The organism is Donghicola tyrosinivorans (assembly GCF_003003355.1).
GTDB lineage: Bacteria > Pseudomonadota > Alphaproteobacteria > Rhodobacterales > Rhodobacteraceae > Donghicola > Donghicola tyrosinivorans.
This window is the reverse complement of sequence record NZ_PVTQ01000016.1, coordinates 1-56,604: the sequence shown is the minus strand read 5'-3', so window position 1 is coordinate 56,604 and position 56,604 is coordinate 1. Positions and strand designations below refer to the sequence as shown.

Genomic DNA, 56,604 nt, shown 5'->3' with positions numbered 1-56,604 from the left:
ACACGTTGAAGTCGGGAACTTCGCGCTTATCACCTTTTTCATATTCGAAGGTGCCGGTCATCGAGTTCGCGATCACGTCGTAATCCGCACCCACGTATTCGGGACGCGACAGGATTTCCACCGCTTCGGGGCGGTTGGCGTTGTCGTTCTCATCCAGCCACATGGCCGCGCGGATCAGGGCCTTCACAACCGCTTTGGTGGTGTTGGGGTACTCTTCCGCGAACTCTGCGGTGATGCCGAAGACTTTCTCGGGGTTGTTCTTCCACAGCTCATAGTCGGTGATGACCGGAACGCCGATGCCTTTGAAGACGGCCTGCTGGTTCCAAGGCTCACCCACGCAGTAGCCGTAGATGGTGCCAGCTTCCAGAGTTGCGGGCATCTGGGGCGGCGGAGTCACGGACAGCAGAACGTCGGCGCCGATCTGGCCCGAGATGTTGTCCTGGCTGTAGTAGCCGGGCTCAAGGCCGCCAGCGGCCAGCCAGTAGCGCAGTTCGTAGTTGTGGGTCGAAACGGGGAACACCATGCCCATGTTGAAGGGCTTGCCTTCGGACTTGTACTTCTCAACGACGGGCTTCAGAGCCGCTGCGCTGATGGGGTGCTGGGGCAGGCCGTCCGCGTTGGTGGGGATATTCGGCTTCATCTGTTCCCAGATTTCGTTCGACACGGTGATGCCGTTGCCGTTCAGGTCCATCGAGAAGGGAGTAATGATGTGGGCTTCGGTGCCGAAACCGATGGTCGCCGCCAGAGGCTGACCGGCCAGCATGTGCGCGCCGTCCAGTTTGCCGTCGATCACGCCGTCCAGCAGAACCTTCCAGTTCGCTTGCGCTTCGAGGGTCACGAACAGGCCCTCATCCATGAAATAGCCCTGCTCATAAGCAACCGCCAGCGGTGCCATGTCGGTCAGTTTAATAAAGCCGAAGGTCAGCTCGTCCTTTTCCAGCGCAAGCTGTTCTGCCAGCGCGGGGCCGGTCAGCGCTGTTGTGGCAGCAAGGGCGATGATGAATTTCTTCATTCGTATACTTCCTCTGTTGGAACCGATTGTTCGGGCAGAAAACGAAAAACAGCCGACGACACACACTGCGCGGGAGGAGGCGCAATGGGTCGAGCGGCTGTGCTCGGGATGTCCCGTTCTTTGGGAAAATTCGGTCGCTGCAACGCCATTGCTGCAGCTGCATTCATACTGGGTTGTTGGCCCAGTCTTTGAAAGAGAAAGGCGCCAGAGTTCCCGAAATTGCCGGTAAATTCTGACGCCAAACCAGTCGTTTGCTTATTTTTTGATCAGCTGTGCGGGCCGGGGTCAAAAACTATGCGGTCAAAAAACAGGTTTGGTTCCAGATACAGCGTCCCGCCTTCGGATGCTGCCGGTTGGCGGGCATCGATTCCACCTTCGACCTTCTCTGACGCGCCGGGCAGGTCGGCTCCGGTGCGCTGCATGGCGGTCCGGTAAAGGTCACTGCGGAACACCGAACGTCCTGCGGTCATAGCTTGCTTGCGATCCAGTCCCAGACGGGCGGCCAGTTGCTGCGCGATCCACGAACCTTGGCTGCGCCACGGGAAATTGGCCGCGCCTGCGTGGAACTCGAGGAAGTTCTGCACCTGTCGGCTGGTGCCAGATTGATCAACGATCAGGCGTCCGCTGAGGGCGCGCTCGATGACCTCGGAGGGGGTTTGCAGATACTGCTTTTGGGCCAGCGCCTCGGACGCGGCCAAGAGGTTGCCCGGATCGGCCAGCCAGCGCCCCGCTTGCCAGAGGGCGCGGGTCAGGCGGGACAGCAGTTCCATTTCGCTGTTGGCCCATTCCTCGCGGACGGCCAGCACCTTTTCGGGGGCAAAGCTCCAGATCGCACTGACCGGCAGGATCAGCGAGCCATATCCGCGCTCGACCGCGATCGAGCCCCACGGCTCGCCCACACAGAAGGCGTCAATCTCATCGGCGGCCAAGGCGTCGGCCATGAGGGGCGGCGGGACAGTCTTGATCGCGATCCCTTGCGGCGCGGCATATCCCAGTGAGGACAGCCAGTAATACAGCAGCTCTGCATGCATCGAGAAGGGGAATGGCACGCCGATCCGCAAAGTCTCGCCCGCAGCGCGCATCAACCCGTGGCCGATACTGGCGGCGTCCGCGAAATCCAGATTGGTGCCCTGTTCCTGCATCCGCGCATAAAGGGGCTGGCTGACGCCGATGACGTTGCCGTTCACAGAGGTCACCGCAGGCGCGATGATGCGCCCTGGAATGCCGCCCACGCCCATCGCCATGGCGACGGGTACAGCTGACAGCATATGGGCCGCATCCACGCGACCAAAGGCCAGCATATCCCGCAGGCCTGACCATGAGGGCGCGCGGATCAGGTCCAGTTCCAACCCTTCGGCGGCGGCAAATCCCATTTCTTGCGCGATGATATAGGGGGCCGCATCCACCAGCGGCATGTATCCGACGTTAAGCTTGGTGATCCTCATGAGAGTAGCCCCGCTGCCGTCACCAGCGCCGAGGCCACATCGACCACCTTCTTGTTCTGGTCCATCGCCGTGCGGCGCAGCAGTTGATACGCGGCTTCTTCATCAATGCCGCGGGCCTTCATCAGCACGCCTTTGGCGCGGTCGATGATCTTGCGTTCCTCAAGGGCTTTCTTGGTGGTCTCAAGCTCGGTCCGCATGCGCTTGAACATGTTAAAGCGCGTGATGGCCGCATCCATGATCGGTTTGATCCGGTCAGCGCGCAGACCGTCCACGACATAGGCAGAAACCCCAGCCTCGATCGCGGCTTTGGTCATGGTGTCATCGCTGGTGTCCACGAACATCGCGACGGGCCGGTCCATCGGGCCAGAGGCCAGCGACAGTTCCTCGATCACATCGCGCGAGGGGTTCGCCAGATCAACCAGCACCACATCGGGGTTATGGGCGACGACAGCACGGGCCAACCCCGTGTTTTCAGCGATGACATGGATATCATACGAACCCGCGTCTTGCAGGCTATCGATGATCTGAATGGCGCGATCCTTGTTAGGCTCGACCAAGACGATGGAGAGTCTCGTTGCTTCCGAGGGCATGTGACCACTTTCTGGTAGCTCAAGGCTTTCAGTGCAGCGCCTTTGCCGCGGGGAAAAGTCCGAACACTTCAAAACATGCCCCCGGAATAGGCAAATTCTTCCGGAGGCATAATTTTTAGGCAACTGCGCCTTACAGGCGGCGTAGATCCAGTGTCATCGGAAAGGCCGGATGGCTGCCGCCGTAATAAGGCACCTGTCCGGGGGCCAGATCGGCACCGGGCCAGAAGCGGGACATGCGGCGGCCTTCGGCCTCAAGCGCGTTGATGGGGCGGATCTCATGGCTGCGCCCGCCCGGATGGAAGGTGTGATAGGTCGCACCACCCTTCACCACGCCGGTCAGTTGGTCGTAGATCGCCAGTCGCAGCGGGCCATGGGCGCCGATGGTGGGATGCAGCGCCTTCCACGGCTGCCAACTGCGGAAGCGGATGCCCGCGATGTACTGGCCGTCCGGCATTTTGGTCACCGGCACCACGACCCCGTTGCACAGCAACTGCTGGGTGGTTGGGTCATAGTTGTCCAAGCTGACCTCGACCCGCTCGACCGAGCTGTCCACGTAGCGGGCGGTACCGCCGGGGATGCCCTCTTCGCCCAAGACCAACCACGGCTCAATGGCGTTGCGGACGGTCATCTTGGTGTTGTCTACTGTGACTTCGCCCGCGACGGGGAAGCGGAAGTTCAACTGCGCGCGGTACCATTCGATGTCGAAATTCATCCCGTGCGCACGGCTTAGATCATCCAGAACGACCTTGAAGTCATCCCATAGCGGCGTTGGCAGCAGGAAGCTGTCGTGCAGATGGGTGCCCATTGGCTTGAGCGCCGCAGTATAGGGCTTTTCCCAGAACCACGCGATTAGGCCACGAATGATCAGGGCCTGCGCCATGCTCATCTGCCAATGGGGCGGCATTTCAAAGCCACGGAATTCCACCAGCCCCAGACGCCCTGTCGGACCGTCGGGTGAATACATCTTGTCGATGCAAATCTCGGCGCGGTGGGTGTTGCCGGTGCTGTCCACCAGAAGGTTGCGGAACAGGCGGTCCACCAGCCACAGGGGCGGGTTCGGTCCCAGACGGTCCAGTTCCTTCAGGGCGATTTCCATCTCATAGAGGGAATCGTGGCGGGCCTCATCCAGACGCGGGGCCTGCGAGGTCGGCCCGATGAAGAGGCCTGAGAACAGATAGGACAGCGAAGGGTGGTTCTGCCAATAGCGGATGATCGAGCCCAGAACATCCGGTCTGCGCAAGAACGGGCTGTCTTCGGGAGTGTTCCCGCCCACCACAATGTGGTTGCCGCCGCCGGACCCCACAGGGCGCCCGTCGATCTGGAAGGTCGTCGAATCCAGCCCACACTGCCGCGCCTCTTCATAGAGGGTTTCGGTGATGTGGCTCAGCTGGTCCCAACCTTGGGCAGGGTGGATGTTCACCTCGATTACGCCGGGGTCGGGGGTGACCTTGATCATGTTAAAGCGCGGATCGTGGGGTGGCTCGTACCCTTCCAGACGGATGGGTAGATCGCAGGCCTCGGACGCCTCTTCGATGGCTTCGACCAGATCCAGATAGGCCTCGGTCGACGCTGTCGGCGGCAGGAAGATGGTCAGCTTGCCATCGCGCGGCTCGATGCTCAGGGCGGTGCGGGCGAAACTGCCGTTCGACACCAACCCGCCTGAACCAACCCAATCCTGCTGACGGCGGGAAATCCGCATCTGGCGGAGCGTCTCTGCGCGCTGTTCCTCGATCTCAGTTTCGGTTTCCGGCTCCAGTTCACGGGGCTGCGTCATTGGATCGCGGTACAGCTCCATCGGCGCACCGGGGTAGCTGCTGAGGGCATTTAGCGGCAGACGGAAACCCGCAGGGCTGTCACCGGGGATCAGGAAGATCTGGCCACGGCGCGTGGTCCATTTGCTGGCCTCCCAACGGAAACGGCGCTGGTTCTTGCGCTTGTCCTGTGCCTGAGCCAATTGCAGGGGCAGCACATAGGCCACGGGGTCTTTGAACCCCTGATCGAACACCCGCGCCAGACGCATCCGGTCTACGGGGTTTTCCAGCCGGTTGTCTTCTGGGGACACATCGGCGGGCAGCTTATGTTCCTGCTCCAGAAACTCTAGCGGGTCTTCATAGGCGGGCATCGCAGCTTCGGCGTTCACGCCAAGGCTTTCCGTCAGATGGGACATGAGAACGGCTGCGTCCTCATGGGTGTAATCCTTGGCTGCCTCACGGGTGAAACGGCTGGGGTCTTTCCAGATCGGCTGCTCATCCGCGCGCCAGATCAGCGCAAAGGCCCAGCGTGGCAGAGGCTCGCCCGGATACCATTTGCCTTGGCCGTGGTGGATGACCCCGCCGGGGGCGAATTTATCGCGCAGGCGGTGGATCAGATTATCGGCAAAGCCGCGCTTGGTCGGGCCAACCGCGCCGATGGTCCATTCCTCCGCATCGCGGTTGTATTCGGACACAAAGGTCGGCTCGCCGCCCATGGTCAGACGTACATCGTTCCGGTTCAGCTTCTCGTCGATAACTTTGCCCGCCCGGTCGATCTGCGCCCATTGGGCGGGCGTCAGCGGACGGGTGATGCGCGGCGGCTCGGCGATGCGGGTGACTTCCATCTCGAATTCGAACGAGACTTCGGCCTTGTCATGGGCGCCGGTGATCGGTGCTGCCGACGAGGGCGATGGGGTGCATGCCAGCGGAATATGCCCTTCGCCTGCAAAAAGGCCGGATGTCGGGTCGAGGCCAACCCAACCGGCGCCAGGCAAATAAACTTCGCACCATGCGTGCAGGTCGGTGAAATCTTCTTCTGGACCAGAGGGGCCATCTACGGCCTTCACGTCCGAGGCCAACTGGATCAGGTATCCCGACACAAAGCGCGCCGCATAGCCCATGCGCCGGAACATCGCGACCATCAGCCAAGCACTGTCACGGCACGACCCAAGCGCCTTGGTCACGGTTTCACCGGGCACCTGCACACCGGGTTCCATGCGAACGGTGTAGTTGATCTCGCGCTGGAGATAGCTGTTCAGGGCGACCAGCCAATCAATCGTGCCGCCTTCGGGCTTGGGCGCGGCAGCAAGAAACGCCTCAAACCCTGCGCGATGCTCGGCGCTGTCATTGGCCTGATCGACTTGCGCCAGATAGGGTTGCAGATCACGCTCCAGATCTCGCCCGTAGTCGAACGGGACCTCTTGCGCTGATTCGTCCAAGAAGAAGTCAAACGGGTTGATGGCGACCATCTCGGCCACCAGTGTGACGGCCACAGACAGTTCATGCGCCTTCTCGGGAAATGCCAGCCGTGCCTGCCAATTGGCGAAAGCATCTTGTTGCCAGTTTAAAAAGTGGCTTTCTGGTGTAATCTGTAAATCATAACTCTTTATAGGTGTACGCGTGTGGGGCGCGGGGCGCAGTCGCACGACATGAGGGCCAAGACCAACCAGCCGGTCGTACTTGTACGTCGTCACATGTCGGAGAGAGACAGTAATTGTCATTTATTTAGGCGCTCCGTTCTAAAATTCGGCTTTTTGTCAGGCATCTGCTTGAAGTTTGACCATGAAACTGCCCCACTGCACAGTACTTCACCATAGAATTCGGGGTGTTAGGTGGCAGATATTTTTGATGAGATGAATCAACAGGCAGGGATCAAACCGGCCTATGCAGAATTGGCAAGATGGATTGCGCAGACGCCGGCTGATCAACTGCAACACAGACAGGCTGAGGCCGAGGCGCTGTTTCGTCGTAACGGGATTACCTTTGCAGTCTATGGCGAAGGCGGTGATCCGGAACGTTTGATTCCCTTTGATCTGATGCCTCGTGTGTTCACGGGGACCGAGTGGGACATGATCGAGCGTGGCTCGATCCAGCGCGCCCGCGCTTTGAATGCATTCCTGACAGATGTTTATGGTAAGCGAGAGTTTATCAAAGCTGGGAAAATCCCGCCCCGACTGGTGGACGGCAACCCCGCCTATGAGAAAATCATGCAAGGGTTTACGCCTGCTCAAAGCATTTTCTCGCATATCATTGGCGTGGATCTGGTCCGGACCGGCGAAAATGAATTTAACGTTTTGGAAGACAACTGCCGCACCCCGTCCGGCATTTCTTACGTCCTTCAGAACCGCGAAGTGATGCAGCGTATTATGCCGCAAATGTTTCGCAGCGGGCAGATACGCCCAGTGGATCATTATGGCGAGATGCTGGCCAGCGCGATGGAAAGCGTGGCCCCCGCCGATTGCGACGGTCCGCCGACGTTGGCGATCCTGACGCCCGGCCATTTCAACTCGGCCTACTTCGAACACAGCTTCCTTGCCGACATCATGGGGATTGAACTGGTCGAGGGGCAGGATTTGTTCGTTGAAGACGACAAACTGTACATGCGAACAATCCGCGGGCCTCAGCGCGTCCACGTGCTGTATCGCCGGATCGACGATTCCTTCCTCGACCCCGAAGCGTTCCGTCCCGACAGTATGCTGGGTGTACCGGGCCTAATGCGCGCCTATAAGGCGGGCGGCGTGACCGTTGTGAACGCCCCCGGTGCGGGTGTTGCGGACGACAAGGCAACTTACGTTTACGTGCCTGAGATGATCCGCTTCTTCCTCGGCGAAGAGCCGATCATCCCGAACGTCCAGACATGGCAATGCGGCGTTGAGGATGAATGCAAATACGTGCTGGATAATCTGGATGAACTGGTGGTCAAAGAGGTCCACGGCTCGGGCGGGTACGGCATGTTGATCGGGCCGAAATCCACGAAGGCCGAGATCGCCGCCTTTGCCGATCTGATCCGCGCCAATCCGGCCAACTACATCGCGCAGCCCACCTTGGCTCTGTCCACGGTGCCTTCGCTGGTCGAGGAAGGTCTGGCCCCGCGCCATGTGGACCTGCGGCCTTTCGTGATCTCGGGCAAGACAACAGAGTTGATCCCCGGTGGTCTGACTCGTGTGGCATTGCGCGAAGGCTCGCTTGTGGTGAACTCGTCCCAAGGGGGCGGGGTGAAGGATACGTGGGTTTTGCGTGGGGAGAGTCTGTAATGCTGAGCCGGACTGCACAGGGACTTTACTGGATGTCGCGCTACGTTGAGCGCGCCGAGAACGTGGCCCGTCTGCTGGATGCTGGGCGCCGGATGGAAGGGCTGCCCGGCTCGGATGATTTTGCCCATAGTGAGTGGGCCTCGATCATCATCGCAGCGGGGTGCGAGGAAACCTTTGGCGAGGACAAGTTGGAAAAGGCGGATCGCGAGACGGTCACCCACCATCTAGCCTTCGACCGTGAAAATCCGTCCAGCATCTTCAGCTGTATCGAAGCGGCCCGCGAAAACGCCCGCGCCATGCGCGGCGCGATCACCAAAGAGGTCTGGACCGCGATCAACAGCACTTGGTCCGAAGCGCGCTCTAAATCCATGGAGGACATGGCCGAGGGGAAATACGCGGACTTCATCGATTGGGTGTTGGCGTTCAGCTTCCATTTCCGCGGGGCTGTGAACGGCACGCTCTTGCGCGATGAACGTCTGGCCTTCATCAATCTGGGCAAGAACATCGAACGGGCAGATGCCACCGCGCGTCTTTTGGACGTGAAGTACAACGTGTTGCTGCCCCGCGCTGATGAGGTCGGGCAAGGTCTGGACCTGATGCAATGGCAGCAGATCCTTCGGGCCTCGAACGCTCTGCTGGCTTTCCGGCACATCTACCACGAAGCCACAACGCCGCCGCGCGTGGTGGATTTGCTGGTGCTGAACCGGCAGTTCCCGCGTTCGTTGCGATTCTCATATGAGGCGATTTGCAATGATCTGCGCGATGTGGGTCTGTTCACCCGTGCCCAACGCAACGGTCTGGCCAAGGCTGAACGGTTGCTGAATGACATGTCCCAGCTCTCGGCGCTTGAGATCATCGACAAAGGTCTGCACGAATGGCTGACCGAGATGATTGTTGAAACCAATCAGTTGGGTATCGAATTGGCAGACGCCTACGGCTTTTTTGAGCCGGTCAAGGCAGATACGCCGGAACCCGACGAATTAGAGGGAACCGCCTCCAATTCCGAGCAGTTGCAGCATCAGAACTGAGGGCTTGCCGTTCCGAAGGCCGGGCGGTAGGTCCTGAGGTGAATGCCTGCCAGGAGCTGACGAAACGTGACTTACTGCCTAGCAATGCTACTAAACGAAGGTGTCGTGTGTCTGTCGGATACACGCACCAACGCGGGTCTGGATAATATCTCCAAGTTCCGCAAAAGCTTCACTTGGGAAGTGCCGGGTGAACGCGCTATCGTGCTGATGACGGCAGGCAACCTTGCCATCACTCAAGCGGTGATGGGCCTGCTGCAAGAGAACATCGAAAACCCGCAACCGGGGATCGAGACACTGTTTTCGGCGACTTCCATGTATCGCGTCGCCGAGATCGTTGGCGATGCTATGCGTGTTGTACAGGGTCGCGACGGTCCGGCGCTGGCGCAGATGGGCGAAAGCTCGACCGCTTCGATCATCGTGGCTGGTCAGCGGGCGGGCGGGCGTCCGCGCCTGTTCCACATCTATGCAGCCGGCAACTTTGTCGAAGCGACCGCAGACAGCCCCTATTTCCAGATTGGCGAGCATAAATACGGCAAGCCGATCATTGACCGCGTGATCACCGTGGAAACACCGCTGAAAACTGCTGTGACGGCAGCGCTGCTTTCGATGGACTCGACCCTGCGGTCAAACCTGTCGGTGGGGATGCCGCTGGACCTAACTGTTATTCGCACGGACGAATTCCGCATCTCGGAAGCCCGCCGGATCGAAAACGACGACCCCAGCTTTGACGCCTTGTCCAAAGGCTGGAGTGCGGCATTGCGCCGGTCGTTCGATGAGATGGACGCGCTCTGGAACTGAATTGGGATCGGGTCCGGCCTAGTGCCGGACCCATCCATCGCCGGTCAGGCGGAATAGCTGGGTTTGGGCGGGCTTGAAGCGGGCCTCTTCACCGGCGACCATACGGGTGATCTGCACCTGATCCCCATCAATCCCGATCTTCGCAAAATCATTCTCTTCGCCGCGCAGGCGGGTGGATAGGCCAGTGCCTGCATGGACTTGCAGCACTTTGGGTTGGTTGTGGCGGGTGATGAAACTGGTCATGCGCCATTTATGTAGATGGCCGGTCAGCACCATATGCAGCCCGCAATCGGCAAGCGTGTTCAGCGCGGCCACGCCGCCGCGCATGGGGGCTTTGCGGCTGTCTTCCGGTTGCTCGAACGGGTGGTGGGCCACCAGAATGCGCAGCCCTGCCATAGAGGGCAGGCGTTGGCAAAGTAGCGGCATCGACAGCCACGGCACTTTGCCCCGCTGCCAGCGTAGGGGGTTCACGGTGTTCATCCCGATCAGCGTCATATCGGGCAGGGCCATCTCTGGGGCTAGGTTGCGATTGATGTGCTGCTTGTAGTTCCGGAACGGCGTGAAGATCCGCTGCCAGAACAAATCCAGCGGCACGTCATGGTTCCCCGGTACTACAAGGCAGGGCGCGGGAATCCGGTCCAGCAATTCCTTGGCGGCACGAAACTGACCATGACGCGCCCGCTGAGTCAGATCACCGGACAGGGCCACCGCATCAGCCTGTTGCAGTTCTTCCAGCAGCGGCTCGTACAGGGTGGCGCGGTCACGGCCAAAATGCAGGTCGGAAATATGGTAAAGGTATTTCATCGGGCCTTACGGAGCGATTACGCGCAAGGCGTCCGCATTGTGCTGTATCTTGAACGGGGCGGGCATGGGCGCTTTCTCTCCGTCACGTGCTACCAGAACCTTGCGGCGTCTTCCGACGCTGACGTCAATGTCGCGCCCTGTCCACAAATCGAATTCGCGCCCGTTCAATGTCGCGCCCCGCATCAGGTTCAGCGCATGATGCGCCATTTCGGCTCGGGTCTGCGCCTTGGAGGTGAAAATCGCCAGTTGACCATCCCGCACAGCCTCGGCCCCGTCCAGATTGAAGGCATTCAGCTGATAGGCGCTGTTGGCGACGAACAGCAATGCGGTCCGGACCTGATGCGCGGTGCCGTCGATGGTCAGGTCCAACTGGTAGGGGCTGCGCAGGGCGCTGATGCCCGACAGGACCGACCAATAGGCGATCAGGCGGCTGCGACCCCATCGGGAATAGAGTGTCTCGCGTTCTTTCAGGATCGCGGGATAAACCCCGATGCTGGCATTGTTCAGAAAAAGCTGGCCGTTGATGGTGCCCGTGCCCAAGGTGCGGGGGGAGCCGTCGCGCAATACCTCTAGCGCGCCCGCCGCGTCCTGAGGGATATCCAGCCCTCGCGCGAAATAGTTGAAGGTGCCCAAGGGCAAAACGCCCAACGTGACCCCCGTCCCATTCAGCGCCGAAGCCACTCCGGCAATCGTGCCGTCCCCGCCAGCGGCGACCACAGTTCCAAATCCTTGATCGAGCGCCCATTGCGCCAGTTGTGCCGGACCGGCCTTGCGGGACACCTGAAGGATCTTGACCCCGGGGCCTATGATGTCGTCGGTCATTCGGCGAAGCTGCGTGGCGGTCGGCCCCTCGGCCTTGCCCGACCCTTGATTGAAGATAATGCAGGCGCGGGATTGGTTCTGGTCTAAGGCCTCGACGGCCCGAACGGTCGAATGGATCATGGGGCTCACTTGAAATTAGTAGGACTGAAATCTTGGAAGACCTACGCATGAGCACCGCGAACGTTCCGAACGAGTTGGCCCAATCCGCTCACATCTGCTTGAGCAGTCCGTGTTTGGGGAACAAAATACGTGTGAAATGCTTACCTTGGTAACAACGGCGCGATTGCGCCTTTGGAACAAGAGGAATTTCAGATGTTGGAAGTTGGTGGTGTAGGCGGCCTGTTGGTCCTGATTTTGGATGTCTGGGCTTTGATCTCAATCGTAGGGTCTTCGGCCTCAACGGGACGTAAGGTGATCTGGGTTATCCTGGTGCTGTTGCTACCGGTTCTGGGTTTTATCCTTTGGCTGCTTTTCGGTCCCCGCGCTGGCCGGATGTGACGCAAAATAATCCTTACGGGTCATGGAACCAAACCTAGATTCGGCGGTTTACTTAAAGAGAACAGTGGTAATCCCTAGCACTGTTTTTGCCCGCCTTTGACGGGCAGGCTCGTCCCAATCTACTGTACCCCGCCCTTGAGGCGGGGTTTTTTTATGTAAGCGCAGATGTGGTGCGAACAGTCGGAAACGCAAAAGCCCGCCAGAAGGCGGGCTAAGCGGTGATTTAGAGCTTACTGCGCCGTCCGGCGCGCAAGCCTGTCAGGAACCCCTCGGCCAGTTGCGCGACCAAGTGGGCAGTTGGATCGACCGGCGGCGGGCTGTGGTAGTGATGCCGATGCGAGCGGCGTCCTGCTAGCCCAAGCAAGATCAGTCCGACCCCCGTATAGACCGCGCCAATTACTGCTGCGGCTGTCAGCGTGTCATAGGATGTCGCAAGCAAAATCCATGCGGCAACTGTCAGAAAGCCTGCGCCGACAGCCACCATTACCCCCCCCGCCGCCGAGAGGGCCAAAGCACGGGCAACGTGGCGCGCCGAGCAGCGAAGAGCATAGAACATCGTCCGCGACCTCTTATTTGCGGCCTGTCAGCATACCGGCGATAAAGCCTACCGCGACGGCGATACCTACAGCGGCGGCAGGCTGGCGACGGATCGCATCAACGGTCTGTTGGCCCATCTCTTCGGCGCGACCTTGTGCATATTCCACCGTGCGCTGACTTTCATCGCGCAAGGTCTCGGCCTTTTCGCGGACGCTGCTGACAGCGGCGTCGCGCTGCGCGACACCCATCTCGGACAGGGTCTTGGTGATCGCGCTGATGTCGTTTTTCAGGGCTTCGATCTGTGCCGAAAGATCTGCTGCGTCGGGGGCGTTGCGGGTGGTAGCCATAATAGTCCTCATTATGCGTGAATTATCTGCAAACAGAACGCATGTGGGCTAGAAAGGTTCCATTCAAAATACAATTCTCTCATTTTCGTGATTTGATTTATTTTTCGGAACTTTTTCCGTGCGGATGCCGTTGTCCAGCCAGAACGTCATCACTGTTTATTCAATCAGAAAGGAACCACGTTATGCTGTATTGGGCTGTAATTTTCTTCGTCGTCGCACTGGTCGCGGCAGTCTTTGGTTTTGGTGGTATTGCCTCGGCTTCGGCAGGCATCGCGCAGATCCTGTTCTTCCTGTTCCTGGTCCTGTTCGTCGTGACCCTCATTGCACGGTTGGTGCGCGGGTAACCCCGCACCATCCCCGTTCCCGGTGAAACTGATTTAGGAGGACCACATGAAAGACGTACTTGAAACCACCCCGCAGAATGCACCCGTCAACACAGGTGTCCGCGACACCGGACCACTGGCCGAGGCGCTATCGGATGTGCTGGCGGACACGTATCGCCTGATGTTCAAGACCCACGCCTATCATTGGAATGTGGAAGGGCCGCTGTTCTTCTCGATCCACAATCTGACGGAAGAGCAGTACGAAGACCTCTTTGCCGCAGCGGACGAATTGGCAGAGCGCATTCGCGCCTTGGGTCATCTGGCACCGCTGACTATGGCCGACATTCTAGAGCGGTCGGTGATCAAGGATGCCGAAGGCACCCCTGACGCCCGCACGATGGTGGAAGATCTGGCCAAGGATCATGAGCGTATTGCCCACCGGATGCATGCGCTGATCGAGATGACCGAAGGCCGCAAAGATGCGGTCACCGAAGACATGGCCACCGCCCGTTCGGCGTTTCATGAGAAAGCCGCGTGGATGCTGCGGGCGATTGCCAAGGACTGATATCTTGAAGGGTGGCGCAACATGCGCTGCCCTCACGCCTTAGAGGCACAAACGAAAAGCCCCGCTGTTCGAAACAGCGGGGCTTTCTGATGTCCAACGGGTACGCGTCTTAGGCGTTCAGCGTCTCGGTGCTGGTAAAGAACATGGCCTGCGCCACCGCCGACCGGACCTGATCTTCGCTGTAGGGCTTAGTGATCAGGAAGGCAGGCTCGGGGCGATCGCCGGTCAGCAGACGCTCGGGGAAGGCGGTGATAAAGACGACGGGGCGGTCGCCAAGCTCGGCCAGAATGTCGTTGACCGCATCAATGCCCGAGGATTTGTCGGCCAGTTGGATGTCAGCCAGGATCATATCGGGGGGCGATTTGCGAGCCAGTTCTACCGCTGCCGTTTTGGTGCGGGCGATGCCGGTGACCTCGTGGCCCATGCTGGCGACGATCTCGGAGATGTCCATGGCGATGATGGCCTCGTCCTCGATGATCATGATGTTGCCAAGGATCGATTTCTGCATCTCGTCGCGGCCGATCTCCAGCAGTTGCGCGGCCTCATCACCGGAAACGTTCATGATCTCGCCGATCTGATTGGTGGTGAACCCTTCGATGCTGTGCAGCAGCAGAGCTTCGCGGGTGTTTTTGGTCAGTCGCGATAGACGCAACTGGGCGCGGGCCTCGGGGCCGGTGGCGCCGCTTTCATCAACCGGCGATCCAAGCGAGACCCAGATCGAATTGAACACTTTGAACAATGCGACCCGCGGCGAGGAACAATCATTAAAGATAGACGTATCAGCAAGGATCGCTTCAAGAGTGGTGACAGCAAAGCGGTCACCAGAGGTCTGGTTCCCCGTCAAAGCGCGCGCATAACGGCGCAGATAGGGCAGATCCGCTGCGATCGCCTCGGACATGCTGGCGGTACCGTTTGTAGTTGTCATCGCATCCTCAAAAAATTTTCAACTTCTATGGAACCTAAGTCGCCTGATGAGGTTTAGTTCCATGGATACGGAACAATTTTTCACGGAAGTCAGGCATGCCGGATAGAGAAAAAGATCCTTTGGGGGAACAGATCGACGCAAACTTGCGTCGTGTCTATCAAAGCATGGCCGAAGAGCCCGTCCCGGATCGCTTCATGCAACTCCTTGAGCAACTGCGTGAGCAGGAGCAAACCTCTGAAAAAGGTGGGGCCGATAAGTGAGCGTCATGGACCCCAAGGACGAGTTGATCACGCATTTGCCCGCGATGCGCGCCTTTGCCATGAGCTTGACCAGAAACTCTGCCACGGCGGATGATCTGGTGCAGGACGCGGTTGTGAAGGCGTGGTCGAACTTTCACAGCTTTGAGGCGGGCACCAACATGCGTGCGTGGTTGTTCACCATTCTGCGGAACACCTACTATTCCCTGCACCGCAAGCGCCGCCGCGAGGTTGAAGACCCTGAAGGCGTGATGGCGGGGCAGTTGTCGGTGAAACCCAGCCACGATGGCACCATGGCGATGCGCGATTTTGAGGCGGCCTTCAGCCAATTGAATGATGAACAGCGCGAAGCACTGACCTTGGTCGGGGCAGAGGGCTTTTCCTATGAGGAAGCTGCCGAGATGTGTGGCTGCGCTGTCGGCACCATCAAAAGCCGCACCAACCGCGCCCGCAAGCGTCTGGCCGAGTTGATGCAGATGGAAGAGAATGAGTCGCTGGATTTCACCGACAAGGCGACCCTTTCTGTGATGTCAGGCAAGCCCGCAGCATGATCAAAAGCATGATTGAGGCAACAAAGGCGGCGACCGGAGGGCTTGCCCTGCGGTTGATTGCCGTCATGACTTTGGCGATTTTGCCATTGGCCTTGATCTCGTTCTACCAGACCGCTCAGGTCATCAAGGAAACCACGAACCTTGCGGAAAGCGTGTTGCTGGACAACACGGGCAAGGCTGCAAACAACGTACAAAAGGTGATCCAGGCGGCGATCGGCTCGGCCCGCGCGATGGCTGCGGCGGAAAGCGTTTTCCTCTCGGACCCCGCGATTTGTACGCAAGTCACCCAAGCGATCCTTGAGACCTCGCGCGAATATGTGATGGCTGGCGTGATCGAAGGCGATGGCACCCTGCGTTGCGGTGCCGCAACGGGTCCTGCCGAGCAATTCATCGGCAAAGACCTTTTGGACAAAATCCAGCAGGGCGATCCCGATGCCGAATTCTGGTCCAGCACCCGCCGGATTGGCGAGGACGGCCCGATCGTGCTGTCGGTTGCGGTCCCGATTCAGACGAATGGCACAGATCAGGCCTATGTCTGGATTTCGATCCCTTACCCGATGATCCATGAAATGCTGCGGATGGAAGGCAGCACCGTTGATTTGCTGCTGTTTGGCAGTTCCGGCGTGCCGCTGGCAGCTGATTTCACCAAGGCAGAGCTGCACGATTTTTTGCCCAAGGAAAAAGAGCTGGTGGATTTCGTCTATCCGGTCTCTTCCCTGCACCGTGGCTTGAACCGCGCAGGGGTAGAACGGCAGTTCGCAGTTGTCCCGATCATTCAGGACCAGATTTTCGTCATGGGCAGTTGGGAGCCTGAGGTCAGCGCACCCTTCCCGTTGATGGGACGGGTGATGGCGCTGTATTTCCCGCTGTTGATGTGGGTGGCAGGGGTGGTCGTGGCCTATTTCGGCACCCACCGTCTGGTGATCCGCCACATCCAGCGCCTGCGGGTCTGGATGCGCCTTTATGCGGCTGGCAGGACCGAGGTGGAAGACGCCCATCTGGACAACGCCCCCGAAGAGATGGAGGCCGTGGCCCAGTCCTTCCGGGAGATGGCGAACCGCCTCAGCCGCCAAGAACGCCAGCGCGAAGAGGATCTGGCCGAAAAGACCATCCTTCTGAAAGAGGTTCACCATCGGGTGAAGAATAACCTGCAACTGATCTGCTCGATCATGAACATGCAGGTGCGTCATACCAAGACGATGGAGGCAAAGCGCCTGCTGCGCCGCGTGCAGGATCGGGTCATGGCTTTGGCCGCAATCCACCGCTACCTCTACACCGCGCGCAAGCTGTCGATGGTGCGGGCGGACAAGCTGCTGGAAGACATCATCAACCAGTTGGTGATCGTCGGCGGTATGGATGGCCGCCGCAGCCGCGTTAACATCAGTACCGATCTTGCGCCCGTGGAAATTACGCCCGAACAGTCGGTACCTTTGTCATTGATGGCCTGCGAGGCGGCGACCAACGCCGTCAAATACTGCGGTATCGAAGGGGGCACTGACGGGCAGCCTTGGATTTCCATCGTTTTGGGAGACCTTGGCGACAACAAGGTCTGCTTTAGTGTCGTCAACTCGAAGGGTGACGTGCTGGCCGAAGAGAAATCCGGTGTGCCCTCGCTTGGGTCAAAACTGATCCGTTCGTTCGCCAGCCAGCTGCAAGGCCAGATCGAGGTCGAGGACAAGGACGAACGCTACGGGGTTCATGTCACTTTCGAAGTCATGCCCGAAGAATGCCCTGACGCGAATGAGGAACCGGAAACCGTTCCTGCCGGGCTGATCCCCGCCCGTCGGCACTGATCCGCTTATTTTTAAGGGGAACGCGGGCGAAACAGGGAACCGAAACCAGCCGCTTGCGTTCTTTCCGTATTAGATAATCCTCTTACGGAGTTTCCCATGACCCGAGTGACTGCATTTGCCATCGCCGCCTTGACCCTGTTCGGTCTGGCGGCTTGTGAAACCGTCGAAGGTGCCGGTCAGGATATTCAGCACGCAGGTGCCACGATCTCCAGTACCGCACGGGACGCCCAGAACTGATCGGGGATGCTATGCCTGTCTGGCAACGAAGGATGCCACGGCGCAGAGCCCTGCCAGTGGTGTCACACAAGCCCGTGCGTAAGGTCGTCGACCAGTTGCAGGACATTGCCAGTCAGAAGTGCATCAGCATGCATCAGATCGTGGTCTCGTTTGGCGAGGCCTCGTTTCTGCCGATCCTGATGGTGATCGCCCTGCTGCTGATCTCTCCGCTAAGTGGCATTCCCCTGTTCTCTTCCCTTTGCGGGATTTCCACGGCCTTTGTGGCGTCGCAGATGTTTATGGGACGCGATCATCTTTGGTTGCCAGATGTTATCGGGCGGCAACAGGTGACGGGGCAGCGGTTGCGGCACGGAATACAGCGGCTCGGGGGGCTGGCGGACTGGCTGGATGATCACGCCCGCCGGCGTCTGATGCCGCTGGTACGGGGACCGGCGAAAAAGGGACTGCAACTGCTGTGCATCCTGTGCGGCCTGTGCATGCCGTTTCTGGAACTGGTGCCGTTTTCGTCGTCGATCCTTGGCGGGGCAATCCTGCTGTTTTCAACAGCGATCCTGACCCGTGATGGCGTGTTCGCGCTGATGGGGCTTGCGCTGATGGCTTTTGCGGCCTTTGTGCCGATCACGGTCTTTGGTGCCGTTATCTTCTAAGGACTTGGCCCGATCCGGCATCCGATCAAAACAAAAAGACCCCGCATCGCTGCGGGGTCTTTTGATTCCGGGGAGGTTTCAGTGGGGGACATGGTCCGCCCCGGAACCATTCGGGTGCATTAGAACAGGATGTCAGACAGATCGTCATCCGCAGCTTCGGCAGCAGGGGCAGGCGCAGGGGCTGCCGCCTTGGGAGCCGCAGCCTTTGCCGGTGCCGCGGGCGCCCCGTCGGGGCGTTCACGCAGCAGTGGCTCAAGGATTTCGTCGTGCAGCGAGCGCTCTTCTTCCATGGTGTAGATTCGGCGCAGACGGTCTGTGGCACGATAGAAACGTGCCTCGGCTGCCACGGTCGGGATACGCGGGCCGGGGGCGGCGTTAGCGCCTTTCAGCGAAGCGCGTAGATCGGTCACCAGACTGGCCAGCAGCTGATCGGCGGCAGCAACAGCGCGGGCCAGTTGCTCGGCATCGCCCGATAGGCGGGGCAGCAGATCGCTTAGGGCGTGGGCCAGCGCGGGCAGAACCTCGACGGCGGCTTCGCTCAGATGGCGGGCTTCGGCGTCAATGCTGGACACCTGCATAAAGCCGTTCAGCTCTGTCTTGGTTTGCTCATAGGCGCCGGTAAAGCTTTCGAAAAGCTCGGGCACCGTGGATACGACAGAGTTCACCTGCTGCGAGATCACAATCATATCCGCCGCGGCACGGCCCTCGCGGGCACAAGCGATGATCGTGTTCAGCGAGGCCAACTGCATCGAGAAGGCCGCATTCCCCAGCTCTTTGCTGTACTGGTGCAGGGCGTTCTCATAGTCAAAGATCGTGCTCATACAGGACTTAGTCGTGTCCGAGCAGCTGCTGACCGAACGGAACTGTTCTAGGCGGGTTTCCAGATCGCTGGAGTCGGCCACCATCCCCTGCTTGCCACGGAAGGATTTCTGCAAGGCGCTGCAATGGGCGCTGTAGGTCTGTAGTTCAGCGGCCAGACCGGACAGGTGCTTTACGCCTTTCTCGGCCGACTGCAAGGTATGCTCGGCCGCTTGCTGCAACTGGGCGCGAGCCATCTTGCGCAGGGCATTTTGTTCCACCGAACCTTCGGGGAAGCTGCGGGCTTCGTTCAGGATTTGCTGGATATGCTCGGCGCGCTGGCGGGCGCGGTCGCCGATCTGCAGAACCTCGATCACGCGCATCACGTCGTATTCGATCCGGCCCAGATAGTCGGACAGCCACTTTGCCCCATCCTGCGACGAAGTCATGCCACGATGCAGGGTGCTTAGAACTTCATCCGTCCGCACCATGTCGGGCAGGGACCTGTCTGCCAGCATAACTGCGCGATCCTCGGCCATTGCGGTCAGGTTGGTCAGGGCGCGGGTGATGGCCTCGGTCGCCTTCAGCATCTCGGTCACCTGACCCGAGGCGCTTTCGGTGATGCCCGAGATATTCTCGGCCAGACGGACCAGTTGTTCGCCTTGCTTCAGGGCGCGGTGGCCCTGCGCGATGATACGTGCGTTCAGGGACACGATCCCGGCTGAATGGATGTTCTCGGCCAGATCCTTGAGGTCCGCGTTCATCTTGCGACGGTTGGCGGCGATATGATGGACAAACCCCTGACTGGTCTGGATCATCGTATCGATGGACTGGCGCAGTTGCTGCACTTCGTCCAGCCCTTCAGACACCTTGGTCAGCTTGGCAGGGGTTGTGACCTCGACCAGCTGGCCCACGGCGGTTTTCAGGCCGGTGGCCTTGTCCGAGGCCGTGAAAAGGTTGTCTGTGACCCGGCTGAAAACAGTCTCGAGCCGGAACAGGGGGCTTTCGAGAATGTTTCTGAAGTCCTGATGTGCCTGATGCGCCATGGTGGTCTTCCTGTGGTTATGCCCGGACGCTGACGCCGGACGAGAATTTCATGATTTCCTGCGCGATGGCATTCAGATGCACCTCGCGCGAGGCGCCGCCACGCAACGCGGCCTCACGGGGCATGCCGTAGACCACGCAGCTGGCTTCGTTTTGGGCAAGGGTGACAGCCCCCGCTTCTTTCATTTCGACCATGCCTTCGGCACCGTCGTCGCCCATGCCGGTCATCAAGACCCCAAGAACGTTCGATCCTGCCTCGATCGAGACCGAGCGGAACAACACGTCCACCGACGGGCGATGGCGGCAGACGAAAGGACCGTTCACCACGTTGCAGCGATAGCGGCGGCCTTCGCGGGTGATGGTCACGTGGGAATGACCCGGTGCGATCAGTGCAGAGCCCGGTTCAAGGATGTCCCCTTGGGCGGCCTCTTTGACGTTGATCTTGCACAGGCCGTTCAGGCGGCGGGCGAAGGCTTCGGTAAAGCGTTCGGGCATGTGCTGCACGATGATGATCGGCGCGCAGTTGGGCTCCAGCTTTTCCAGTACTTGCGCCAGCGCGTCGGTCCCGCCGGTTGATGCACCCATGGCCACCAGCGGCGGCGTGTTCATCGGGCTTCGGCTGTTCGGGCTGCGGCGGGGCATAATCACATCAGCCGACAGCTTCTTCTCTGCGACCAGCGGTTTAGGCGGGGCAGGGGGAGGGGGTGCTGCGGCAGCCGTCCGGTTCGGACGCACCCGCGCATGCGAGGCCGCTCGTACCACGTCACAGATGCGCATCTTGGCATCATCGGAAATGGTGTGACCCAGATCGCCTTTGGACAGAACTTCGACCGCGCCCATCGACAGGGCCTTCAGGGCGGTGTCCGATCCGGCAGCCGTGTGGTTCGAGCAGATGACGACGGGCAGCGGGTGCTGCGACATGATCCGGCGCAAGAAGGTCAGGCCATCCATGCGGGGCATCTCGATATCCAGCAAGATGACGTCGGGCAGGCCGTTCTTCATCTTTTCAACCGCATCGAAGGGATCGCGGGCGGTATCGACAACACGGATATCCGGCGCACTCTCAAGCATCATCTTGAGCATGGTGCGGGCGGTGATCGAGTCCTCGACGATCAATACCTTGATTTTGTTTGCGTTGCTGTCAGGCATGTTCACCCCTTCTCTTTACGAAAAACGGCAGCTGCGATTTGTTTTAAGCGTTTGTCGCGAACAATCATGGATTCCGAGTGGCCCACGAAGAAGTAGCCACCAACCTTCACATGGTCAGCAACGGATGAGACGACCTTGCATTGGGTCGCATCATCGAAATAAATCAAGACGTTACGAAGGAACGCCACGTCGATGTCCTTATCCAGCGGGAAGTTTCCGTGGATCAGGTTCAGTTGTTCAAAGCGTACTTTTTTACGCAGGTTTTCGACGACACGGCCGCATGGATTGCCGCGACTATCCTGACCGGGGACGAAATAACGCTCGCGGAAACCTTCGGGAACGTCCCGTAGAACGTCCTGCGGATAGACCCCTGCGCGGGCCTCTTCCAGAATGTTCGGAGAGATGTCGGTGCCCAGAATCCCGTAACGGAACGAAGGCGTCACACGCTGGTATTCGGCCAGCAGCATGGCGGTTGTGTAGGCCTCTTGTCCGCTAGAGCTTGCCGCGCTCCAGAACTTGAAGGGCTTTTCGGTGTTGTGGGCAGGCAGGATGGTGTTTCGCAGCAGATGGAAATGCGCCGGTTCGCGGAAAAAGTCCGTTTTGTTCGTGGACATGAGATCCACGATGTGGGGCAATTCTTGCTGAATTCGGTCTTCTTCGAACAGCAGCTTCAGATAGCTCTCTAGATCAGAGTGCCCGAGCGTGCTGTAGCGACGGCGCATCCGGCCGTCGATCATGTTCTGTTTGCTGGCCGGCATCTGGATGCCGGTCACTCGGGTAATCAGGTCCCGAAACCGCACCTGCAGATCACTGCCGGGCGCAGTGCTGGTGTTGGGCATCGGGATCATGCGTCAACCGCCTCGTTTGCGTCCAGCTGCTTATGGGCGGCTTTGAGGCTGGCAACGACTTCGGTGCTCATCATGCGGTCCAGATCCAGAACGCTGATATATTGGCCTTCACGGCGGGCCAGCCCGCTGACGATGCGGCGGTCCCAGTTCAGGATGGTGCCTGTCTCAATGGGTTCGATCCGGTCATTGTCGAACGAGGCAACCTCAAGAACCTTATCCGTGCGCAGGGCAAGGATTTGCTCTTTGTCGCCCGAGTTGACCATCAGAACGATGATACGGGTGTCCAGATCGTCTGCCCGTGCTGCTTCGGACAGCAGGGTGCGCAGGTCGATCACCATGATGCTGTCACCGCGCAGGTCGATAAAGCCCATGATGTATTTGGGCGCCTGCGGCAGGGGCTGGATTTCACGGGCGTCCAGAATCTCGCGCACGCGGTCAACGGGGACCGACATGTGCTGTCCGGCAAGCTGAAAGATCAGGTAGGTTCCCGCGGATTTCTTCGCTTCGACTTGGGTACTGATACGTTTACGCATTACGGGTCTCCGGCTTGAAATCGATCACCTTGTCATCGTCGGCACCGGCCATTTCGAAGGAGAAACCTCCGTCAGAGGGACCATTGCCGAAGGAAGGAGCGGGCTGGCTGGTAGCGCGCGGTGCTGCGGGCGTAGGCGCAGGCGCTGCGGGCTCTTCCAGTTCAAACGTCATGGTTGTGGGATCATCCTCGCCGGTCCGGAAGAACGAGATCGACGAGCGCAGGGTCGCGGCCTGTGCGGCCAGCTCTTCTGCGGTGGCCGACATCTCTTCGGCGGCGGCGGTATTGGATTGGGTCACGCGGTCCAGATTCTGGATCGCACCGTTCACCTGACTTGCGCCGGTGTGCATTTCCCGGTTCGCCAGAGAGATTTTGCTGACCAGAGTGGCGGTGGATTCGATCGCGGGCACCAGACGCTTCAGCATCTCGCCTGCTTCTTCCGCAGCCGTCATTGTGGTGCCCGACAGGGCGTTAATCTCGCCTGCGGCGTTCTGGCTGCGTTCGGCCAGCTTGCGTACTTCGGAGGCCACAACCGCAAAGCCACGGCCATGTTCGCCCGCGCGGGCAGCCTCAACCGCGGCGTTCAGGGCCAGCAGGTCGGTCTGACGGGCGATCTCTTGCACGACGTTGATCCGATCGACGATGGTGCGCATGGCGATGACGGCCTGTTCAACAGCCGCGCCACTGGCACGGGCATCAGAGGCGATACTCTGGGCCATCTCTTCGCTCTGGTTGGCGTTCTCAGCTGTGGTGCTGATGTTTGCCGCCATTTCCTCGATCGAGGCCGACGCCTCTTCGGTCGAGGCGGCTTGCTGACTGGCCACTTTGCTGAGGTCTTCTGAAGTGGTCGCCATCTGGTTCGCACCGGTCGAGACGTTGGATGCGCCCATCCAGACCTCGCCCACGACGCTGCGCAGACGCTCGACCATGGTGTTGGCGTTGATCAACAGTTCGGTGATCTCGTCGCGGCCCTTGAGGTTCGCGGTTTGGGTCAGATCGCCCTCGGAAACAGCGCGGGTCAGGTCTTTGGCGCGGTTCAGACCACGTGTGATCGACCGGATGATCCACAAGGTCGCCAGAATGCCCACCAGAATGGCAGTGCCTGTCATGATCATGATCAGCATCTGGTTTCTTGCAAGTTCTTGATCAGCGGTGTCGCTGGCGCGCTGGATTGCGGCCGCGCCGATTTCGGCCATCTTATCGCCGATAACGGTTGTGCGTTCTTCCAGTGCAGGGCCTTCTTCGCGGATCAAGGCAACAGCTGCTTCGGCATCGTTGAACAGCATATTGGCCTGAATGTCGCTGAGCATAGCGTTCAGATCGTTCCGGACCCCTTCATAGTCTGTAACCAGTGCCAGCCCCTCTTCCGAGGCCCAAGCGCCGCTGCTGAAATGTTCAGTGGCCAGTTTCAGAAGTGCGGTCTGTTCGTTGCGGATGTTCGAGATGCCGCCATCAATGGCCATACGGGCCTGAGCGTCTTGGGTCAGGATATAGTCCCGCAACAGCATCTGGTATTCGTCCTGCAGGTCCATCATCTCGCTAGCGATGTGGGCCTGCTCCAAAGCCTGCTCCAGAACCCGCGCTGCATTTGCCCGCATGGTGGCCTGTTCCGATTGCCCTACATAACCGGACGCTGCGGATAGCGAGATCAGCACCAAGCAGGTGAACGCGAGCTTCGCTTTGATTGTCAAAAACATTCTTGATCTTTCGTAGCTCAGGCGACAGCGGGTGCGGCAAGTTGGGTTTCGAAGATGTATTCCATGTCCGGCAGGGCGACGAAGTCACCTTCCCAACGGGCAAGTGCATAAAGCGTGCCGTGTGGCCAACGGCTGCCCACGGGGGGCACCGGACGGATGGTGTCCGCATCCAGCGATACGATGGCATGGACGCGGTCCGCGATGACGCCCACGGTCAGGGGGGCCTCGGCGTGGGTGGTCTCAAGGATCAGCACGCGGGTTTCGCGGGTAAAGTCGCTTTGCTCGATGTTGAACATGGGGCGCATGTCCACAACGGGCAGCACCACGCCGCGTACGTTTGCCAGACCGGCCGAGAAATTGTCGGCGCAGGGAACGCGGGTGATCTGCGGCGGCTCTAGCACTTCGCGCAGGATGTCTGTGGGCACGGCCAGTCGCTCGTCGCCCATTTCGAAGATCACGACACTCTGGATACGGTTGGCCAGATCGGCGGGGATTTTCTTGCTCATGCCGCTTTGCCTTTGTTCGTTTCAATTTGCTGGCCACGATTGACCATGTTCACCACGTCTAGGATCAGCGCGACGCTACCGTCGCCAAGGATCGTTGCCCCCGAGAAGATTTTCAGGCGGCTATGAACGGGCGAGAGTTGCTTGATCACTGTCTGGTTGGTGCCGATGATCTGGTCGACAACCAGACCCACGCGGGTATCACCTGCGCCAACGATGACGATCTTGGGATGGGTCGGTGCCTCTGAGGTGCTGCCGAACATCGAGCGCAGCCGCAACACGGGCAGCATCTCATCGTTCAGAACCATCGTGTCGGTTGCATCAAGGTCGTCCACCATATCTTCCGGCAGTTCCAGAATTTGTTCAACGGCAAGCAGCGGGATCGCATAGCGCTCGCCCGCCACGTCGATCAGCAGGCCTTCGATGATGGCCAGCGTCAGAGGTAGACGCATGGTAAAGACGGTGCCTTCACCGGGTTCGGATTCAATCTCGATCGTCCCGTTGAGCGAGTCGATGGCCTGTTTCACCACGTCCGCGCCCACGCCGCGACCCGACAGAGCCGTGACCTGCGCCGCGGTCGAGAAGCCAGGTTCCAGCACCAGTTTCAGCAGATCGCGGCGGGCGATGTCGCTGTCTTCGGTGATCAGGCCCCGTTCGATGGCGCGTTTGCGGATGGCCTCTTCGTTCATGCCGCGACCGTCGTCGATGATCTCGATCACCACTTCGGCACCTGCATGGCTGGCCGACAGAATAACCTGTCCGCGCTCGGGCTTGCCCGCTTTGCGGCGGGTTTCGGGATCTTCCAGACCATGGTCGACCGAGTTGCGCAGCATGTGCACCAGCGGATCGGTCAGACGTTCCACAACAGTTTTGTCCAGCTCGGTCTCTTCGCCTTCGACGATGAAGTCGAACGCTTTACCGGTGGTGGTTGCCAGATCGTGGGTCAGACGGCGGAAACGACCCATGATCGACGACAGGGGCGTCATGCGCAGTGCCATCGTGGAATCGCGCAGGCCAAGGGCCAGACGCTGGATGTCCTCGACCACTCCGGACAGACCTTCGTCGGTCAGGCGGGCGGCGATAGCGGCCAGACGGGCCTCGGCGATCACCAATTCGCCCACGCGGTCCATGATCAGATCAACGCGGTCGGCAGAGACACGCAACTGCGTAACGGGGGCCTTCTGGCCGGAGGCCTTCGCCTCTTGCTTCGCCTCTTGCTTCGCCGCAGCGGGGGCAGGGGCCGCATCCGCTTTGGGGGCCTCTTCAGCCGCAACCTCGGCAGCGGGTGCAGCAGCCTCGGCCGCGCCTTCTTTCTTGTGTGCGGTCAGCGATAGCTCCATCTGGTCTTCATGGAACATGAAGACATCGCGGATGGCGTCTTCCTTGACTGATCCGGGCAGGATGACCTGCCAGCCCACATAAAGTTCGCTGGGGATATAATCCTCAAGCGCGGGCATGCGGCCCGTCAGCATGCGGCAAGTGATATCCTCGCCGCCAACCTCGCGCAGCTCGTCCAGCATCCCCATCGGGTTGCCGCCGATCTCTACGAAATCCTTGGGCAGATAGAACACCAGTTCCCAATGATCCACATCGCCACCGGCCGCCGCCTTGGGTGCGGCAGCAGATGCCCCGCCACCGGTTGCGCCGCTTTCGGTCACTGCGCTCAGCGCTTCAGTCAGTTCGGCATCCAAAGCAGGATCGGGATCGTTGCCTTCCAGTAGATCAGCAATCAGGTCATAGGCCCGCAGCGATACTTGGATCAGGTCGGGCGTAATGCTCGACTTGCCAGAGCGCACCGCGTCAAAGGCCGCCTCGAAGTTATGTACAAATGCAGCAAGGCGCGTGAATCCGAACATCGCGCCTGTGCCTTTGATGGTGTGAAGATCGCGGAAGACACTGGCGACCAGCTCCATATTGTCTGGCGTCTCTTTCAGGGTCAGTAGCCCCGACTGGAGACTTTCCATCAGGGCTTCGGCTTCCTGACGGAAGATTTCCTGTGTTTCCGCGTCCATCATTATCCAGCTACCTTCTTCACAACTGCCAACAGTTTTTCCTGCTCGAAAGGCTTTACGATCCAGCCCAGAGCGCCAGCCGAGCGCGCACGCTCTTTCAGGCCGCCTTCGCTTTCGGTCGACAGGAAGATGATCGGCACGCCCTTGCTGCCGGGATCACTACGATAGGCTTCGATGAACTCGATGCCGGTCATGTTGGGCATGTTCTGGTCGGTGATGACCATGTCGTAGCGACGGGCTTTTGCCGCCTCCAGACCTTTGGCACCATCCACGGCCTCGGCCACGGTGTAGCCAGCTTGTTGAAGCGTCATCGAGACCATCCGGCGTACGGAAGGCGAGTCGTCGACGATGAGGATTTCTTTGCTCATGTTTCTTTTTCCAATGTCATGTCTGCGGATCAGTTCGACGAAGCGGCAAGTTCGTTCATGGGAACCCCCGCCTTCTCGAAGGCCTGAGCCAGTCGCGGGATTGCCTTCAGCGTGTCTTGCACGGCGCTTGCTGTAATTGCTTTGTGGTGCAGGGCTGCTGTCAGCAGTTGGACCAAGCCGAACAGAACGGCTTCGTTCGTGGTGTCATCGACCGAGACGTCCAGATTGATGCCTTCGGACGTTTCCAGACGGGCCAGATCGGCACGAAGTGCATCCAGATCATCCAGACCTGTTTCATAGTCGGTCGACACTTTGATCGTATTGTCTGCCATATGTTCCCCCGGATGCAGGCTGAGTCTGCTGGTTTACGCGACATGCTAATTCTGTCTGCGTAGCGGGTTTTCCGCATCCTGTTAAAACGTCTGGTAGAACGGTCGCCTTATACCCCGAACGTGTAGGGGGTGGTGTCATTCGATTGAAAAGCGGATAGGAACCTAGCCCTAAGGCGCCATTTCCAAACCAAAAAACCGCCGCCAGCGGGGGCTGGCGGCGGTTTTGGATTTTCGAATCTATCCCGAAGGAGAGCGCGGCTTATGCCAAAGAGGGCAACCACAGCACGATCTGGGGGAATGCCACCAGAAGCGCGATTGTGACCGCATCGGCGATAAAGAACGGTGTGACGCCTTTAAACACGTCCTGCACGCTCAGGTCATCGCGGACCCCTGCTACCACAAAGCAGTTCAGGCCGATGGGCGGAGTGATCAGGCAGAACTCGGCCATTTTTACGACCAGAATACCGAACCAGATCGCGCACATGGGACCGGACATGCCAAAGGTGCTGTCGGCGGCGCTGACCATCTCGCCCCCGTTCAGGGCCATGACGGCGGGGTAGACCACCGGCAGGGTCAGCAGCAGCATCCCGATGGCATCCATGAACATCCCCAGCACCGCATAGGCCAGCAGGATGCAGATCAGAATGAGCATCGGGCTATAGTGCAGCGAGGTGATCCAGTCCGAGAACGCATGGGGCAGATCGGCAAACCCAAGGAAGCGCACGTAAATCAACACGCCCCAGATGATCGTAAAGATCATGGCCGACAGCTTTGCGGTCTCGATGATCGCGTCTTTGAACTCGGCCCAACGCATGCCGCGGAAGAGCGCCATCAAAAAGATGATGAAGGCCCCGATCGCGCCGCCCTCGGTGGGGGTGCCCCAAGCGTCGCCGCCGAAGGGGTTGTAGACAAAGAAGATGATGATCACGACCACCGCCACGATGGGCAGTGCAGGGGGCAGCGAGGCGAAACGCTCGCGCCACGTAAAGCCGCGCACCGCAGGGCCAAAACCTTTGATGGTCAGGGCAAGGCCGACGATCAGGATGCCGTAGATCACTGCGCTAAAGGCACCGGGAATAAAGCCTGCCAGCAGCAGTTTTCCCACGTCCTGTTCCACGATGATCGCGTAGATCACAAGGATGGCCGAGGGCGGGATCAATGAGGCCAGCGTACCGCCTGCGGCCACAACACCTGCCGCAAAGCGTTTGTCATAGCCGATCTTCAGCATCTCGGGGATTGCGACGCGGGCAAAGACTGCCGCCGTCGCGACCGAGGCACCGGACACCGCCGCAAAGCCCGCCGTCGCGAAGACGGTCGAGACCGCAAGGCCACCCGGAACCCAAGCGATCCAGCGCTTGGCAGCCTCGAACAAGGCGCGGGTGAGGCCTGCGTAATATGCCAGATAGCCGATCAGGATGAAGGTCGGGATCAGGCTAAGGGCCTGACTGGCCACCTTGCCGTGGGGAACCTGTCCGGCGGTTTTGACCGCCACAGTCAGCGCCCACATGAATTGCTCGGGGTCCATGCCCTTCTTGGCCCAGAAGATCCAGATCAGACCGATTAGACCCGCCATGGCTGCCGCAAAGGCGACACGCATGCCCAGAAGGACCATGACCATCATGCCACCTGTAACCCACAGGCCGATTTCAATGCTGTCCATGATCAGTCCCTGCCTTCGATGTGTTCAGCCTCGGCGGCGGCCTGTTCGGCGGCGCTTTGGATCAGGGGAACGGCGACGGGGCTGTCGGTGCCCGTGACGATGGCTTTGCCATAGCCGATCAACTGGATCGAGCAGCGCAGGCACAGCACGAAAAATGCCACGGGAGCCAATAGCTTGGCGGGCCAGATCGGCAAGCCGATGTCGATGGTGCTATCGCGGCTCCACATGGGTTTGGTCATGTCAAAACTGCGGTCAAAGTGGGCCCAAGTGCCCCAGACCAGCATCACCATCAGCAAAAGGACCAGCGCGGTCGTGATGAACTCGAACAACCATAGCGCGCGGCCCGACAGACGCGAGACCAGAATGTCCATGCGGATGTGGCCACCGTCGCGCTGCACAAAGCTGATGCCCATAAAGGCAATCAGCGGCATCAGCTGCTGGATCCAGTCCACATAGCCCGGAAGGGGCTGGTTAAAGCCGTTGCGGCCGGTGACGGACACCACAGCCAGTACCATCAGGCCAAAGACCGATAGCCCTGCCAGCAGGGCCATAAAACGTTCAAGACGCAGCAACTTGCGATCCAGATGGCTCAGCAAGCTGTCGTTGGTCAATACTGCGGCAGAGCCTGCCATACGCATTCCCCGTTTCTACAGAATGGACAGGCCCCGAGGTCTTCCTCGGAGCCTGCAACATGTTGGATGGGATCAGTCGATCACTTGCGGGCGTCTGCCAGCGTGGAGTTCACCAGATCATACAGCTCTTGCGCGGGCAGGCCCTGCGCGCTCATGTCTGCGATCCATGCATCGTGGATGGGCTTGCCGGCTGTCTCTTTGAATGCCGCCAGTTCCGCGTCCGAGATCATGACCTTCTGCACGCCCTTTTCTTCCAGAACGCTGTCCCACTTTTTCAGCAGCTCACCGTAGTTGGCGAGGTAGTAGTCAATCGCCTCGGGAACCGATTCATCCAGAATGGCGCGGTTCGCGTCCGACAGTGCCTCATAGGCGTCGATGTTCACCACAACGGGGCAGTTCACGGTGCCGGGGTTCAGGTTTGCGGTCCACCAGTCGGCTTCATTGATGGTGCCGAAGGACAGGTGCGCGTGCTGTGCAAAGGCCACAGTGTCCACAACGCCCGACTGCATGGCCTGATAGGCTTCAGAGCTGGTGACCGAGGTGGGCACGGCGCCGACAGCCTCAAACGCTTTGCCGATGCCGCCGGTTGCACGGACGCGCATACCGTTGAATTCGGCCAGCTCATCACGAGGCTCGCCGGTGCCGACCAGATTGTACTGGGGCATCGGGCTGGTCATCAGCATCTTTGCGCTCCACTGGGCCATTTCTTCGGCCACGGCGGGGTGCGCGTAGACGGCGTTCGACACAGCGACTTCTTCAGCCAGGGTGTTCACGCCAAGGAACGGCAGTTCCAGAACGGTGATCGCGCGGTTCTTGTCCGCATGATAGCCCGCGCAGAACTGGGCCATTTCGAAGGCCCCGATCGAGATACCGTCAAGGTTCTCGGTGTTCTTGGACAGGCCGCCGTAGCTGACGTTCATGGTAAAGTCGCCACCGGACTTTTCCGCGACCAGCTCGGCCAATTTTTCAATGTGTTCGGTGAAAGCGCGGCGCTTGCCCCAAACCGAAACGTTCCATTCGGTGGCGCTGGCCTCTGCGGCGAAACTGACAGCAACAAGGGCAATGGCCGTACGGCCAAGCAATGTCTTCATGGTTTTCCTCCCATTGGTCGGGCGCTGCGGTATGTCCGCTTAGGTGCGCTCCGTCTCTCTCCTGTGTTGGTAGAGGGCCACATAGATCGCATTCTGGCAAGGGAAACTGACCAATTTTCTGCATACTGGAAGGTGACGCTACGGCAGCCATGAAAAACGCCGCCCCTTGGGCAAGGGCGACGTTCGAAAGATCAGCGATTTGGCTGGCTTAGCCTTGTAGGGCGGCAATCGCCTGCGTCAGGGTAACTGCGCCCAGATAGGCCCCATTTGCGTCCGTCACGCCCAACCGTTGATCAGGTGCTTGTGAAAGGGGCAGCAGCGCATCGGCCAATACTGTGCTGCCATCAATCATCGCGCCGTCATAGGGGGAGCCAGCCGCGGCCAGCGCCTTGAGGCGGATGACCTTGCCGCGGTTGATGTCCTTGGTGAAGTCCGCGATGTAGTCGTCCGCCGGTGTCAGCACGATCTGCGGCGCGGTGCCTTCCTGAATCAACGCACCATCCCGCAGGATCGCGATTTTGTCGCCAAGGCGCAGGGCCTCATCCAGATCGTGGGTGATAAAGATGATGGTCTTGTGCAACTCATCTTGCAACTCCAGCAGGATCGACTGCATGTCGTAGCGGATCAGCGGATCAAGGGCGCTGAAGGCTTCGTCCATCAGCAGGATTTCCGCATCGGTCGCCAGTGCGCGGGCCAACCCCACGCGCTGCTGCATGCCGCCTGAAAGCTGTCCGGGGTAGTGGTTCTCATAGCCCGTCAGCCCCACGCGATCGATCCAGTGCTGCGCACGTTTGGCGATCTCGTCGCTGCTGACGCCTTGGACCTCAAGGCCATAGCCCACATTCTCGGCCACTTTGCGGTGAGGCAGCAGGCCGAACTTCTGGAACACCATCGAGGTCTTCTTGCGGCGCACTTCGCGCAACTGCTTGTCGCTCATCGACAGGACATCTTCGCCATCGATCAGGATTTGCCCGTCGGTGGGCTCGATCAAGCGGTTGATGTGGCGGATCAACGTGGATTTACCCGAGCCCGAAAGCCCCATCACCACCTGAATGCGCTTTTCCGGAATATCCAGACTGACGTTCTGGATGCCCAGAACATGGCCGGTTTGCTCCAGCAACTCCGGCTTGCCCATGCCTGCCTTGACCTGCGCCAGCACCTTTTTCGGGGTCTTGCCGAAGATCTTGTAGAGGTTTTTGATCTGTACCTTGGACTGGCTCATATCATTTGCCTCCCTGACGGTAGGCTTGCAGACGCTTGCCATAGGTTTGCGACACGCGGTCAAAGATGATCGCCAAGGCCACGATGGCCAGACCGTTCATCAGACCCAGCGCCAGATACTGGTTCGAGATCGCCCGCAGCACCGGCACCCCGAGACCCTTTACCCCGATCATCGAGGCAATCACGACCATCGACAGCGCCATCATGATGGTCTGGTTGATGCCCGCAAAGATGTTGGGCAGCGCCAGTGGCACCTGCACACCCCAAAGCTTTTGCCACGGGCTGGTGCCAAAGGCGTCGGCGGCCTCTAGCACATCCTTGTCCACAAGGCGGATGCCCAGATTGGTCAGGCGCACGATGGGCGGGATGGCGTAGATGCATACGGCAATCAGGCCGGGAACCTTGCCGATCCCCAGCAGCATCACCACTGGGATCAGATAGACGAACGACGGGATCGTCTGCATGACATCCAATATCGGTGTGATGATCGCCTGCATTCTGTCAGAGCGGCTCATGAGGATGCCGATGGGAATGCCTATGGCGATACACAGCAGCGTCGCGACCGAGATGATCGCCAGCGTCGCCATGGTGTCTTCCCACATGTCCAGCACGCCGATGACCACAAAGGCCAGCACCGAGCCTGCGGTGATCTTCCATGACCGCGATCCGATCCATGCCAGCGCGCCGACCACCAGCAGGATGATAGGCCAAGGGGTGGCCTCCAGAAGTCTTTCGAACCAGATGAGGAATCGCAGAAGGGGATCAAAAAAGTTTTCGAGCTGTTCGCCGTAGGCACGGGAGAAACCTTTGAAGGTTTCATCGACCGCTTGTTTCATCCCGCTCAGCGTTTTCCGTCCGAGTGAGGGAAATTCTTCAAAGAATTCCAAGGGAGGGTCTCCTCAGGGTTTGTTATCGTTGCCAGCTTTTTGCTAGATGTTCTGACGCGAAACGGGGGGCGTTGGTGCCCCCCGTCACGTGGTTCTTTGGAGCGTTTAGAGCTCGGATTTGATACCTTCGGCAGCCTCAGGCGACACCCATGCCTCCCAGATCTGGGGGTAGGCTTCGAGGAAGTGGTAGGCCGCGTCCTCGCCGGTTGCCTGGTTCTCGTTCATGTAGACCAGCATTTCGTTCATCACTTCACCGGGGAAGACGCGGGATTTCAGGTATTCAACCGCGATGCCGCCTTCTTTCACCAAGCGATCGGTAACGACGGTGTGGACCTCGGATTCGGTGTAGGACGAGGGCTTGGGGTCAAGGCATTCCTGTTCCGGCTTGACCATGCAGCCGTCCCAGTTTTCGCTGCCCGCCCATTCGGTTTCCCAATCCAGCATCTTCAGCTTGTATTTGCCGATGATCGCGGTGGGTGCCCAGTAATAGCCGAACCACGGCTCATCCCGCTCGGCGGCTTTGGCGATCGCGCCGTCCAGACCGGCAGCCGAGCCCGGATCGACCAGCGTCCAGCCCTTGTTCTCCATGTCGAAGGCACGGAAGAGGTTGGCGTTCGACAGCTGGCAACCCCAACCTGCGGGGCAGCCCATGAAGGCCCCTTTGGATGCATCTTCGGCGTAGGGGAAGAGTTCGGGATGCTCTAGCACCTTCTCGACGGTGTTCAGTTCGGGGTGATCTGCGGCGAATTTCTCGGTGACCCACCAGCCTTCACCCAGACCGGTGATCGGGCCTTCGACCAGCGAATGCAGGCGGCCTTCTTCCATGGCGGGGACCAGCAGATCGCGGACCGCGTTGATCCACAATTCGCCCGCCACATCGGGCTCGCCCTTTTCGTTCATCGACGCAAAGGTGGTGGTGGTGGCACCGGGGATCAGTTCGACGTCACAGCCATAGCCTTCCTCAAGGATGATCTTGTCCACGTTCGCCATCAACTCGGCCGAGGCCCAGTTCATTTCGGCCATGGTCAGCTCGCCACATTCCGATGCGCTGGCGGCGCTGCCCGCGATGATGGCAAGAGTTGCGGCCGATGCGAGATGTGTAAGTTTCAAAGTCTGTCCTCCCTTTGAGGGTGAGTTGTGCCGGATTTTCTTCCAGCTTCAGTTCTGGTTGTAGGCCGGACTTGTTCAAAAGCGACCTAAATTCGTCCGAATGTCGCAAATGGAACATGCGTGGGGCAGAATGTAAATGTTCCATCGGGCTATATCGGATTGTGAAAAACGGACGTGACGGCACAATGACAAACGCCGCACCCGATGGGCGCGGCGTGGGTTTCGCCCTTCGGGCGAGAGTATTTTCATCATGAAGAAGCCTATTGGGCGGCTTTCAAGGCGGCGGGCAAAGCGGCGGCGAAAAGGTCCAGCGCGGCGGTTTGCGCGCAACTGACGCGGATGCAACGATTGAGCGGCGCAGGGCCGGGCATGCGCACAAAAATGCCTTGGGCGGCAAGGTTGTCCAGCACCGCTTTGGCGTAGGCGCCGTCTTTTCCGCAATCGATGGTGACGAAGTTGGTCGCCGAAGGCAGGGCGGTAAGGCCGTTGTCATTGGCGATGCGGGTCAAGTGATCGCGCGCTTGTTGCACTTGGGTCTGGATGTGGGCCAGCCACTCGGTGTCTTGCAGAGCCGCAAGCGCGGCGTGTTGGGCGCTGCGGTTCATGCCGAAGTGGTTGCGGATCTTGTCGAAGTTCTTGATCAGCGGCGCGGCTCCAAGGGCGTAGCCGACGCGCGCACCGGCCAGACCGTAGGCTTTGGACATGGACCGCATGCGGATAACGCGCGGGTCTTCGGTTGCAATGGGGGTGCGGGCGTCTTGGGGGGCCAGTTCGATATAGGCCTCATCAAGGATCATCAGGCAGCCTGTCGGCAAGCGGTCCAAGGCTGCGGCGATGGTGTCGCCCGGAATGTAGCTGCCCATCGGGTTGTCGGGGTTCGACAGGTAGAGCAGCTTGGCGTCCACCTCGGCGGCGCGGGCGATGAGGGCGTCCAGATCTTCATGGTCGTCCTTGAAAGGGACCTTGTGCAGCACACCGCCAAAGCCTGCCACATGGTAGTTAAACGTCGGATAGGCCCCGTCAGAGGTGACCACCGCGTCCCCTTGTTCCACCATCATGCGGGCCAGATAGCCAAGTAATCCGTCCACCCCTTCGCCGATAACGATATTGTCGTAGCCCACATCGTTCTGGGCGGCGATTTCGGACTTCAGGTCATGGCTGGCGCTGTCGGGATATTTCCAGATTTCGGTGTCTGCCTGCCGCATGGCCTCTAGCGCTTTGGGCGAGGGGCCAAAGGTGTTTTCATTCGCGCCAAGGCGGGCCGAGAAGGGCTGGCCGGTGGTGCGTTCGATCACTTCGGGGCCGACGAAAGGAACGGTGGGGGGCAGGCTGTCGAGCAGCTTGGTATAGCGCGGATGTGTCATGCGCCGAATGGTTACGTGCGGGCCCTGCGCCTTGCAAGGCCCGCCGTGGGGTGCGTTAGCCGATCTCTGCGAGGCGGGCGAGCGCCTCTTTCAATTTGGCTTCTTCGTCTTCGCGCTCGGCCAGGTTGGCGCGGGCTTCCTCGACCACTTCTTCGGGGGCGCTTTCAACGAATTTGGGGTTGTTGACGCGGCCCGAGAGGCCTTTGATTTCCTTCGCCAGCTTGGCGATGGTTTTCTCGAGGCGGGCCTTTTCTTCGGCCACGTCGATGATGTCCGCCAGCGGCAGGCCGAAGCTGCCACCCGAAACGCCAAGGGTCGCGCAGCCTTTGGGGAAGGCGTCCACTTCGGTCAGGCAGTCCACGCGGGCCAGCTTTTTGATCAGCGCCTCATTGCGGGCATAGGCGGCTTTGGCGTCCTCGGTAAAGCCGGTGACCACCAGCGGCACATGCAGGCCAGCGGGCACGTGCATCTGCGCACGGGCCGAGCGGATGCCTTCGATCAGGGCGATGACCCAGTTCATTTCCGCATCTGCGCCAGCGTCGATCAGCTCTTCGCCGTATTCGGGCCAATCGCCGTGGACCAGCATCTTGTCGCGCTTGGCCAGACCGTCCCATAGCTCTTCGGTGATGAAGGGCATGAAGGGGTGCAGCATCAGCAGCGACTGGTCGATGACCCAGCCCATAGTGGCGCGGGTTTCGGCCAGAACGGCCTCATCATCGCTGTTGAGCAGAGGCTTGGCGAATTCCACGTACCAGTCGCAGACCTTTCCCCAGACGAAGGCATATAGACCCAGAGCCGCATCGTTGAAGCGGTACGCGGTCAGAGCCGCATCCGTCGCCACGCGGGCGCGGGCAACCTCACCGATGATCCAGCGGTTCACGGTTTCCTTGGCTTCGGGGGCGGCGGCTTGGGGGGTGTAGCCTTCAAACACGCCGTTCATCTCTGCAAAGCGCGAGGCGTTCCAGATCTTGGTGCCAAAGTTGCGGTAGCCCGCGATGCGGTCCTTGGACAGCTTCAGCACGCCACCGATCGAGGCCATCGCTGCGTTGGTAAAGCGCAGGGCGTCGGCGCCGTATTCGTCCACGATCTCCAGCGGGTCGATGACGTTGCCGGTGGTCTTGGACATCTTCTTGCCCTTCTCGTCGCGGACGAGGTCGTGCAGGTAGACGGTATGGAACGGGATCTGATCCACCACGGCCAGCTGCATCATCATCATGCGCGCAACCCAGAAGAACAGGATGTCAAAGCCGGTGATCAGCACATCGGTCGGGAAGTATTTCGAAGTGCTCTCGTCCCAGTTCGGCCAGCCCAGCGTGCCGATGGGCCACAGGCCGGAGCTGAACCAAGTGTCCAAAACGTCCGCATCGCGCCAGATCGGGTAGACCAGTTGGGTCGGGTCTTGGGTCACGTTGTACTGGGCCAGACCTTCGGCAAATGCTTCGATCGCGGCGTGACGGTTTTCCACCTCAATCACGCGGGCGTGGTTCAGGGGAGTGGGCAGACCGGCCAGAACGTCAACGAACTGCTTGCCCGCATCCTCGGCATCGCTGCCTGCGTGGTAGACCTCGCCGCGGTGGACAAGATTCTCACGGGTCAGCAGACGCAGGATTTCAACCTCATCCAGATCGCCGTTGCCTTCGTCATCCTTAAAGCCGGTGGCGGCCATATCCAGACCATACCACACGGGGATCTGGTGACCCCACCACAGCTGGCGGCTGATGCACCAAGGCTCGATGTTTTCCAGCCAGTGGTAATAGGTCTTCTCGCCGGACTCGGGGATGATCTTGGTGCGGCCTTCGCGCACTGCGTCCAGCGCGGGACCGACGACCTTTTCGGCATCCACGAACCACTGGTCGGTCAGCATGGGCTCGATCACCACCTTAGAGCGGTCGCCGAAGGGCTGCATGATCTTCTTGGCCTCAATCAGGGGAACCAGCGCGTCCGCGCCTTCTTCACCCTCTTTGACCGCGGCTTTGCCCAGACGGGTGTCATCGGCGCGGGTCATCACGGCCAGACCTTCGTCGACGATGTTCTGCACCACCAGCTTGCGGGCCTCATAGCGATCCAGACCGCGATATTCATCGGGCACGAGGTTGATCGCGTCGATTTCCTGCACGGTGAAGGGCTTGCCGCCTGCGTATTCCGCAGCCTTCTTGGCCTCTTCGATATATGAGGCACCGTCAGCACGCATGTTCGCGGTGGTGTCCATCAGGCGGTACTGGGGGATGTTCCCGCGCTTGGCGACTTCGTGGTCGTTGAAGTCATGCGCACCAGTGATCTTCACCGCGCCTGAGCCGAAGGCCATGTCGGGGTATTCGTCGGTGATGATCGGGATCAGGCGGCGCTGTTTCTTGGGACCAACGGGGATTTCGCACAGCTTGCCAACGATGGGAGCGTAGCGTTCGTCATCGGGGTGAACCGCAACCGCGCCGTCACCCAGCATGGTTTCGGGGCGAGTGGTCGCGATGGAGATATAGTCACGCTCTTCGCTGAAGGTGACGTTCCCGTCTTCGTCCTTCTCGACGTAGGTGTAGGTCTCGCCGCCAGCCAGCGGGTATTTGAAGTGCCACATGTGGCCGTCGACTTCGATATTCTCGACCTCAAGGTCCGAAATCGCGGTTTCAAAGTGGGGGTCCCAGTTCACCAGACGCTTGCCGCGATAGATGAAGCCCTTGTTGTACATCTCAACAAAGACCTTGATCACGGCGTCGTGGAAGTTGGGGCTGTTCTCATGGCCGGTCTTGGGGTCGCCGGGTGCGCCCGCCATCGTAAAGGCGTTGCGGTCCCAGTCGCAGCTAGAGCCAAGACGCTTCAGCTGGTTCACGATAGTGCCGCCGTATTCGCCCTTCCATTCCCAGACTTTGTCCAGAAACTTTTCTCGGCCCAGATCGCGGCGGCCGGGCTGACCGGTGGCGGCCAGCATCTTTTCGACCTGTAGCTGGGTCGCGATGCCTGCGTGGTCCTGACCGGGCTGCCACAGGGTGTCAAAGCCGCGCATCCGGTGCCAGCGCACCAGAATGTCTTGCAAAGTGTTGTTGAACGCGTGGCCCACGTGCAGGGCGCCCGTCACGTTCGGCGGGGGGATCATGATGGTGAAGGTCTCATCACGTTTCTTGTTCGCGCCAGCCGCAAAGGCCTGCTGCTCTTCCCATTTCTTCGAAATCCGCGGCTCGGCTTCGGCCGCGTTGAAGGTTTTTTCCATGGCCATGGAGAGATCCCCTTGTTTTCCTGCGCGCCGTTCTAACGCCGCCTCCGCCTGAGGAAAAGGGCATAGGGGATTCTGCGGCCATTATACGGTTGAAACAGTTGTTTCGGACCAGTGGGCGCTGGTGATGCATGAGATGTAAGTAGAGTTTTAGGAAGGCATTCGGGTAGTTTCGCCAATTTACGGAGGGGTATTTGCGAAAAAGTAACCGACTTTTGCGATAAAAGGTGTGTTGCAAGGATTTGTTAACCATTTAAATATTTGAAAAACCGCATTTCGATTTTGCGGTGTAGAGGACCGGAACGCCGAGCTAGTTACAGTGCAGGGCCAGAATTCAGACAACCAAATCCACTCTCTGAGGCAAGAGATGAAGGCATGGCTTACCCATCCGGTGTTGCCGATTGCTTTGGTTCTGGCACCTGTGATCTTCACGGTCATCGGGCCGTTTTACTCATATTCCTACTATAATGCAGCGGAGCGGCTGGTTCTGTGGTCGCTTGTGATCTGGTCGATGACGCTGGTTGGAATCGCGAACCGGATTGCTGTGGACCGCATCTTCGAGGGGTGGAATTACTGGCTGCGGTCGATCATTTCGGCGGCGATACTGGGGCTGATCGCAACGCCGGTTCTGCGTTTTGTCATGCTTTGGTTGCTTGGCGTTTCAGTAAGTCACTATCCCAGCAATCTGGAGGTCTTCGCGACCTGCGCCCTCAGCAGTTTTAGCGTTGCTGCGTTGCGCCGCCTTTTGCGGCAGGCACCGCCGCTGCCTGAAACCGATCCTACCCCCGAAGCGCCAATGCTGAAGCGGTTGCAGGTGGACCGGTTGGAACAGGTGATCCGCATCACCTCGCGCGATCATTATGTGGACGTATACACCGACGAAGGGGTTGAGAGTTTCTTGATGCGCCTCACCGATGCCGCCCGTGAAATGGGCGAGGGGTACGGTATGTTCACGCACCGCTCGCATTGGGTGATGAAATCGGCTGTGCTGGGATCGCGCCGCGAGGGCAGCAAGATTTTTCTGGTCATGAATGACGGCAGCGAAGTGCCGGTCAGCCGGACTTATCGTCAAGATGTCGAGGACGCGGGCCTTCTGACCGATTAACCCAGTTTGGCCAGCGGCAGGGCGCGGACTTGTGGTCCGGTTAAAAGCGCCAAAGCCTTGGGGCGGAAGAGCCCCGCGATCACCGGATCGGTGCAGTCCATGCCACCTGTGTATGCGCCGAAGGCAGGCAGGATCAGCCGGTTCTCATCCACCACGAAACAGGGCCGCGCAATATGCCGCCCCCGCAATGTCAGTCGTGCCTTGGGGTGATAGTGGCCCGATACTTCATGTGTGGCAGATGGCACAGCAATATGTCTGAAGATCAGCGTGGCAATGGTCAATTCAGCCAGATGGCTGCCGCCCAAAGCCAGTGGACCGGGATCGTGGTTGCCTTCGATCCAGACCCAGCGCCGCCCCGCTTGAAGGCGCAGAAGCCATTCGCAAATCTCGCGCGGAAGGTCTTGTCCTGCGGCCAGATCGTCAAAGCTGTCACCCAGACAAATTACCGTCTTCGGGCCGCATCCTTCGATGACCGTATCCAGACGGCGCAACGTCTCGATCGTTTCATAAGGGGGCAGCAGGCTGCCCCCGCGCCGCGCGATCCGTTCGGATTTCCCTAGGTGCAGGTCCGAGACCACAAGCACCCCTTCACAAGGCCAATACAGTGCGCCTTGGGGCAGGGCCCGCAGCGTGGCCCCCGAGAAGGTGAAATCATACCCGTCCATCAGTAAGCACAAAGCATGAACATTTTCTGATGGCAAGAGGGCTTAGACAGGCAGGCCATCCAATCCGGCATCTGCCATCAGGGCGGCTTCGGCTTCGGCCAGCAGACGGTCCTGCGCGGCACCTTCTACGGGCGTCCGGCCATGTTCAAGGAACAGCGGCGCGGACAGAGGCGTGAGCCGATCCAGCGTAACATGATCGATCCGGCCTTTGATGCTGGCGATCATCTCTTCGATACGGGCGAAATCGACCAGACCCCGTTCAGCCTCTTCGCGGGTGATACGCATCATCAGGTGGTCAGGATCATAGCGCAGCAACGTGTCGTAGAGGATGTCCGAGCTGAACGTCGCTTGCCGCCCCGATTTGCGCTGGCCCGCATAGTTCCGGTCGATCAAACCAGCGATCACGGCGCTGGCTTTGAAGGTTCGCTTCATCACCGCATTGCCAGCCAGCCAACTGTCCAGCCCCTCGCGCAGCGCTGTGATGTCAAACAGGGGCTCGGGATCGCACAAGGGGTCCAGTCCCCAGATCAGCGTGGCATAATCCGTGGCGACAAAGCCCATCGGGTGCAGGCCCAACTCTTCCATCCGCTTGGTCAACAACAGGCCAAGGGTCTGCTGCGCGTTCCGTCCCGCGAACCCGTAGACGCAGGTGTAGTGGCGGCTGTCGCGGGGAAAGCTCTCGATCAGCAAACGGCCCGCTTTGGGCAGCTGGCTGACCTCACGTTGCAAGTGTAGCCATTCGGCCGTGTGGGGGGGCAGTTCTGGCCAGCTGTCTTGTTCCAGCATCCGCAGAATGCGTTGGCTCAGTTGCGTGCTGGTGGCGAATTTGGTGCCGTTGAACGTGGCGATCTTTGGCTCTTTGCCGGGGTTGCGCGTGACCTGAACAGTCATCTCGCGCAGGCCCTCATAGCGGACCACCTGCCCGCCGATCAGGAAGGTGTCACCGGGGGTAAGGGTGGCAGCGAAGCCCTCTTCGATCTCGCCCAAGGGTGCGCCGCCGCGCCCTTTGTAGCGGACCTTCAGGGTCTCGGGGTCCATGATGGTGCCGATGTTCATCCGGATTTGCCGCGTGGCCCGTGGATCGCGCAATTGCCATAGCCCGTCGGGTCGCTGCATCAGGCGCTGCCATTTGTCATAAGCCCGTAGCGCATAGCCACCGGTTGCCACAAAATCGAGGCAATCGTCGAACTCGGCCCGCGTCAGATCGGCGTATTTGCCGACGGTGCGTATTTCAGCCAGCAGGTCGGTCTCCTTGAACGGTCCGGCGCAGGCACGGATCAGGATGTGCTGGCAAAGCACATCCTTAGGGCCACGGGTGCGGGTCTCGCCGTCCAGATCATGTTCGCGAACGGCGGCAAGGGCAGCGTGGCACTCGACAATCTCGAACCGGTTGGCGGGTACCAGCAGCGCCTTGGAGGGCGCATTGTAGCGGTGGTTCGCCCGCCCAATCCGCTGGACCAGACGTTTGACGTTCTTCGGGGCGCCGACCTGAATGACCAGATCCACATCGCCCCAGTCGATCCCCAGATCAAGACTGCCGGTGCAGACGATCGCTCTTAGATGACCGTCCACCATGGCCTGTTCCACACGTTCGCGCTGTTCGCGAGACAGGCTACCGTGGTGGATGCCAATGGGCAGCGCGTCGTCATTGGCCAGCCACAGGTGGTGGAAAAAGATCTCGGCCTGAGCGCGGGTGTTGTGAAAGATCAGCGTGGTGTTGTGCTTCTTCACCTCTTCCAGAACGGCGGGAATAGCATAGCGCCCACCGCCGCCCGACCAAGGGGGAGGCGTGTCTGTCTCTAGCATCCGGATGTCGGGGTTCGGTCCCGGATCGGCCTGAACGATACGGCAAGGGTCCGGATGTCGCGTCAGCAAATGGGCGATGGCTTGCGGATCATCGACTGTTGCCGAAAGCCCCACGCGCCGCAGATCAGGGCAGAGACTTTGCAGTCGCGACAGGGCCAGCATCAACTGATCGCCGCGTTTCGATTCCTCAAGCGCATGGATTTCGTCAACGATCACCCGTTTCAGCCCCGCAAATGTCCGCGCGGCATCCTCATAGCTGGTCAGCAACGCGAGGCTCTCTGGTGTGGTCAGCAGGATATGAGGCGGGTCCGCCCGTTGCCGCCGCTTTCGTGCGCTGGACGTGTCGCCGGTGCGATCCTCAATCCGGATGGGCAGGCCCATCTCGGCCACGGGGCGCTCAAGGTTGCGGCGGATGTCCGAGGCCAGCGCCTTGAGCGGGGAAATATAGAGGGTGTGCAGCCCCTCATGGGTGCCATCTGCCAAATCGACCAGCGAGGGTAGAAAACCCGCCATCGTCTTGCCGCCGCCCGTTGGGGCGATCAGCAACAGGGCAGGGGCCATAGCTTGATCCAGCATCTCCAACTGATGGGGATGGGGCGACCAGCCGTGGCGGGCAAACCAGTTTTCAAAGACAGGGGGCAGGGCGTTCATACCCCATAGATATGGGGTATGCGGGGCGGGGGAAAACCCTTCTGCGAAGGGTTTTCCTAGAAGAATTTTCGCCGAAAATTCTTTTGCCGCTTAGTGGACGATCTTGGATTCCTTGACGAACATGTTGTCCCAAGCTCGGTCGATCAACTCTGGGGTCATCTGGTAGGGGATGCCTTCGAATTCGCAGATGGCGATGATCTGGTCGATCAGGAACACCGGCTGGTAGTTCGCATAGACGTTGTCGATTGTCGGGTACTTGGATTTTAGAAGGTGGATCAGGGACTTTTCGTCCAGCGGCATCTTTTTCTTCCGCGCTACGAGGGCGAAGATTTTCAGAAAATCTTCCTGGCTGGGACCGTCGATCTTGATCTTGAAGAAGATCCGGCGCAGGGCCGCTTTGTCGAAAATCTCGTTCGGGTGGAAGTTGGTCGAGAAGATGACCAGCGTGTCGAAGGGCACCTCGAATTTCTCGCCCGATTGAAGGGCAAGAATGTCTTTGCCCTCTTCTAGCGGAACGATCCAGCGGTTGATCAGCGCCTGCGGGGGCTCGGCCTGACGACCAAGGTCATCTACGATGAAAATCCCGCCTGACGATTTCAGCTGTAGGGGCGCCTGATAGGTGCGGGCTGTCGGGTTGTAGACCAGATCGAGCATGTCCAGTGACAGCTCACCGCCGGTGATTACGGTCGGCCGTTCACAGCGCACATAGCGGGTGTCAAACCGCCCTGTGGTGCGGCGCAGGGACGTGGGGTCTTCGACCTCGGCCTCGGCGGCGGTGTGAACAATGGGGTCGTAGACGGTGATGACCTGACCGGAATATTCGATGGCGCGGGGCACGTAGATCTTGTCCCCCAGCGCATCCCTGATCCCGTTGGAGATCGAGGATTTGCCGTTCCCCGGCGGTCCGTACATCAGGATTGATCGCCCCGAAGTCACCGCAGGTCCCAAGTGGCTCAGCAGATCGGGTGGCAGCACCAGATGCCCCATAGCGTCGGTCAATTGCTTGCGGCTGATCTGGATGTCGCGCACGGATTGGCGTTTGACCTGCTGTGCGTAGACATCCATCGGGACCGGCATTGCGCCGTAATATTCAGACTGCGAGAGGGCATCCATGGCGCGGGCGCGACCGAGGTCGGTCAGCTGATAGCCCATCTCGCCGCCCGCAGTGGCGCTGAGGGTACCGGTGGCTTCCAGCATCCGCTGACCACGGGCCAGATCGACCAGCTCTTGGGTCACGGGGATCGGCAGGCAGATTGCCTTGGACAGGTCACTGACCATCGCAAGGTTCATCCGGAACATGGTCTTCAGCAGGATGTCCCGCATCATCACCATGCTCAGTTGCATGTCTTCCAGACGGCGCGGGGCAGGAGGCGCCTGAACGCCACTGGTCGGAGTTTGGTCGGTCATTGCGTCAAAGCCTCAAGTGGGGCGGATCAGACTAGGCCAAGGGCGCGCAGGCCCAGATACAGCAGAACTGTCAGCGCCAGCGGCACACCCATCGGGAATTCGCGGGGGCGCTCCCAACTTTCCCAACTGGCTGTTGCGGTGCGCAGGGGCGTGGCGCGGGCGATGCGGTGCAGAATGAAGGTCACAATGATGGTGGGGGCAAGGATTGCGCCCACAAGGATCGCATCATTCAGTGCAATAAAGGGTGCGGCGGCGGCAAGAAATTTCGCGTCACCTGCACCCATGACGCGGGCTGCAGTAAAGGCCATCCCTGCGATCAGCATCACCGCAAAGTGGGTGAAGCGCCATGCGTAGTCTTCCAGCGGCAGGACGAAGGGTCCAACCACCACGTAGATTGCCAGAATCCCCAACACCACTTTGTTGGGGATTTTCATGGTGGCCAGATCGCTCCAGATCACAAAGAGGCACGTGGGTAAAAGAGGTACAAAAAACAGTAAAGCCTGATTGGGATCTAGAGACATAGGAACCTTCTTAACTTTTGCCTTCCAAAGCACGAAGGCTGCGGGCTGCGGCCTCGAAATGCTGGGGATGGGTTTGAATGGCCTCTTGCAAGAGGGCCTGACCGGTCTGGGTATCGCCCTGCTTGATGGCGGCCAGCGCCATGGTGTGCAGCAGCTCGGCCCGTTCGGTCTGGGTCATAGGCACGACCGGCAGGGTGTAGTTGCGCTGCGCCCCGCGGGCCAGCACCAGATTGTTCTTGGCGGTGAACATGCTGCTGTCCTGACGGATCGAATCCGAGAACAGGCGTTCGGCCGCTTTGAAATCGCCACGGGTCAGTTTGGAGTAACCCCAGTTGTTCAGCACGCCAGCAGGGGTCGTGGTCAGGCCCACAGCAGTTTCATAGAAACTGTCGGCCTTTTCCCACTGCTTGCCTGCATCGGCCACCATCGCCTCAAGGCGATAGCGCTGGAAGGTCTCATAGGTGGGGGGAACAGCGTTCAGGGTGGCGCGGGCCTCGTCCCAGCGGCTGGCGCGGATCAGGGCATCGGCCAGAGAAATCCGGTCGTCATCGTTTGCCTCGGGCATCTGCGCGACAGAGCGCCATGCGATCACCGCCTCTTCCGAGCGTTTCGCCCGCACCAGCGATGTGGCCAGTCCGCGCTTCAGATCGATCCGGTCGGGGTTCGCCATGCTGGAGCGTTGGAAATAGGCGACCGCCTCATTGGGGTCGGCCACTGTCAGCATCACTTCGTTCAGGTTGGTTTCATCAACAACGTTGACGTCCTGAAGGGCGCGATCGACTTTGCTTTTGCTGGAATCCCCGCACGCACTCAGGATCATTGCGGTGCTGATACACACCGTCACAAGTACACTGTGGCGCATTTTCTGCGTCCTTTTCACTGCTTCTGCCTCATGGCGTTGTCCGAAGCAGATAGTTTCCGCCGCCCCGGCCCACCAATTTGTAAGTGTTCTGTTCTTCAGTGTACTGTGAATTGTCGAATTTTGCGAGAGCCAAGCGCAGGTTGTCGCGGATTTCGTCGCTGTCCCCGTTTGACAGGGCAAAGGCCTTGCGCAGGATCTGCACGGCCTCGGGGGTGCGGTCGGTTTCCAGCAGGACGACGCCCAGATTGTTCCAGGCTTCGAAATAATCCTCATCCAGTTCGATGGCTTCGCGCAGTTGCTTTTCTGCCTGACCCAAGCGGCCCAATTGCAGGTTTGCCGTGCCCAATGCCCCAAGAACATCGGCGGTCATGCCCTGTTCGGCGGCGGCGCGGGTGAAGGCGTTCAGCGCCAGTTCATATTCACCGGCGGCCAGCAGGCGGTGGCCCACCAGCAGACCGTCCACGGATTCGCCACGATAGTCGACAGCGGGGGCATAGGGGTTCTCGGGCAGTTTGCTGCTGCCCAAGGTCCCACAGGATGCCAGAAATGCTGTTGCGACGATCATGAGTCCGAAGTCTTTCATTGGTCGGTGATAAGTCATCGCAGCTCCCAGAAATCAGGTGTCTGCGATCCGGTTTATTGCATGCCTTTGAACATCTCAACGATGCCGAAAAGGGACGGGCCAATCAGGATCAGAACCAGTGGCGGAACGGTCAGTCCCATTGTGGCCAGTGTCATCTTGGTGGGCAGGGTGTTTGCCTTTTCCTCGGCGCGCATAACGCGCTTGTCGCGCATCTCTTCGGCATAGACGCGCAGGGCGTCGGTGATCGGCGTACCGAAGGCGATCGACTGGACCAGCACGGTCACAAAGCTGGCCACGTCGGCCACACCGCAGCGTTCGGACATGTCGCGCAGAACGGTGCCCTTGTCCTTACCGGCCTTGATCTCATAGGCGACTAGTTCGAATTCTTCGGCCAGCGCGGGGTAACCTACGGCGATCTCTTTGCTGACGCGGATGATCGATTGGTCCATGGACTGACCGGCCTCGACGCAGACCAGCATCATGTCCAGCGCATCAGGAAAGCCCTCGACGATGGATTTCTGCCGCTCTTGCAGGCGCTTGTTGACCCAGTAGCGCGGGGCCATGTAGCCGATCACCGCAGGCAGCAAGGCGCTGATGATCAGCTTTTGCATGTCGGTCTCGCCGGTGGTGGTCAGGAACGCATAGGCCAGACCGGCCACCAATGTGCCAAGCGACAGCACCAGTTGGGCAAAGAAATAAACCCGCACCGCGCCCTTGGTCCGATAGCCCGCCTGCATCAGCTTTTTGCGGATGCTGGACAGCTCTTCCTCATTCTGGGGTTCAAGGAAGGTGGCGTATTTTTCCAGCTTCTGTTCGTGGCCGCCCCCTTGGCGCAGGCGGCGTTCGGACATCTGGCCGCTGACAGCGGCGGGGCCATTATTGCGCAGCTTGTCCAGCGGATCGGCTGGCTGGCGGACGAACATCACAACCGCGCCGGCGATCAGCATGACGCCCAGAACACCGATTACGATCAGCGGGCCAAAGGGGCCCAAGGTATCAGTCAAAGTCGTCAACATGGATCACACCTTGATATTCACGAGAGCGCGCATGACGATGATGTTCGCGACTAGAAAGCCCGCGACCAGAAGACAGGCGGGAACCCAGTAAACGCTTTCCTTCACTTCGTCGTAGTAGCCGGGGTTGATGATGTTCATCATCGCCAGACCGGCAATGGGAAAGCCCGACAGGAACATGCCCGACCATTTAGCTTCGGCGGTGATCGCCTTCACGCGGCGGAACAGTTTGAAGCGGGCACGGATCACTTTGGCCAGACCGGCCAGAATCTCGGCAAGGTTACCGCCTGACTGCTGCTGGATGGTGACGGCGACGGCCAGAAAGCGAAGGTCCTGATTGTCCAGACGGTTCGCCATTTCCTTCAGGGCTTCGCCGACTTCACGGCCATAGGCGGCCTCATCAGCGATGACGCCAATCTCGGTTGCCAATGGGTCCGCGACTTCTTTGGCAACGATGTTGATCGCCGAGCTGAACGGGTGCCCCACACGCAGCGAGCGCACCATCAGCTCCACCGCATCAGGCAGCTGCTCTTCGATCAGGGCCATACGCTTGGCGGCCTTTTTCGACAGCCAGAAATAGATGCCACCGACGCCGATCGCGACCGAGACGCCACCGCGCACCAAGGGCTCGGCCTCGGTGCCGAAGGTCAGGGCGACAAAGACCAGAATGGTCACGCCCACCATCATCATCAGCAATTGCTTGGGGCTGAACGCCAGTGCGGCCTTCTGGGCCTTGGAGGACAGCATCGAATAGAGGGGGATCTTCTGCGCGGCCAGATGCTGCTGCATCTCTTTGCGCAGCTGCTCCAGCACCTCTTCGCGGTTGCCCTTCTTGTCCAGCATTTCCAGGCGGCGGTTCACGCGGCTGTTCAGGCTGATCGATTTGCCAAAGACCGTCAGGTACAGGCCCTCTACCAGCGCCAGAACGGCGATGAAGATGACCACATAGATAATCAGTTCGGGATCGATGGTCATGTGGGTCTCAGTATTTCACGGGTTCGTAGATCGAGGCGGGCAGATCGTACCCCCACAGGCGGAAGCGTTCGTTATAGAAGCTGCGCACGCCGGTGCCGGTGTAGTGGCCCAAAATCTTGTTGTCGGGGCTGATGCCCGTGCGCTGGAAGCGGAAGATCTCTTGCATCGAGATCACGTCACCTTCCATGCCGGTGATCTCGGTGATCGATACCATCCGGCGCGAGCCGTCCTGCAGGCGCGAGGCCTGCACGATCAGGTTCACCGCCGAGGCGATCTGGCTGCGGACCGCCTTCAGGGGCATTTCGATCCCGGCCATCGCGACCATATTTTCCAGACGGCTGATGCCATCGCGGGCGTTGTTCGCGTGGATCGTGGTCATAGAGCCGTCGTGGCCGGTGTTCATGGCCTGCAACATGTCGATGACCTCCTCGCCGCGGGTTTCCCCCACGATGATGCGGTCAGGACGCATACGCAGGGCGTTGCGCAGACAGTCACGCTGGGTCACAGCGCCTTTGCCTTCGACGTTCGGCGGGCGGCTTTCCATGCGGCCCACGTGGGTCTGTTGCAGCTGAAGTTCCGCCGTATCCTCGATGGTCAGGATGCGTTCGCTGTTGTCGATGAAGGACGACAGGGCGTTCAGTGTGGTGGTCTTACCCGAACCCGTACCGCCCGAGACGATCACGTTCAGGCGCGTGGCCACGGCGGCCTGTAGGTAGGCAGCCATCTCCTCGGTGAAGGCGCCGAACTTGACCAGATCGTCAATGCTCAGCTTCTCCTTTTTGAATTTCCGGATCGACACCAGCGAGCCATCGACCGCCACAGGCGGCACCATCGCGTTGAAACGCGAGCCGTCAGCAAGACGGGCGTCGACGTAGGGGGTGGATTCGTCCACACGGCGACCTACGGCGGAGACGATCTTGTCGATGATCCGCAGCAGGTGCTTTTCATCCTTGAAGGTGATCTCGCTCAGTTCCAGCTTACCGCCGCGTTCCACAAAGATACGCTTGGGGCCGTTCACCAGAATATCGCTGACGCTGTCGTCTTTCAGCAGGGTTTCCAGCGGGCCAAGGCCGGTAACCTCATCATAAAGTTCGGAAAACAGCGCGGTACGTTCTTCGCGGTTCAGAACGACGCCGCGCTCGGACAGCACCTCAGAGCTGATGTCGGCAATCTCGGACCGCAGGTCCTTTTCCGCCGCATGTTCCAGCGCCGAAAGGTTCAGGTTGTCCAGCAGCTCGCGGTGCAGTTGAAGCTTGATCTCTGCCAGACGCTCTTTGCGCTTTTTCTCTTTGTCCGAAGCAGCCGCCTGTGCGGCCTTGATCGGCAGGGGCTTGCGAAGGCTTGCGGCAGGTGTCGGTGCAACGGGCGCAGCCGTCGCCGTCGGAGCAGCGGCCTTAGGCGCAGCAGAGGATTTCTTGTACTTGGAAAACATCAGGCAGGGGCTCCGGACGATAGGTTACGCAGCGGCGTCTTCGGCTTCGCTGATGCTGTGCAGCGATGCGGCCAGTTTGGCGATTTCCTTACGCAGCGGGTTCTTGCCGCAATTCTCGGCAAGGGGCAGTCCGTGGTCGGTGGCCTGCGTGACTTGCTTGCCGCCATCAGGCAAATGCACATCCAGCGAGATTTCCAACGTTTCCGCCATCCGCTTGATGCGGCTGCGACCCGACAGATCGGTGAACTTCGGCGTGCGGTTCAGAATGTAGCGCAGCTTCTCCAAAGGCAGGTCTTCGCCTTCAAGGGCCTGTTTCAGACGCTTGATGTTGTGGGCGCAGCGCATGTCCAGTTCCAGCGTCGCGAAATACACGTGGGCACGGGTCAGCACCGCATCAGTCCACGCCGAAATGGTGTTGGGCACGTCAATCAGCACGTAGTCAAAGTTCGCAGCAGCCACGTCGATGATCTTGCCGATGTCTTCCGAGGACACATAGTCCAGCGGCAGCAATTCCGGCGGTGCGGTCAGCACGTGGATCTTGTCGTTGAACGTGATCATGGCCGAGCACAGAGTCTCATCGTCCATCATATCCACGTTGGACAGCAGTTCATGTACCGCGTCACGGCGGGGCAGGTCCAGATAGGTCGAGACGTTGCCGAACTGCAGGCCCAGATCCAGAATGCAGATCCGCAGGGGCTTTTTGGTTTTCTGAAGCGCCAGTTCCCACGCCAGATTGACCGTCAGCATCGACGCGCCAGTACCGCCCGCCATGCCTTGCACTGCAAAGATGGCTCCGTCCTGATTGTGGCTGCTTGGCGCCACGCGCGAGATTTTTTCGGGCTCTTCCACGGGCGTAGGCGCTGCACGCAGACGCTCCACCGCACCGGCAAGTTCGCCTTCGGGCAGGGGGTAAGGCAGGAATTCGTCGGCACCGGCCCTGATCAGGCGGTGCAGGGTGTTCGTGGGCAGGTCTTCGGTGATCAGAACCACCTTGATGCCACGGGCTTTGGCAAGTGCGATCAGGTCTTCGATCAGATGGCTGTCGTCCTCATCGCTCTCGTCCAGAGCGATGGCGATGAATTCTAGCGTTTCGGCGTCGGGCTGCTGCAAAAAGGCTTGTGCCTCGTCAAAGCCCAAGTCCCCCCAGCTTTCGCCAAGAACCGTCTCCATGTCTTCGATCAGCAGGTCGAACTGCTGGACATCGCGCGAGATGGTACAAGCCAGGATGGCACTGTTTTCGTTTTCGCTTACCGCACCGGTCATCATGTACCTCGTTACATTCAAACGAGGGGAATCTCTTCCCCGTATCTGCGGCGCTCCTAAACAGGGAGGCCGCGTCAACGGACAAGGTGACATGTAATCTGGGCGATAATTGGGCTACATGCGCCCAATTGTACGGAAATTGTAAACTTAAGTTACTTTTCCGTCGCGAAGTCGGAGCCCTTGATGCTCGAAAGGCCGGTCTTTGCTGTACCGCTGGCTACATACTCGCGATAGACAATCGCGGCATATTTCCCATCTATTACAGTGGGATGCGACTCGATGAAGCCCGAAACCTCGGTCACGGTACGGCGGTTGCGGCGTTCGCGGCCATCCGTCACGATCAGCGGCTGGCTTTCGCCATAGGAAACGACAGCTTCAAGGCGAGAGCGGCTGATTCCGCGACTCATTAGGTAAGCCACAACTGCATTTGCGCGGCGCTGGCCAAGCTGGCGGTTGTAGTCGTTGCTGCCTACAGCGTCTGTATGGCCATAGACCTTAAAGCGGACTTCGGGGAACTGACGGATCCACGATGCCTGTACATCCAGCGTCTCACGCGCCTCAGGGCCCAGTTGGGCGCTGTTGAAGGTAAAGTTGACGGTGGTGTCCACTTCGGCTGCAAAGCGGCTGGCCAGATCGATGCGGTACTGCTTCTCGCCAGACTGGATCGCAGCGTTATGGGCAATGCTTGATCCGAAGTCAGGATCGTCCAGAGTGCCTGCTTCCATGTAGAAGCCGCGATAGACCGGATCGCCGGGGACGCAGGCGGCGCTAAGGGTCAGCGCCGAAAGAGCAGCGGTGGTTTTCCAGAAACGACGCATCCGCTTACTCCATTACATAGCCGTAGGACCCGTTAAAGTCCTGTTTCGCCACTTCGGCAGCCGCGCCGGTCTGTTTGCCCACCACGTTGCCGAACAGGAACAGGTCCTTTTCGGTCGGCGGACGGATGCGGTCTGTCGGCAATGCCAGCGCCTCGCCTCGGGTCGGGGTGACCAGATGGGGCGTGACGATGATCACCAGTTCGGTCTGCTCGCGGCTGTATTCCACGCTGCGGAACAGGGCGCCAAGCACGGGGATATCCCCCAGCCACGGCACTTGACCATTCAGGTCGCGGAAGTCGTCCAGCAAGAGGCCTGCGATGGCAAAGCTTTCGCCGTCGCGCATTTCAACGGTGGTGCTGGCCTCGCGGCGGGTGAATGCGTCAATCTCGAAGCCGTTGACCGAATAGCCGTTCTGCGGGTCAACTGCCGAAACCGCTGCTTCAAGTTCAAGGTTGATGATGTCCTCATCCACCACGCGGGGGATGAAGTTCAGCTCAACGCCAAAGGGTTTGAACTGGACGGTGATTTCACCGCCGTCTTGCGCGACGGGTACGGGATATTCACCACCCGCTAGGAATTTCGCTTCCTGACCTGAAAGGGCGGTCAGGTTCGGCTCGGCCAGCGTGCGGACCATGCCTTTGCTTTCCAACGCTTCCAGCAGGATGCCCACTTCGACAGAGCCCGCGCCAAAGCCGAACAGCATGGCTGCGTTGTTGTCGTTCACACCAGGCGTATAGCCGTTATTTCCGGTAACAATTGAACCCGAGTTGTTGTAGCTGCCGCTACCGCCGAAGACGCGAACGTTGTCGCCACCGGAAAGACTAACCGACGAGCCTAGAGATTTGGCAACAGAGCGCTGCATTTCAGCGAAGCGGACCTTCAACATTACCTGCTGAACGCCGCCGACTGTCATCAGATTCGAAACGCGCTCAGGGGCGTAACGTTCGGCCAGATCAAGCGCTCGCTGGAGGCGCGCTGCGCTGGTGACCGTGCCGGACAGAACGATGCCGTCGTTGGCGGTGCGGACTTCGATCTTCTCGCCGGGCAGGATTTGGCCCAGACGCTCTTTGAATTCCGAGATATCGGCTGCAACACGGACATCCACGTTGCTGATCAGGCTGCCTGTGCTGTCGAACAGCGTCAGCGAGGTCAGGCCCGGTGTCTTACCCAGCACGTAGATTGTGCGATCAGACAGGGACGAGATATCCGCGATATTGGGGTTCGCGATGCTCAACTCCGCGAAGGGGGTTTGGCTTTCCACGACAACTGCGCGGTTCATCGGAACTTCCAGCGTACTGCTGGGGCCGTCCTTGATCACGCGAAGTGCCTCTGCAAACGCAGGGGGAGATAAAATTGGGGTCGCTGCCATACCCATTGCCAATGCAACGAGTAACGAGCGTGTAAACTTAGAACTGCACATGTGACCTGCCTCTCCGATCACGCCGGATTGTTTACGCGTTGTTGCGCTTTTTCGGACAAGTATGCGTCAAAGGGAATTTTATTTCAATAATCAGGTTGTTCTGAAGCGAAGCGCATGTGGATATAATACAACAAAGGCCAGAAAGGCCTTTGTTTTAGGGCATTTTGAAGCGCCTGATTTGTTAGTTTGTACAGGGAATTTCTGTAACTATCACTTCGGCCCCGCGACGCTGACGGATTGTGCAGACCTCTTTGATGGGCGCTGCTTCGACCTGAACCTCTTCCTTGATGCCCAAAAGCTGGCGCTGGTTGACCTCGATCGACATGGCGACGGTCTCATCGCGGGCGCCGACCAGTGACAGCGACATGCGGCCGGTGGATTGGGCCTGTGCCAGTGTTGCGATCTGCTGCGGCGTGGCCGAGACAGTCACGGTGCGCGCCATGATGGCATCAGCGCTGTCGTGGTCGGTGGTCTGGTCAACAGCGATGATCTGGACGCCGGTTTCGATCAGCTTGGTGAAATCGCCGCCGCCCATACCGCCGATCCCGTTCACGCCGCCGGTCCAGTAAACGTCGACCTTGTCACCAGGGCGTAGGAAGCCCGAAACGCCGCGCGTCGCATCTACAGCAATGGCAAAGGCGCGCATGCCGGGGTCCAGCAGAGCATTCAGGCCAACGTCTTCACCGGGGGCGGTGACTTTGACGGCCATGACAGCCTCGCCTTTTTCCATGCGGCGGACAGCCACGCGCAATTCTTCTTCGCCCTTGGGGAAAAGGGCCTCTTCCGATGTGAACGCGCCTTCGGGGATCGCGGCGGTCGGCCAGAGGACCTGCGTGACCATCTCTTTGGTCAGCTTGTCGCCGTATCCCACGCGGTCGGTCAGGATATAGACCGGTTCAGTGGGAACGATCTGGGCTAGGGCTGCGTCACGTCGCGCCAACTCGCTGCGATAGGCTTGGATGCGATCCTTCGCCAAAAAGACGGCCAGGCCTGCCAGGCCGACGCCGATAACAAGAACCAGACCAAAGACGAGACGCATCTTTTCGTTCCTTTTCCTATGCAGCCCGATAGGGGCGCGATACTGTTCAATCCATGCGCAGGTGCGACATGGCATGTAGCCGGGACAAGAAAACTTGCCCGGCCACTATGAGTTATTCTGGGGCTTCAAGGCCTGCGATGAACTCACCCGTTCCGTTCATGACGGGCAGGGCGCTATTGGTCACCATCGAGCCTGTCGCATACGCAAAGCCTGCAAGGGCGGCGCAAATGACGACCCATTCGACCGAGGTAAATCCGTCTTCGCGGCGGGCAAACCGTTTCAGACGACTAATAAAATTTCGAAATGGCAAAGACATGTCCCTACATACGAAGGTCACGCGGCGAGAAGGCAGGATCGCCCTCTTCTTGTCAGGCCGAAAGCGGTTTGGCAGGCGCCGCCGTGGGGTGACGCCTGCCAAACAATCAAGCGATAATCGCTTTGGATTATTCTGCGCCCGGTGCTTTCAGGGTGCTGATGTAGGTGCCGGTGTCGGACGCCAGGGTCTCAGCGCGGTCGATGATCGCGGTGCCGATCAGGGCGCCCAGGCCAACAGTTGCAGCTGCCAGCACAACCCAGTCTACGGTTACTGCGCCCGACTCGTCGTTGATGAATGCGGTGAAGATGTTGTTCAGTTTCATAATAAGTCCCTCCAGAGGATCACTGTTGATTTCACTAACCGTTTCGGACGTGCTGACCGGCCTCTCATTTGGTCAGTGTTCCGTTTCGGATGTACATATATAGCCCTCCGATTCAGGCGAGATTTGGGCAAAGTCACAGCAATTTTGGTATGTTACATCCGAATGAATGCAAAAATATGTAAGCCATTGTTTCAAATAGGATCTTTCGTGAGAATTTTTGATTGGACCTGTTTGAACGGAGTATATGTTAGCAAAACTTGTCATTATCGCCACAAAGTTGCGGGTCCGGGCGGAGAGAATCCCCCGTCTAAAGCCGGGACTGAGTCCCCGATCGGAGTGAACTGATGTCCCAACGTGTCACGGGCGGTGTAATTGCCGGAATCGTCCTATCGGCTCTGATGGCGGCACCGGTAGATTCGGCGCCAAAACCTTTTCCGGAATTTACGTTCAAGATGATCAAGCCGCCTGCGCCGGGCACCCCGCCCAAGATCGATGTGCAGATCGCCCCTGAAGACGCTCAGACCACGGATGCGCCGATTGTGCAGGATCCGGACGCGCCCGCACCCTCGAACGCGCGGTATAGCTGGTTCTGGGATCGCGTGTCCCCCGCGGTCAAGGCCGCCAGTCCCGCCCGTATCGAAGAGGCATTGCTGGCGATTCAGGGCACCGACGGCGGCCCTTCTGTTCCGACGCCGCGCTTGCAGCTGATGATGGACGTCGCAAACCGCTTTGGGACCACGATTATGGCATCCACCATCGGCAAAGAGGTCTCGCCCGCGTTGGTGCTGGCGGTGATCTGGGTGGAATCGGCAGGGCAGCCCTCGGCAGTCAGTCGCAGCGGTGCACAAGGTCTGATGCAGTTGATTCCTGCGACAGCCGACCGGTTCAATGTCAAAGACAGCTTTGATCCCGCCCAGAATATCGCCGGTGGCGTCGCCTATCTGGACTGGCTGCTGCGTCGTTTCGAAGGGGATCCGATGCTGGCGCTTGCGGGCTATAACGCGGGCGAGAATGCGGTCCTCAGTCGCGGCATGGTGCCCGATTTTCCTGAGACCCGCGATTACGTGCCGAAGGTTCTGGCGGCCTATAGTGTGGCCAGCGGGCTGTGTATGACCGCGCCATTGTTCGTCACTGATGGGTGCGTGCTGCGGAAAATGCCATAGGCGTTCACCGAAATTCGTCACACAAAGATATGTGCATTAGCGCACCAATATCTCGCCATTATCACGCTTCCGTGCTTTGAAGTTCGAGCCTCGGAGGTCCATCTGTAGTTCATCACCAGCGCAATGATGCGCCGGGCAAAGGAAAGACAAAGGACCTTAGAGATGAAAAAACTGATTGCTACCACCGCCTTGATCGCTGCCGTTGCTGCTCCTCTGGCCGCTCAGACCCAGCTGGAAAGCCTTGTTGGCGCAAACGCTGGCGAATACAGCACCTCGCAACTGGCCGAGCTGTATTTCGCACAGAACAATGACGAGGATGCCCCCTATTTCGGCGGGACTTCTGCGGCAACTGTCTCCAGCAAATCGTCGATCAATCCCGTCGCCGAAGCCGAGTTTGCTCAGATTGCCGCACAGGACGGTGAAGATTACGGCCTGAACACCGTGACCGTTTACGGCAACGCCGCCGTCAATGACCGCGCCGCAGCGATCTTTGCTGATATCGCCGCTGAATAATGCCGCGATACCCCTTCTGAGGCTGCTGTCGCTCCCGTGGCAGCCTCATGAAAAAAGCCCGCCGGTTCTGGCGGGCTTTTCTTTTGTCTGGCC

The 56,604-nt window shown here is 59.5% G+C and carries 55 protein-coding genes (1 of these 55 only partly in view); 14 read left to right on the top strand and 41 right to left on the bottom strand.

The genetic code is table 11. The features are described from left to right. The 4 genes from CLV74_RS18190 to CLV74_RS18175 all read right to left on the bottom strand — a co-directional run. A protein-coding gene (locus CLV74_RS18190; RefSeq protein ID WP_106267629.1) for a CmpA/NrtA family ABC transporter substrate-binding protein crosses the window boundary here: on the bottom strand, window positions 1-1,012 show its 5' portion. Its footprint begins 356 nt before the window's first position; the window shows 1,012 of its 1,368 coding nt (coding positions 1-1,012); the start codon lies at window positions 1,010-1,012; the stop codon falls past the left edge of the window. Window positions 1,013-1,278: 266 nt separating this feature from the next. After that, window positions 1,279-2,457: a CmpA/NrtA family ABC transporter substrate-binding protein gene (locus tag CLV74_RS18185; RefSeq protein ID WP_106267627.1), complete on the bottom strand. Its 1,179-nt coding sequence runs from the start codon at window positions 2,455-2,457 to the stop codon at window positions 1,279-1,281. Beyond that, a complete protein-coding gene (locus CLV74_RS18180) occupies window positions 2,454-3,047 on the bottom strand; it encodes an ANTAR domain-containing response regulator (protein WP_106267625.1) in 594 nt (197 codons plus the stop codon). The genes CLV74_RS18185 and CLV74_RS18180 overlap by 4 nt, the downstream gene beginning before the upstream one ends. 130 nt (window positions 3,048-3,177) lie before the next feature. Further along, entirely contained in the window at window positions 3,178-6,519 is a 3,342-nt protein-coding gene (locus CLV74_RS18175) for a transglutaminase family protein (RefSeq protein WP_106267623.1), read from the bottom strand. Between the two features lie 132 nt (window positions 6,520-6,651). Between CLV74_RS18175 and CLV74_RS18170 the strand changes: the two genes are divergently transcribed. The 3 genes from CLV74_RS18170 (at window position 6,652) to CLV74_RS18160 (ending at window position 9,878) form a co-directional block, all read left to right on the top strand. Further along, complete coding sequence (locus CLV74_RS18170; RefSeq protein WP_106267675.1) at window positions 6,652-8,052, top strand: circularly permuted type 2 ATP-grasp protein; 1,401 nt, start codon at window positions 6,652-6,654, stop codon at window positions 8,050-8,052. Then, the gene (locus tag CLV74_RS18165; protein ID WP_106267621.1) at window positions 8,052-9,080 is read left to right on the top strand and encodes an alpha-E domain-containing protein; all 1,029 of its coding nucleotides are present in this window, start codon (window positions 8,052-8,054) and stop codon (window positions 9,078-9,080) included. The genes CLV74_RS18170 and CLV74_RS18165 overlap by 1 nt, the downstream gene beginning before the upstream one ends. 66 nt (window positions 9,081-9,146) lie before the next feature. Continuing rightward, window positions 9,147-9,878 carry a proteasome-type protease gene (locus CLV74_RS18160; RefSeq protein WP_106267619.1) on the top strand — a complete coding sequence of 244 codons (732 nt, stop codon included), beginning with the start codon at window positions 9,147-9,149 and terminating at the stop codon, window positions 9,876-9,878. Window positions 9,879-9,896: 18 nt separating this feature from the next. Here the strand turns inward: CLV74_RS18160 and CLV74_RS18155 are convergent, their stop codons facing one another. Both CLV74_RS18155 and CLV74_RS18150 read right to left on the bottom strand, forming a co-directional pair. After that, on the bottom strand, window positions 9,897-10,682 hold the full coding sequence (locus CLV74_RS18155) for a metallophosphoesterase family protein (RefSeq protein ID WP_106267617.1): 786 nt from the start codon (window positions 10,680-10,682) through the stop codon (window positions 9,897-9,899). 6 nt (window positions 10,683-10,688) lie between these two features. Beyond that, window positions 10,689-11,624 carry a diacylglycerol/lipid kinase family protein gene (locus CLV74_RS18150; protein WP_106267615.1) on the bottom strand — a complete coding sequence of 312 codons (936 nt, stop codon included), beginning with the start codon at window positions 11,622-11,624 and terminating at the stop codon, window positions 10,689-10,691. 192 nt (window positions 11,625-11,816) lie between these two features. Here CLV74_RS18150 and CLV74_RS18145 point away from each other — a divergent pair, with 192 nt between their 5' ends. Continuing rightward, window positions 11,817-12,002 carry a PLDc N-terminal domain-containing protein gene (locus CLV74_RS18145; RefSeq protein WP_106267613.1) on the top strand — a complete coding sequence of 62 codons (186 nt, stop codon included), beginning with the start codon at window positions 11,817-11,819 and terminating at the stop codon, window positions 12,000-12,002. 223 nt (window positions 12,003-12,225) lie between these two features. Here the strand turns inward: CLV74_RS18145 and CLV74_RS18140 are convergent, their stop codons facing one another. Then, window positions 12,226-12,558, bottom strand: a complete 333-nt coding sequence (locus CLV74_RS18140) for a phage holin family protein (protein WP_106267611.1) — start codon at window positions 12,556-12,558, stop codon at window positions 12,226-12,228. 13 nt (window positions 12,559-12,571) lie between these two features. Then, on the bottom strand, window positions 12,572-12,886 hold the full coding sequence (locus CLV74_RS18135; protein ID WP_106267609.1) for a DUF883 family protein: 315 nt from the start codon (window positions 12,884-12,886) through the stop codon (window positions 12,572-12,574). A 182-nt stretch (window positions 12,887-13,068) separates the two neighbouring features. On the opposite strand from CLV74_RS18135, the gene CLV74_RS18130 reads away from it, so the two are divergent. Beyond that, window positions 13,069-13,230, top strand: coding sequence for a DUF1328 domain-containing protein (locus CLV74_RS18130; protein WP_106267607.1), 162 nt, complete (start codon window positions 13,069-13,071; stop codon window positions 13,228-13,230). Between the two features lie 46 nt (window positions 13,231-13,276). Continuing rightward, window positions 13,277-13,774, top strand: a complete 498-nt coding sequence (locus CLV74_RS18125) for a Dps family protein (RefSeq protein WP_106267605.1) — start codon at window positions 13,277-13,279, stop codon at window positions 13,772-13,774. Between the two features lie 109 nt (window positions 13,775-13,883). On the opposite strand, the gene CLV74_RS18120 is transcribed toward CLV74_RS18125, so the two are convergent. Continuing rightward, a complete protein-coding gene (locus tag CLV74_RS18120; protein ID WP_106267603.1) occupies window positions 13,884-14,699 on the bottom strand; it encodes a response regulator in 816 nt (271 codons plus the stop codon). Between the two features lie 95 nt (window positions 14,700-14,794). On the opposite strand from CLV74_RS18120, the gene CLV74_RS22895 reads away from it, so the two are divergent. The 5 genes from CLV74_RS22895 to CLV74_RS18100 all read left to right on the top strand — a co-directional run bounded on the left by CLV74_RS22895 (window position 14,795) and on the right by CLV74_RS18100 (window position 18,184). Beyond that, the gene (locus CLV74_RS22895) at window positions 14,795-14,959 is read left to right on the top strand and encodes a NepR family anti-sigma factor (RefSeq protein WP_170108097.1); all 165 of its coding nucleotides are present in this window, start codon (window positions 14,795-14,797) and stop codon (window positions 14,957-14,959) included. 5 nt (window positions 14,960-14,964) lie between these two features. Then, on the top strand, window positions 14,965-15,507 hold the full coding sequence (locus CLV74_RS18115) for an RNA polymerase sigma factor (RefSeq protein ID WP_106267673.1): 543 nt from the start codon (window positions 14,965-14,967) through the stop codon (window positions 15,505-15,507). Window positions 15,508-15,515: 8 nt separating this feature from the next. Continuing rightward, the gene (locus CLV74_RS18110) at window positions 15,516-17,300 is read left to right on the top strand and encodes a sensor histidine kinase (RefSeq protein WP_170108096.1); all 1,785 of its coding nucleotides are present in this window, start codon (window positions 15,516-15,518) and stop codon (window positions 17,298-17,300) included. Between the two features lie 96 nt (window positions 17,301-17,396). Next, window positions 17,397-17,537, top strand: a complete 141-nt coding sequence (locus tag CLV74_RS18105; protein WP_106267599.1) for an entericidin A/B family lipoprotein — start codon at window positions 17,397-17,399, stop codon at window positions 17,535-17,537. A gap of 32 nt (window positions 17,538-17,569) precedes the next feature. Further along, window positions 17,570-18,184 carry an exopolysaccharide biosynthesis protein gene (locus CLV74_RS18100; protein WP_106267597.1) on the top strand — a complete coding sequence of 205 codons (615 nt, stop codon included), beginning with the start codon at window positions 17,570-17,572 and terminating at the stop codon, window positions 18,182-18,184. A 119-nt stretch (window positions 18,185-18,303) separates the two neighbouring features. Here the strand turns inward: CLV74_RS18100 and CLV74_RS18095 are convergent, their stop codons facing one another. The 17 genes from CLV74_RS18095 to CLV74_RS18015 form a co-directional block, all read right to left on the bottom strand. After that, window positions 18,304-20,028, bottom strand: coding sequence for a hypothetical protein (locus CLV74_RS18095; protein WP_106267595.1), 1,725 nt, complete (start codon window positions 20,026-20,028; stop codon window positions 18,304-18,306). A gap of 16 nt (window positions 20,029-20,044) precedes the next feature. Continuing rightward, the gene (locus tag CLV74_RS18090; protein WP_106267592.1) at window positions 20,045-21,175 is read right to left on the bottom strand and encodes a protein-glutamate methylesterase/protein-glutamine glutaminase; all 1,131 of its coding nucleotides are present in this window, start codon (window positions 21,173-21,175) and stop codon (window positions 20,045-20,047) included. Between the two features lie 2 nt (window positions 21,176-21,177). After that, on the bottom strand, window positions 21,178-22,023 hold the full coding sequence (locus CLV74_RS18085; RefSeq protein ID WP_211299075.1) for a CheR family methyltransferase: 846 nt from the start codon (window positions 22,021-22,023) through the stop codon (window positions 21,178-21,180). Next, window positions 22,020-22,556, bottom strand: coding sequence for a chemotaxis protein CheW (locus tag CLV74_RS18080; protein WP_106267590.1), 537 nt, complete (start codon window positions 22,554-22,556; stop codon window positions 22,020-22,022). Before CLV74_RS18080 ends, CLV74_RS18085 begins: the two co-directional genes overlap by 4 nt. Then, window positions 22,549-24,252 carry a methyl-accepting chemotaxis protein gene (locus CLV74_RS18075; protein WP_106267588.1) on the bottom strand — a complete coding sequence of 568 codons (1,704 nt, stop codon included), beginning with the start codon at window positions 24,250-24,252 and terminating at the stop codon, window positions 22,549-22,551. The genes CLV74_RS18080 and CLV74_RS18075 overlap by 8 nt, the downstream gene beginning before the upstream one ends. A gap of 17 nt (window positions 24,253-24,269) precedes the next feature. After that, window positions 24,270-24,758 carry a chemotaxis protein CheW gene (locus CLV74_RS18070; RefSeq protein WP_106267586.1) on the bottom strand — a complete coding sequence of 163 codons (489 nt, stop codon included), beginning with the start codon at window positions 24,756-24,758 and terminating at the stop codon, window positions 24,270-24,272. Beyond that, the gene (locus CLV74_RS18065; RefSeq protein ID WP_106267584.1) at window positions 24,755-26,770 is read right to left on the bottom strand and encodes a chemotaxis protein CheA; all 2,016 of its coding nucleotides are present in this window, start codon (window positions 26,768-26,770) and stop codon (window positions 24,755-24,757) included. The genes CLV74_RS18070 and CLV74_RS18065 overlap by 4 nt, the downstream gene beginning before the upstream one ends. Then, window positions 26,770-27,135 (bottom strand): response regulator, encoded by a 366-nt coding sequence (locus tag CLV74_RS18060; protein WP_106267582.1) that lies wholly within the window; start codon window positions 27,133-27,135, stop codon window positions 26,770-26,772. Before CLV74_RS18060 ends, CLV74_RS18065 begins: the two co-directional genes overlap by 1 nt. Window positions 27,136-27,164: 29 nt before the next feature. Then, complete coding sequence (locus CLV74_RS18055) at window positions 27,165-27,467, bottom strand: hypothetical protein (RefSeq protein ID WP_106267580.1); 303 nt, start codon at window positions 27,465-27,467, stop codon at window positions 27,165-27,167. A 259-nt stretch (window positions 27,468-27,726) separates the two neighbouring features. After that, entirely contained in the window at window positions 27,727-29,127 is a 1,401-nt protein-coding gene (locus tag CLV74_RS18050) for a TRAP transporter large permease (RefSeq protein ID WP_106267578.1), read from the bottom strand. Window positions 29,128-29,129: 2 nt separating this feature from the next. Beyond that, the gene (locus tag CLV74_RS18045; protein ID WP_106267669.1) at window positions 29,130-29,759 is read right to left on the bottom strand and encodes a TRAP transporter small permease subunit; all 630 of its coding nucleotides are present in this window, start codon (window positions 29,757-29,759) and stop codon (window positions 29,130-29,132) included. Between the two features lie 80 nt (window positions 29,760-29,839). After that, window positions 29,840-30,850 carry a TRAP transporter substrate-binding protein DctP gene (gene dctP, locus CLV74_RS18040; RefSeq protein WP_106267576.1) on the bottom strand — a complete coding sequence of 337 codons (1,011 nt, stop codon included), beginning with the start codon at window positions 30,848-30,850 and terminating at the stop codon, window positions 29,840-29,842. Between the two features lie 208 nt (window positions 30,851-31,058). Then, on the bottom strand, window positions 31,059-32,072 hold the full coding sequence (locus CLV74_RS18035) for a quaternary amine ABC transporter ATP-binding protein (RefSeq protein WP_106267574.1): 1,014 nt from the start codon (window positions 32,070-32,072) through the stop codon (window positions 31,059-31,061). Window position 32,073: 1 nt separating this feature from the next. Beyond that, the gene (locus tag CLV74_RS18030; protein WP_211299077.1) at window positions 32,074-32,907 is read right to left on the bottom strand and encodes an ABC transporter permease; all 834 of its coding nucleotides are present in this window, start codon (window positions 32,905-32,907) and stop codon (window positions 32,074-32,076) included. 156 nt (window positions 32,908-33,063) lie between these two features. Then, window positions 33,064-34,068, bottom strand: coding sequence for a glycine betaine ABC transporter substrate-binding protein (locus CLV74_RS18025; RefSeq protein WP_245888599.1), 1,005 nt, complete (start codon window positions 34,066-34,068; stop codon window positions 33,064-33,066). A 260-nt stretch (window positions 34,069-34,328) separates the two neighbouring features. Then, entirely contained in the window at window positions 34,329-35,432 is a 1,104-nt protein-coding gene (locus tag CLV74_RS18020) for a pyridoxal phosphate-dependent aminotransferase (RefSeq protein WP_106267569.1), read from the bottom strand. Window positions 35,433-35,487: 55 nt separating this feature from the next. Further along, window positions 35,488-38,640 (bottom strand): valine--tRNA ligase, encoded by a 3,153-nt coding sequence (locus tag CLV74_RS18015; RefSeq protein ID WP_106267567.1) that lies wholly within the window; start codon window positions 38,638-38,640, stop codon window positions 35,488-35,490. A gap of 364 nt (window positions 38,641-39,004) precedes the next feature. Here CLV74_RS18015 and CLV74_RS18010 point away from each other — a divergent pair, with 364 nt between their 5' ends. Continuing rightward, window positions 39,005-39,742 carry a LytTR family DNA-binding domain-containing protein gene (locus CLV74_RS18010; RefSeq protein WP_106267565.1) on the top strand — a complete coding sequence of 246 codons (738 nt, stop codon included), beginning with the start codon at window positions 39,005-39,007 and terminating at the stop codon, window positions 39,740-39,742. On the opposite strand, the gene pdeM is transcribed toward CLV74_RS18010, so the two are convergent. The 15 genes from pdeM to CLV74_RS17935 form a co-directional block, all read right to left on the bottom strand. Then, the gene (pdeM, locus tag CLV74_RS18005) at window positions 39,739-40,407 is read right to left on the bottom strand and encodes a ligase-associated DNA damage response endonuclease PdeM (protein ID WP_211299074.1); all 669 of its coding nucleotides are present in this window, start codon (window positions 40,405-40,407) and stop codon (window positions 39,739-39,741) included. The genes CLV74_RS18010 and pdeM overlap by 4 nt on opposite strands. A 42-nt stretch (window positions 40,408-40,449) precedes the next feature. After that, on the bottom strand, window positions 40,450-42,864 hold the full coding sequence (locus tag CLV74_RS18000; protein ID WP_106267563.1) for a ligase-associated DNA damage response DEXH box helicase: 2,415 nt from the start codon (window positions 42,862-42,864) through the stop codon (window positions 40,450-40,452). A 90-nt stretch (window positions 42,865-42,954) separates the two neighbouring features. Continuing rightward, window positions 42,955-44,271, bottom strand: a complete 1,317-nt coding sequence (locus CLV74_RS17995; RefSeq protein WP_106267561.1) for a P-loop NTPase family protein — start codon at window positions 44,269-44,271, stop codon at window positions 42,955-42,957. A 26-nt stretch (window positions 44,272-44,297) separates the two neighbouring features. Next, complete coding sequence (locus tag CLV74_RS17990) at window positions 44,298-44,792, bottom strand: A24 family peptidase (protein WP_106267559.1); 495 nt, start codon at window positions 44,790-44,792, stop codon at window positions 44,298-44,300. Window positions 44,793-44,802: 10 nt separating this feature from the next. Next, complete coding sequence (locus CLV74_RS17985; protein WP_106267557.1) at window positions 44,803-45,654, bottom strand: tetratricopeptide repeat protein; 852 nt, start codon at window positions 45,652-45,654, stop codon at window positions 44,803-44,805. 28 nt (window positions 45,655-45,682) lie between these two features. Then, window positions 45,683-46,219 carry a tetratricopeptide repeat protein gene (locus CLV74_RS17980; RefSeq protein WP_106267555.1) on the bottom strand — a complete coding sequence of 179 codons (537 nt, stop codon included), beginning with the start codon at window positions 46,217-46,219 and terminating at the stop codon, window positions 45,683-45,685. Between the two features lie 71 nt (window positions 46,220-46,290). Next, on the bottom strand, window positions 46,291-47,253 hold the full coding sequence (locus CLV74_RS17975) for a type II secretion system F family protein (protein ID WP_106267553.1): 963 nt from the start codon (window positions 47,251-47,253) through the stop codon (window positions 46,291-46,293). 3 nt (window positions 47,254-47,256) lie between these two features. Then, window positions 47,257-48,225 carry a type II secretion system F family protein gene (locus CLV74_RS17970; protein WP_106267551.1) on the bottom strand — a complete coding sequence of 323 codons (969 nt, stop codon included), beginning with the start codon at window positions 48,223-48,225 and terminating at the stop codon, window positions 47,257-47,259. A 7-nt stretch (window positions 48,226-48,232) separates the two neighbouring features. Beyond that, window positions 48,233-49,657: a TadA family conjugal transfer-associated ATPase gene (locus CLV74_RS17965; RefSeq protein WP_106267549.1), complete on the bottom strand. Its 1,425-nt coding sequence runs from the start codon at window positions 49,655-49,657 to the stop codon at window positions 48,233-48,235. A 24-nt stretch (window positions 49,658-49,681) separates the two neighbouring features. Further along, a complete protein-coding gene (locus CLV74_RS17960) occupies window positions 49,682-50,920 on the bottom strand; it encodes a CpaE/TadZ family protein (protein ID WP_106267663.1) in 1,239 nt (412 codons plus the stop codon). A 152-nt stretch (window positions 50,921-51,072) separates the two neighbouring features. Then, the gene (locus CLV74_RS17955) at window positions 51,073-51,738 is read right to left on the bottom strand and encodes an OmpA family protein (protein WP_106267547.1); all 666 of its coding nucleotides are present in this window, start codon (window positions 51,736-51,738) and stop codon (window positions 51,073-51,075) included. A gap of 4 nt (window positions 51,739-51,742) precedes the next feature. Then, window positions 51,743-53,113, bottom strand: coding sequence for a type II and III secretion system protein family protein (locus CLV74_RS17950; protein ID WP_425430987.1), 1,371 nt, complete (start codon window positions 53,111-53,113; stop codon window positions 51,743-51,745). Window positions 53,114-53,339: 226 nt separating this feature from the next. After that, on the bottom strand, window positions 53,340-54,197 hold the full coding sequence (gene cpaB / locus CLV74_RS17945; RefSeq protein ID WP_106267543.1) for a Flp pilus assembly protein CpaB: 858 nt from the start codon (window positions 54,195-54,197) through the stop codon (window positions 53,340-53,342). 112 nt (window positions 54,198-54,309) lie between these two features. Continuing rightward, window positions 54,310-54,507, bottom strand: coding sequence for a hypothetical protein (locus CLV74_RS17940; RefSeq protein ID WP_146134977.1), 198 nt, complete (start codon window positions 54,505-54,507; stop codon window positions 54,310-54,312). Window positions 54,508-54,640: 133 nt separating this feature from the next. Beyond that, the gene (locus CLV74_RS17935; protein ID WP_106267539.1) at window positions 54,641-54,835 is read right to left on the bottom strand and encodes a hypothetical protein; all 195 of its coding nucleotides are present in this window, start codon (window positions 54,833-54,835) and stop codon (window positions 54,641-54,643) included. A 344-nt stretch (window positions 54,836-55,179) separates the two neighbouring features. Between CLV74_RS17935 and CLV74_RS17930 the strand changes: the two genes are divergently transcribed. After that, on the top strand, window positions 55,180-55,998 hold the full coding sequence (locus tag CLV74_RS17930) for a lytic transglycosylase domain-containing protein (protein WP_106267537.1): 819 nt from the start codon (window positions 55,180-55,182) through the stop codon (window positions 55,996-55,998). Window positions 55,999-56,160: 162 nt separating this feature from the next. Then, on the top strand, window positions 56,161-56,511 hold the full coding sequence (locus CLV74_RS17925) for a hypothetical protein (protein ID WP_106267535.1): 351 nt from the start codon (window positions 56,161-56,163) through the stop codon (window positions 56,509-56,511). The last annotated feature ends 93 nt before the right edge of the window (window positions 56,512-56,604 follow it).

Coding starts and splice junctions, on each gene's coding strand:
- CLV74_RS18050 (WP_106267578.1), bottom strand. CDS start 29,127: ATGGACAGCATTGAAATCGGCCTGTGGGTTACAGGTGGCATGATGGTC.
- CLV74_RS18170 (WP_106267675.1), top strand. CDS start 6,652: ATGAATCAACAGGCAGGGATCAAACCGGCCTATGCAGAATTGGCAAGA.
- CLV74_RS18010 (WP_106267565.1), top strand. CDS start 39,005: ATGAAGGCATGGCTTACCCATCCGGTGTTGCCGATTGCTTTGGTTCTG.
- CLV74_RS18030 (WP_211299077.1), bottom strand. CDS start 32,907: ATGAAACAAGCGGTCGATGAAACCTTCAAAGGTTTCTCCCGTGCCTAC.
- CLV74_RS18100 (WP_106267597.1), top strand. CDS start 17,570: ATGCCACGGCGCAGAGCCCTGCCAGTGGTGTCACACAAGCCCGTGCGT.
- CLV74_RS17975 (WP_106267553.1), bottom strand. CDS start 47,253: ATGTTGACGACTTTGACTGATACCTTGGGCCCCTTTGGCCCGCTGATC.
- CLV74_RS17960 (WP_106267663.1), bottom strand. CDS start 50,920: ATGACCGGTGCGGTAAGCGAAAACGAAAACAGTGCCATCCTGGCTTGT.
- CLV74_RS17935 (WP_106267539.1), bottom strand. CDS start 54,835: ATGAAACTGAACAACATCTTCACCGCATTCATCAACGACGAGTCGGGC.
- CLV74_RS17990 (WP_106267559.1), bottom strand. CDS start 44,792: ATGTCTCTAGATCCCAATCAGGCTTTACTGTTTTTTGTACCTCTTTTA.
- CLV74_RS18180 (WP_106267625.1), bottom strand. CDS start 3,047: ATGCCCTCGGAAGCAACGAGACTCTCCATCGTCTTGGTCGAGCCTAAC.
- CLV74_RS18015 (WP_106267567.1), bottom strand. CDS start 38,640: ATGGCCATGGAAAAAACCTTCAACGCGGCCGAAGCCGAGCCGCGGATT.
- CLV74_RS22895 (WP_170108097.1), top strand. CDS start 14,795: ATGCCGGATAGAGAAAAAGATCCTTTGGGGGAACAGATCGACGCAAAC.
- CLV74_RS18130 (WP_106267607.1), top strand. CDS start 13,069: ATGCTGTATTGGGCTGTAATTTTCTTCGTCGTCGCACTGGTCGCGGCA.
- CLV74_RS17980 (WP_106267555.1), bottom strand. CDS start 46,219: ATGATCGTCGCAACAGCATTTCTGGCATCCTGTGGGACCTTGGGCAGC.
- CLV74_RS18105 (WP_106267599.1), top strand. CDS start 17,397: ATGACCCGAGTGACTGCATTTGCCATCGCCGCCTTGACCCTGTTCGGT.
- CLV74_RS17985 (WP_106267557.1), bottom strand. CDS start 45,654: ATGCGCCACAGTGTACTTGTGACGGTGTGTATCAGCACCGCAATGATC.
- CLV74_RS18150 (WP_106267615.1), bottom strand. CDS start 11,624: ATGATCCATTCGACCGTTCGGGCCGTCGAGGCCTTAGACCAGAACCAA.
- CLV74_RS18090 (WP_106267592.1), bottom strand. CDS start 21,175: ATGCCTGACAGCAACGCAAACAAAATCAAGGTATTGATCGTCGAGGAC.
- CLV74_RS18125 (WP_106267605.1), top strand. CDS start 13,277: ATGAAAGACGTACTTGAAACCACCCCGCAGAATGCACCCGTCAACACA.
- CLV74_RS18115 (WP_106267673.1), top strand. CDS start 14,965: ATGGACCCCAAGGACGAGTTGATCACGCATTTGCCCGCGATGCGCGCC.
- CLV74_RS17995 (WP_106267561.1), bottom strand. CDS start 44,271: ATGACCGACCAAACTCCGACCAGTGGCGTTCAGGCGCCTCCTGCCCCG.
- CLV74_RS18060 (WP_106267582.1), bottom strand. CDS start 27,135: ATGAGCAAAGAAATCCTCATCGTCGACGACTCGCCTTCCGTACGCCGG.
- CLV74_RS17955 (WP_106267547.1), bottom strand. CDS start 51,738: ATGCGTCGTTTCTGGAAAACCACCGCTGCTCTTTCGGCGCTGACCCTT.
- CLV74_RS18155 (WP_106267617.1), bottom strand. CDS start 10,682: ATGAAATACCTTTACCATATTTCCGACCTGCATTTTGGCCGTGACCGC.
- CLV74_RS18080 (WP_106267590.1), bottom strand. CDS start 22,556: ATGCGTAAACGTATCAGTACCCAAGTCGAAGCGAAGAAATCCGCGGGA.
- CLV74_RS18020 (WP_106267569.1), bottom strand. CDS start 35,432: ATGACACATCCGCGCTATACCAAGCTGCTCGACAGCCTGCCCCCCACC.
- CLV74_RS18175 (WP_106267623.1), bottom strand. CDS start 6,519: ATGACAATTACTGTCTCTCTCCGACATGTGACGACGTACAAGTACGAC.
- CLV74_RS18065 (WP_106267584.1), bottom strand. CDS start 26,770: ATGATGGACGCGGAAACACAGGAAATCTTCCGTCAGGAAGCCGAAGCC.
- CLV74_RS18140 (WP_106267611.1), bottom strand. CDS start 12,558: ATGTTCTATGCTCTTCGCTGCTCGGCGCGCCACGTTGCCCGTGCTTTG.
- CLV74_RS18185 (WP_106267627.1), bottom strand. CDS start 2,457: ATGAGGATCACCAAGCTTAACGTCGGATACATGCCGCTGGTGGATGCG.
- CLV74_RS18035 (WP_106267574.1), bottom strand. CDS start 32,072: ATGAGCCAGTCCAAGGTACAGATCAAAAACCTCTACAAGATCTTCGGC.
- CLV74_RS17950 (WP_425430987.1), bottom strand. CDS start 53,113: ATGGGTATGGCAGCGACCCCAATTTTATCTCCCCCTGCGTTTGCAGAG.
- CLV74_RS18110 (WP_170108096.1), top strand. CDS start 15,516: ATGATTGAGGCAACAAAGGCGGCGACCGGAGGGCTTGCCCTGCGGTTG.
- CLV74_RS18095 (WP_106267595.1), bottom strand. CDS start 20,028: ATGGCGCATCAGGCACATCAGGACTTCAGAAACATTCTCGAAAGCCCC.
- CLV74_RS18135 (WP_106267609.1), bottom strand. CDS start 12,886: ATGGCTACCACCCGCAACGCCCCCGACGCAGCAGATCTTTCGGCACAG.
- CLV74_RS18085 (WP_211299075.1), bottom strand. CDS start 22,023: ATGATCCCGATGCCCAACACCAGCACTGCGCCCGGCAGTGATCTGCAG.
- CLV74_RS18000 (WP_106267563.1), bottom strand. CDS start 42,864: ATGAACGCCCTGCCCCCTGTCTTTGAAAACTGGTTTGCCCGCCACGGC.
- CLV74_RS18070 (WP_106267586.1), bottom strand. CDS start 24,758: ATGAGCAAGAAAATCCCCGCCGATCTGGCCAACCGTATCCAGAGTGTC.
- CLV74_RS18145 (WP_106267613.1), top strand. CDS start 11,817: ATGTTGGAAGTTGGTGGTGTAGGCGGCCTGTTGGTCCTGATTTTGGAT.
- CLV74_RS18045 (WP_106267669.1), bottom strand. CDS start 29,759: ATGGCAGGCTCTGCCGCAGTATTGACCAACGACAGCTTGCTGAGCCAT.
- CLV74_RS18055 (WP_106267580.1), bottom strand. CDS start 27,467: ATGGCAGACAATACGATCAAAGTGTCGACCGACTATGAAACAGGTCTG.
- cpaB (WP_106267543.1), bottom strand. CDS start 54,197: ATGCGTCTCGTCTTTGGTCTGGTTCTTGTTATCGGCGTCGGCCTGGCA.
- dctP (WP_106267576.1), bottom strand. CDS start 30,850: ATGAAGACATTGCTTGGCCGTACGGCCATTGCCCTTGTTGCTGTCAGT.
- pdeM (WP_211299074.1), bottom strand. CDS start 40,407: ATGGACGGGTATGATTTCACCTTCTCGGGGGCCACGCTGCGGGCCCTG.
- CLV74_RS17925 (WP_106267535.1), top strand. CDS start 56,161: ATGAAAAAACTGATTGCTACCACCGCCTTGATCGCTGCCGTTGCTGCT.
- CLV74_RS18120 (WP_106267603.1), bottom strand. CDS start 14,699: ATGACAACTACAAACGGTACCGCCAGCATGTCCGAGGCGATCGCAGCG.
- CLV74_RS18075 (WP_106267588.1), bottom strand. CDS start 24,252: ATGTTTTTGACAATCAAAGCGAAGCTCGCGTTCACCTGCTTGGTGCTG.
- CLV74_RS17930 (WP_106267537.1), top strand. CDS start 55,180: ATGTCCCAACGTGTCACGGGCGGTGTAATTGCCGGAATCGTCCTATCG.
- CLV74_RS17965 (WP_106267549.1), bottom strand. CDS start 49,657: ATGTTTTCCAAGTACAAGAAATCCTCTGCTGCGCCTAAGGCCGCTGCT.
- CLV74_RS17970 (WP_106267551.1), bottom strand. CDS start 48,225: ATGACCATCGATCCCGAACTGATTATCTATGTGGTCATCTTCATCGCC.
- CLV74_RS18165 (WP_106267621.1), top strand. CDS start 8,052: ATGCTGAGCCGGACTGCACAGGGACTTTACTGGATGTCGCGCTACGTT.